The following is a 56,531-nucleotide window of genomic DNA, read 5'->3' on the forward strand; positions in this document are numbered from 1 at the left end:
CGCGTACTTGGCGCGGATCTCGTCCGCCGGTTCGCGGCCGCTCTCCCATCCGCCGACCGTGCTGGGACTCACGCCGAGCGTACGGGCCACCTGGGCCTTGGAGAGCCTGGCCCGCTCCCGCAGCTCCCGGCGGACGTCCGCCGGCGGGAGTACGGCCTGCGGACCGACGGCCGCGAGCAGCGCGTCGATGGCGTCGAAGTCACTCACCGGAGCGCTCCCTTCGCGGTGTCGCCGCGGCCCGTTCCGGGGACACGCGGGGCGGCTGGAGTGTCATGAGGCCCGTCAAATGTAGGTGACGGGGTTACGGGACAGATGCGGGCTCCTGCTGGGGCGGCCGACGCGGGGGTCGTCACGCAGGAGTTCGCCTTCGAGAGCGTAACGGTCACCGTGCTTGGAAATGCCGATGATCCTCGCGACCGCGAGAACCGTGCCTTCGGTGTTGATGATCTGCACCTCGTCCTGCGACAGGGCCCGGTCGGCGTTGAACTTCCAGATGCCGCGGCCTGCTTCCCATGCCTCGTCCTCGCTCATGCCCCGGCGCCACCCGAGGGTGGTCCGCATCAGGCGGTCGCCCGCGTCCGCCGCGCGCTCGGCGCCGATCTGGATCTGCAGCACCCGTCCACCTCCCGGGGAATACTGTCCAACTTGTTGCGAAGTTACCACTCGCATGACTTCACAACAAGTTGGACAGTATCCGGCCCGCCGGCGGAGCCCCGGGGCGACAGCATCGGTGATACCTCGTCAGGGAGCCGCGGGCACGCCGTCGGAGTGGGGCACGGCGGGCGGCGGTGAGCCCTTCGGCGCGTCATGAAGGAGCCGGACCACCACCCGGAGAAACTCTCGCCATGACCGACGCACCGAAAGTAGTACTCGAAGGCGGCCCGGACGATCTCCCCGACCGGATCGTCCCCCTCACCGCACCTGGGCCCGATATCAAGATCTCGTTCCGTGGTGGGTACGAACACTTCAGGGCCACGTCGCGCCACCAGGAAACAGCCGAGGGGACGCTACCCGTCTACGAATGGTGGGAGCGCACGGAAGTCCCCGGGTGAAGACGTTCCCGCCCCAGTTCTTCAGCTCCTCAGTTCTTCGACACGGCCTTCGCCCGGTCCCGCGCTCCGGCCGGCGAGGCACTTGACCCGGGCGAGACCACCCGGCGAGACCGCCCGGCGGCATCGCGGTGGTCGAGTCGGCCGAAGGCCCGCTCGACCACCCGACGCCACCCGACGCCACCCGACACCACCGGTGGCGCCAGAGCTCCCACCCAAATGGCGCCACGATGGCATTCCCATGGCGCCACCCTAAGCCGCGCGCCCCATTCGAGCGGCAGCAAGTCGCATCAGAGATTTAGAGAAGTCCCAGCTCAGAGGCGTATGCGCCACGAAGGAGCCAACATGGCTCGCCATGGCGCCATTCGTGTGCCATGATGGCGTCATGGACCTCACGCCCTACGTCGACAACCTCCGCCAAGAACTCGCCGTCGCGGCGGACGCCGGCGGTGACGAAGCCCGCGCCCTGGCCGAGCGGCTCACCGCCCCCCTGGAGTCCGCCACCCGGCTCACCCTGCTCAACGCGCTGTCCGCAGCCATGGGCGAGGTCACCCGGGAGCTGGCGCCCGGCTCGGTCGACGTGCGGCTGCGCGGGCTCGACCCCGAGTTCGTGGTGACGCCGCCGCCCGCGCCCGAGCCGTTCCAGGAGACGCAGACGACGGCCGCGACCCCCGCCGCCATCGCGCCGCCACCGCCGCCCGCGGACACCGACGACGGCGCGATGGCGCGGATCAACTTCCGCCTCCCCGCCCACCTCAAGAGCCGCGCCGAGAACGCCGCGGCGGCGGAGGGCCTGTCGGTCAACGCCTGGCTGGTGCGAGCCGTGTCCACCGCCCTCGACGGCGGGGAGCGCGCAACCCCGCCGGGCCGCGGCAAGGACTCGGGCGGCCGGGGCTTCACCGGCTGGGTCCGCTAGGGCCTTTCGTTTGGATCAGGGTCGGACAGACCCTGGGGCCCCGGCCCGGCCCACCTCACTTTCACCGGCGGATCGCCGATCCGGCCGACGTAACTCTTCACCCGCCCCACCGGCGGGATCACCCAACAAAGCCACGAGGACGGGACAGCCATGCCTGCTTTCGAGACCCCCGAACCGATCTCCGCCACCTTCGAACTGGAGGTCGGCACCGCCCGCATCACCGCGGGCAAGCGCACCGACACGGTCGTGGAGGTACTGCCGCGCAACGGATCCGACGACAACGACGTACGCGCCGTGCAGCAGACCCAGGTCACCTGCTCGGGCGGCCGCCTCACGGTCAGGACACCCAAGAAGCGGTCCCTGTTCGGCAAGCCGGGCGCCATCGAGGTGAGCGTCGAACTGCCCGCGGGGTCGGATCTCCGGGGCACCACGGCCATGGGCGGCTTCTTCTGCGATGGCCGCTTCGGGGAGGTCACGCTCAAGACCTCGCTCGGCGACCTCCAGGTGGACGAGGTGGCGGGCGCCGACCTCAAGACCGACCACGGCGACATCCGCCTGGCCCGCTCGACCGGGGACGTCGAAGTCATCGGCTCGGGCCGGATCGAGGTCGGCACGGTGGCCGGCGCGGCGACCGTCAAGAACGGCAACGGCGCGACCGAGATCGACGAGGTCACCGGCGGTCTGAAGACCAACGCGGCCAACGGCGACATCTCCGTGGGCATCGCACACGGCAGCGTCGCCGCCAAGTCCGCGAACGGCCGGATCGAGGTCGGCGTCGCCCACGCCGGGGTCGACGCAATGTCCTCCAACGGCCGCATCCGCGTCGGCGACGTGACCCGCGGCCGAATCGATCTGCGCACCTCCGTCGGCGACCTCGAAGTGGGCATCCACGAGGGCACCGCCGCCTGGCTCGACCTGAACGCCAAGTACGGCACCGTACGCAGTTCGCTCGACTCCGCCGCCGGCCCCGAGGGCTCCGACGAGACCGTCGAGGTGCACGCCCGTACCTCGGTCGGCGACATCGTCATCCGCCGTGCCTGACCCCGCTCACCCCCAACTCCCCGCCCTCGAAAGGAAAGCGGTATGACCACCACCCAGACGTCCGCGCCGACCGCCAAGAACGCGACGGCGTCGGCGATCACCGCCACCGGACTGCGCAAGTCCTACGGCGACAAGGTCGTGCTCGACGGCATCGACCTGAGCATCGCCGAGGGCACCGTCTTCGCCCTGCTCGGGCCCAACGGCGCAGGCAAGACCACCACCGTGGAGATCCTCTCCACGCTCATCGACGCCGACGCGGGCGAGGCCCGGGTCGCGGGTCACCATCTGACCGGCGCCGCCGACGCGGTGCGCTCCGTGATCGGCGTCACCGGCCAGTTCTCGGCCGTCGACAATCTGCTGACCGCCGAGGAGAACCTGCTCCTCATGGCGGATCTGCACCACCTCGACCGGCGCGAGGGCAAGCGGCGGGCCAAGGAGTTGCTGCGCCGCTTCGACCTGACCGAGGTGGCGGGCAAGACCGCCGTCACCTTCTCCGGCGGCATGCGGCGCAAGCTGGATCTGTCGATGACCCTGGTCGGCGATCCGCGGGTCATCTTCCTCGACGAGCCCACCACCGGACTCGACCCGCGCAGCCGGCGCACCATGTGGGAGATCATCCGGAGCCTGGTCGCCGACGACGGCGTGACCATCTTCCTGACCACCCAGTACCTCGACGAGGCCGACCAACTCGCCGACCGCATAGCCGTGTTGGACCACGGCAGGCTGATCGCCGAGGGCACCGCCGACGAGCTGAAGCAGCGCATCCCCGGCGGCCACATCCGGCTGCGGTTCGCCGACGCCCACGAGCTGGACACCGCCGCGGACATCTTCGGCATCGCCATGCGCGACGAGGAATCCCTCACCCTGCAGATCCCCAGCGACGGCTCCATCCCCACCCTGCGTGCCGTCCTCGACACCCTGGAGTCCACCGACGTCCGGGCCGAGTCGCTCACCGTGCACACCCCCGACCTCGACGACGTCTTCCTGGCCCTCACCGGTCAGCCCCGCCCCGCCGACACCACCGCATCGCCCGAGGAGAACGTCTGATGGCCACCATGTCCTACGCCGCCCAGGACTCCCGGACGATGCTGCGGCGCAGCCTCAAGAAGGCCCTGCGCTACCCGTCCCTGACGCTCACCGTCGTCATCATGCCCATCATGATGCTGCTGCTGTTCAACTACGTGTTCGGCCGCGCTCTGGGCACCGGCATCAGCGGACTGCCCACCGGCAGCGGCGACTACATCGACTACCTGGCGCCCGGCATCATCCTGATGGCCGCCACCTCCGGCGCCCTGACCATCGCGATCAGCGTATGCGCCGACAAGACCGAGGGCATCGTCAATCGCTTCCGTACGATGCCGATCTCCCCGGCCTCGTTCCTGACCGGCCATGTCGTCGGTGGCGTGATCCAGACGATGACCAGCATCGCGCTCGTCATCGGCGTCGCCCTCCTGATGGGCTTCCGCCCCAGCGCGACACCCGTCGAGTGGGTCGCCGCCATCGGTCTGCTCGCCCTGCTCACACTCGGACTCACCTGGCTGTCCGCGGGCATCGGCCTGATCGCCAAGAACGTGGAGAGCGCCAGCAACATCCCGATGCCGCTGACGTTCCTGCCGTTCCTCGGCAGCGCCATCGTGCCGACGGATTCCATGCCCACCGGCCTGCGCTGGTTCGCCGAGTACCAGCCCTTCACTCCGATCATCGAGACGCTGCGCGGCCTGTGGCTCGGCACCGAGATCGGCTCCAGCGCGGTCATCGGCCTTGCCTGGTGCGTGGGGCTCTCCCTGGTCGGTTACGTGTGGGCGCGCCGCGCCTTCAGGACCATCGGCAAGCGTTGACCTCCGCGCCTTCAGGACCATCGGCAAGCGTTGACCTCCGCGCCTTCAGGACCATCGGCAAGCGTTGACCTCCGCGCCTTCAGGACCATCGGCAAGCGTTGACCTCCGCCCCTTCGAGGTCGACGCCAAGCGGTAACCCCCGCTCCTCTCAGACCACTTCACCGAGCCACCCCAGCCGCACCTCGCCCCACGACCACGGAAGGACCCCATGTCGTACGACCCGACGGCCGCCGGCATCACCACCGACGACATCACCGCCGAAGAACCGCCCACCCTGCCCACCGACCGGCGCACCGGCTGCCCCTTCGACCCGCCCGCCGAACTCACCGCCCTGAGCGACGAGCCGATGCGCCGCATGCGCTACGCCGACGGGCACGTGGGCCGGCTGGTCACCGGCCATGCCGCGGCCCGCGCGATCCTGGCCGACCCGCGCTTCAGCTCACGCTACGAACTCCTGCACCTGCCGATGCCGATAACGGGCGTGTCGGGCGAGCTGCCGCCGGCGCCGGTCGGCGACATCATCGGCCTCGACGCCCCCGAGCACACCCGCTACCGGCGCCTGCTCACCGGCAAGTTCACCGTCCGCAGGATGCGCCGACTCACCGAGCGCGTCGAGCAGTTAACGACCGAGTGCCTGGACGCCATGGAGCAGGCCGGGCCCGCGGTCGACCTGGTGGAGGCGTTCGCGCAGCCCCTGCCCGCGCTCATGATCTGCGAGCTGCTCGGCGTGCCGTACACCGACCGGGAGCGCTTCCAGAGCCATGTGGCGACCCTCTTCGACCAGACGGCGGATGCCGAGTCGAAGGGCGAGGCCTATATGGCGCTGCTCCAGTACCTGGGAGAACTGGTCCTCGCCAAGCGCGCCGAGCCCACCGACGACCTGCTCAGCGATCTCACCACCTCCGACCTCACCGACGAGGAGCTGGCCGGAATCGGCGGGCTGCTCCTCGCCGCCGGGCTCGACACCACCGCGAACATGCTTGCCCTCGGGACCTTCGCCCTGCTCAGCAATCCCGACCAGCTGGACGCGCTGCGAGCCGACCCGGGCCTCGCCGAGCAGACCGTGGAGGAGCTGCTGCGCTACCTCAGCGTGGCCGACCCGCTGCTGCGGTCGGCGCTCGACGACGTCGAGGTGGAGGGCCAACTCATCGGAGCGGGTGAGACGGTGACCGTTTCCGTGCAGGCCGCCAACCGCGACCCGCACAAGTTCCCCGACCCCGACCGGCTCGACATCCACCGCAAGGCCACCGGGCACCTGGCCTTCGGCCACGGCGTCCACCAGTGCCTGGGCCAGCAGCTCGCCCGCGTCGAGATGACCGTCGCGCTCCCGGCACTCTTCGCCCGCTTCCCCACCCTGCGCCTCGCGGTGCCGCCGCAGGAGGTGCCGCTGCGCGACCGCTCCAACATCTATGGCGTGATCAGCCTGCCCGTCACCTGGGACAAGGAGTAGACCCATGAGCGACCCACGAGAGCTGTTGCGTCTCAGCGTCGACCGTGACCGCTGCGCCGGTGCCGGCATGTGCGCCCTGACGGCTCCCGAGGTCTTCGACCAGGACGACGAGGAAGGCCTGGTGGTGCTCCTGCACCCCGCACCGGCCCCCGAGCACCGGGCCGCCGCCCGCATGGCCGTCGGCCTCTGCCCCGCCGGAGCCATCGCCGTCGACGCCCCGGACTCCACGGGCTCGTAGCGACCGTGGCACCGCCCGGACCGAGAACCCCGGCCGAGACCCCGGACCGAGAACCCCGCACCGCGCACCGGTGGGGGGCTCTCGCCTGTGCGGACCCGTCGTTCGGGAGCAGATACCGACGGGCACCTGCGCCGCCGCCGGACGATCAGTCCGGGACACCGGCCCATCCGCGGCCCTGCACTCTCAGGCCGTACGCCAGGCAGCCCAGGGCGGCGGTGCACAGCAGGGTGCGCATGATGTTGGTCGTCTCCCAGACCCCCTTGAACTTGTCGACGACCGACAGGTCGCGGGCCTTCGCCGGGTCACCGATCGCGGCAAGCTCGTTGTTCAGGGGGATGTTGACGGAGAACGTGACCAGCAGCGCCACCACGTAGAGCACGGCGGCGACACCCGCCCACAGGGCGACCGTACGACGTCCCCTGCGGTACTCGATGACGGCAACGGCCACCGTCACGGCGAGCGCGCCGAGGAAGATCAGCACGAACAGGCCGCTGGTGTCTATCACCTGGTTGAAGTTCTGCATGGCCTCCGCGTACAGGCGGTCGTCGGTACGGGCGAGGCCGGGCATGACCGACACGTCGAAGGCGAAGAACAGACCGCCATCAGACCGACGGTGATGACGGACATCACCAGCAGAATGCCCGCGGCTCTGCTCGGCCGGGGCGACGGCGCCTGCGACGCGAGCGGAATGTGCGGGGAATCAGTGGTCATCAGAGCGTCCTCACTGTGGAATTCGGTCGTTCGCGCGAGGCACAAGCATGGGAATGGGGCGCGAGCATGGAAATCACGGGTGGCCGCCCGGACGTCCGGCGAGGCGTGACGCGTGCGGCCCGGACCGTCAGCCGCCCAGCACCACCGTCCGGGACGGTGTCGCCGGGGGCAGGACGATCTGCGAGGCGCCGCTCCTCCGGTACTCCTGCGGACTGACTCCCCGCACCCTCTTGAAGGCCGAACTCAGCGCGAACGCACTGCTGTAGCCGACCTGGTGCGCGACCGCGGCCACCGTGGCGTCCGGTTCGCGCAGCAGGTCGGCGGCCAGGGTGAGACGCCAGGTGGCCAGGTAGGTCATCGGCGGCTCCCCCACCACCTCGGCGAAGCGGCGGGCGAGGCCCGCCCGGGAGACACCGACCTTGCGGGCCAGCGACTCCACCGTCCACGCGTGGGCCGGATGTTCGTGCAGAAGACGCAGTGCGGGCCCCACCCTGGGGTCGGACCGGGCGCGGTACCAGGCCGGCGCGCCGGCGTCCGGCTCGGCGAGCCAGGCGCGCAGCACACTGACGAAGAGCAGGTCGAGAAGGCGGTCGAGGACCAGCTCCTGGCCCGGCTCGTCGCGGCCGATCTCCTCGGCCAGCAGAGGTACGAGCGGGGAGTCGCCGAGGGCGGCGGGCCGCACCAGGAGGGCGGGCAGGGCACCCAGCAGACGGCGGCCGATCTCGCCGGGCCCCTGGTACGTGCCGCTGAGCATGACGGACGAGCCCTGGCCGATCGGGTCCCCCCAGGTGCGCACCCCCAGGGCCATGCTGTCGGTGACGTCCTCGCCGTCGCCGGTGCCGCAGCGCTGATCCGGACCGACGGTGATCTGGACGGGGGTGTCCTGCGCGTCGGCGATCGTGTACGGGTCGGGGCCCCGCAACACGGCGACGTCGCCGGGGCCTATGCGGGCCGGGACTCCGTGGTCGGGCATCACCCAGGCCTCGCCGTGGACCATGGTGGCCAGGGAGATCGGGGCGCGGTCCTCGACACGGAGCGACCAGGGCGGGTTGAAAACGGACTTGAGCAGGAAGGCGCCACGCGCCTTGGGCCCGTCCAGGAGCCCGGTGAGCACGTCCATGTGGTGATCCCCATTCGGCTTGAGGGCGTGGTGCCGGGTCGAATCCGTATCAGAAGTCCCCGGACGTCCCTCGACGTCCTCAGACGCTGTCAGACGTTGCCGGGCGTTGTCAGACGTTCCAGATGCCGGTGGCGGCGGCATCCTTCGCGAAGACGGAGAAGTCACGCGGCTCGCGGCCGAGGACCTCCTCCACACCGTGGACGACGCGGGCGTTGCGCCCGTCGAGGATCGGGCCGAACAGGTCGGCGAACTCGACCGGCAGCCCGTTCTCCCGCAGCCCCGCCCGGTAGTCGTCGAGGGTGACCGGGATGTACGTGATCTCCCGGCCGGTGACCTGCGACAGCTCGGCGGCCACATCGCGGAAGCTGAGCGACCGGGGCCCGGACAGCTCGTAGGTCCTGCCGATGTGCTTGTCGTCGGTGAGGGCCGCAGTGACGACGTCGGCGATGTCGTCGGCGTCCACGAACGGCTCCACGGCGTCGGCGGTCGGCAGCGCGAGCTCACCGGCCAGGACGGGCTCCAGGAAGAAGCTCTCGTCGAAGTTCTGGTTGAACCAGCTGGCCCGTACGACGGTCCAGTCGGCGCCCGACTCCTTGAGCTTGTTCTCGCTGATCACCGCCCCCGGTTCACCGCGTCCGGAGAGCAGTACCAGGCGGCGGGCGCCCTTCTTCACGGCGAGCTCGGAGAAGGCCCCGACGGCCTCGGCGGCCCCCGGGAACCCGAGGTCGGGGTAGTAGGTGACGTAAACGGCTCCGACGCCCTCGATCGCCGCCTCCCAGGTGCTGGGGTCCTCCCACACGAAGGGCGGTTCGCCGCTGCGGGATCCCACACGCACCGGCAGCCCCTGTGCGGTGAGCCGCTCGGCCACACGGCGCCCGGTCTTGCCGGTACCACCGATCACCAAGGTCGTCCTCGTTCCGTTCTGCTGGTTGTTCTGCTGGTCGTTCTGCTGGTCGTTCTGTGTGTTCGTCATGCCGATCAGTCAACTGCCGCCCGGCGAGACGAACCATAGCCGCAACGCTCAACTCCATACGCGTGCGTCTACCGGAGGATCGGGCTGCTGCGCGGATCAGGCGTCTTCCCTGAGCCGGTCGCGCTGGATCCGGTGTGCGAGGGCGCGGCGCACGGAGGCCGATGCGGTGGCGATGGCGGTGGTCTTCGAGGGGACGTCGAGGCCGCGGCTGATCCTGTCGTACGCGTCCTGGTAGCCGACGGGCATCGTCGCCCGGTGCAGCCTCAGGTCCTCCTCGACGAGGCGGCGCAGCTCGTCGACGTTCTCGGGCGTGAAGCGCTTCCTCCCCCGGGCGATGGCATCGACGCAGCGGGTGCAGCGGGCGGTGTCGCGGAGGGTCTCCGAGATCTCCTCGGCAAGGGCCCACAGGCGTCCTTCGAGCCATGGGACGTCCTGCTGGTCCAGGGAGAGCTCCATCGGAGGCGGCGGGTCGTCCATCCGGTACTTCGCCACCTGCTTGGACACGGCGGGCTGACTCAGGGCCGCGAGCCGGGCAATCCTCTCCTGCGTCCAGCCCAAGCCGATGAACAGCTTGATCATTTCGGCGCGCAGCCTCCGCATCTCCTCGCCTGCGCGGATGACTTCGTTCATGCCGGCGAGCATCCGCCCGGCCTGTTCCTCGGTCAGCGCTTCGGTCGGCTCCTCGCCAATCCGGTGCGCGCTCTCTTCGCCTGCCATGAATCGGTTATATACCTCCGGACCCCTGTCAGACATAACCGGGTTGTACAACATGGTTATGACTGACAAGGTGCATGCCATGCCCACCTTCTTCGCACCTGACGGAACCCGGCTCGCCTACCGCGTACACGGCGACGGGGACGGCGACCCGCTCGTCTGCGTCCCCGGAGGCCCCGCGGACTCCCGCTACCTCGGTGACCTCGGCGGCCTGTCGGCGCACCGCCGGCTGATCGTCCTGGACCTTCGCGGCACCGGGCGGTCCGCGATCCCCGAGGACGCCTCCTCCTACCGCTGCGACCGCCTCGTCGAGGACGTCGAGGCCCTGCGCACACACCTCGGACTCCCCCAAATCGACCTGCTCGGCCACTCCGCGGGAGCGAACCTCGCGACGCAGTACGCGGCGCGTGACCCGAAGAATGTCGGCAGGCTCGCCCTGATCGCCCCCGGCACCCGGGCCCTCGGAATCGCGATCACCGGGGAGATGCGACGTGAGCTCGCACAGCTCCGCAGGAACGAGCCGTGGTTCCCGGCGGCGTTCGCCGCCCTGGAGGCGATCACCGAGGGCACCGGCAGCGACTGGGAGGCCATCAGCCCCTTCTTCTGCGGCCGTTGGGACGCCGCGGCGCAGCAGCACCGAGCGGCGAGCCGGCCGGACAACGAGGAGGCTGCCGCGCTCTTCGCGGCCGAAGGGGCCTTCACGCCGGATGCCACGCGTGCGGCGCTCGCCGGCTTCGAGGCCCCCGTCCTGCTGCTCGCCGGTGAGTTTGACGTGAACAGTCCCCCTCGGTCGGTGGCCGAGGCCGCCGAGTTGTTCCCCGATGCCGTACTCACCGTTCAGCCAGGGGCCGGTCACTGCCCCTGGGTCGACGACGCGGACCGGTTCGTGGCAACCGTTGCCGCGTTCCTGGGGTGAAGCCCGTACTGCTGCTTCCCATGGCTTCGCGAGGCTACTGCCGCGCGAAGCGCTCGAACGCCGCGTACAGCGCCGCGCTCATGGCGGCACTGCCCTTGTGTCCCGAGTTCTCGATGACCACGAGTTCCGCGCCGGGCCAGGCGTGGGCGAGTTCCCAGGCCGTGTCGAGCGGTCCGCTGATGTCGAGGCGGCCGTGGATCAGGACGCCGGGGATGCCTGCCAGGCGTCCCGCGTCGCGGATCAGCTGGCCCTCCTCCAGCCAGGCCCCATGGGCGAAGTAGTGCGAGCAGATCCGTACGAACCCCAGCATGGCCCGGGGCGGCCTGTCGCCGTACGGGTTGGGCGAGCCGTACGGCTCCGCGGAGAGGACCGCGTCCTCCCAGGCGCACCAGTCGGTCGCGGCCTTGGCCCGTACGTCCGGGTCGGGGTGCTCCATGAGGCGCGCGTACGCCCCGACGAGGTCGCCGTCCCGGTCCGCCTCGGGGACACCTTCCCGGAATCGCTCCCATGCTTCTTCGACACGCACGGAGGGCTTCACATGATCAACAGGCGTACGTTGTGCATGGCGTCGCGGCGCAGGCGGGAGTTCGACGACAGGGCCCAGGGGGCGGGGGCGGAAGCCTGACCGCGCCCGGTCATGAAACCCGGTGAGCCGCCGGTTCCCCTCCACCGAAGCATGCTGCTGCCGGACGCCTCGAAGATCTCGACGTCATCCCTGCCGCGCCCCCGCCAGCCGCCCCCGTGCGGCGGCCTGGATCCGGGAGGGCCCGAGCCCCCACTGGAGGGTGCGTCCGACGGCCGTCGCCAGGGGCCGGTCCCAGCCGGTGCGGACAGGGGCCGGGCGGTGGATGCCGAGTTCGGTGCGGGCCCAGTCGGGGAGGAGCCCGACCGAGGCGTTCGTGAGCAGGCTTACGACCAGCCGCTCCCGTGGTGTGCGTCCGAAGCGGCGGAGGAACAGTACCGAGTCCAACGCGGCCGGAGTGGCGTGGAGTTGGGGACGGAGGCGAGCCAGGTACCGTTCGGCTTCGAGGGACGTGCGCGGTACGTTCCGTGCGCCCAACGCCTCGGCCACGGGGGCGGCTTGGCGGTAGTAGGCGTCGCACTCGGCGGGGGTCAGTCGGAGCGGCCGGGGTGCGTAGGTCTGGTGGCCGGCGAGGAAGCTGCGTACCTCGGCGGTGTGCACCCAGGTGAGCAGGTCGGGGTCGTCCGCGCGGTACGGCCGGCCGTCGGGGGCGGTGCCGTGCACCCGGGTGTGGATCCGCCGGACGAGGTCGATCACCTCGCGGGCGGCGGCCGAGGAGCCGAAGGTGGTCGTGGTGATGAACCGTACGGTTCCGTTCAGCCGCCCGACCGGATCGGCGCGGAAGTCGGAGTGCTGGTCGACCCCCGCCATGGCCAGCGGATGCAGCGACTGGAGCATGAGCGCGGCGAACCCGCCGGTGAGCATCCCGGTGGCCTGCCCGTGCACCCGCCACACCGGATCCCCCGGCTCGATCCCGAACAGCCCGGGATCACCGGGCGGCCCCGCGTACCGCTCCAGCTTGAGATCCCCGCCGTGCATGGTCGCCGTGAGTTCCGCCGCGATCCGTTCCCGCAGTCCCACCAGCACCTCCAGGATCCGTGTACCTCAGCCGAGGGTACCGACCCGCCCGGCGAGCACGGCCACGAGGATGAGCAGTCCGCACAGAGGATTGGTGCCGAACGCCCGCCCGCAGGCTCCGACATCCGCAGGGTCGGCCCGCCATACCTGCCATCCCAACTGCCCCGCGACCACGCACAGTCCGGGCCAGTACAGCGACCCGAGCCCGGCCACGATCCCGAACCAGGCGAGCAGCACCACACACCCCGCGTACACGCCGCCCACCACCACCCGGCTACGCCGCCCCAGCAGCACGGCGGCCGACCGCACCCCGGCCCGCACATCGGCCTCCCGGTCCTGGCAGGCGTAGATCACGTCCGTCCCCACGGCCCAGCAGATCAGCGCCCCGTACAGCACCCCGCCCCCGAGCCCGAGCCCTCCGGTGAGCAGGCGGTACACCAGCGGCACCGTCCAGTTGATGGTGATCCCCAGCCACACATGCGGCCAGTGGGTGACCCGCTTCATATACGGATACACCGCCGCGAGGGGCGCCCCGGCCGCCGCCCACACCACGGCCTCCACACTCCAGAACCCCATCACCAGCGGAGCGACGGCCCCCACCACGACACACAGCACCAGTGCCCGCCCGGCCGCCAGCCGCCCGGAGGCGACGGGCCGCCCCGCCGTACGCGGCACCTGTGCGTCGAACCGCGCGTCCAGCACATCGTTCAGCCCGCAGGCGGCCCCTCTCGACAGCACCCCGTACACCAGGAGCAGCAGCCCGAGCAGGCCCCCGTCCCGGGGCCCGGCGAGCGCTCCCAGGGCTATCCATCCGGGCACCACCAGCAGCCAGGCCCCCACCGGCCGGTCCAGCCGCAGCAACTCCAGATACGGCCGCACCCCGGCGGGGGTCCGCCCCACCAACCGGGCGGCACGGCCTTGGGCCGGGGCTTGAGTCGGGACTTGGGCCGGGGCTTGTGAGACGACGGTCATACGGATTCACGTCCCTTTCCAGGGGGATTGCATGCCGATCGGTCCAACCTAGCCCCGGCTGGTGCCGCATCAGGCAACGTTCGCCCTGTAGTTCGCGACGAGACGGTCGGGGTCCGGTCCTGGCCGACGCGATCCCGGCGATGAGGAGGGTCGTCCGTTGCGGATGGTTCGGATCCGGCGCCGGCGAAGTGCTGCGACAGTTGGCCCATGGCGATGTTCGAAGGCGCGCGGGTGGAGATCCACGACGAGATCTGGGGCGAGGACTGCGGGCAGCACACAGAGCTCGGCCGCACAGTGTCAGTGTGGGGGCGTACAGCCTCCGGTACCTGGCTGACCCGGGACGACGCGCGATGCTCGTTGGGTGAGGAGGACATCGACGTCCTGGTGGAGAACGACGGTTTCCTGTTCATCACCGCAGAGGGAGTGGAGCAGTTGGTCGAGCGGGTCGCCACCGCTTTTCCCGGGGCGGTTGTCCGCTACCACTCCGAGGATGACGGCGATGTTGAGGGGGAACTCGACGTGGCAGGAGTGGCGCCCGTCTTTGAGATTGAGTACTTGATGGGGCGTGTGAAGCTCAACTAAAGCCGTTTCCAGCAGTGTTCGCCCTGTTCACGACCTCGCGGAGGCGTTCGTCGGCGGCGTGGTTGTTCCGCCAGATGATGTAGCGGCGGACGCCGTGACCGGCATCCGCGACCAGCACCGCGGGCCGCAGCCAGACCGCTGCCAACCCGTCGAGCATGTCCAGCGCGAGCTGCCACTTCGGCCGGTGACGTTCTTCTTCGGGGATCCGACAGTGCGCCCGCCGGCCCGCTGCTTCTGGGCCGTCCCAACTGTGGGGCAGGAACAGCCGCCACGACAGCGGACACGATGCGGTGTCGGAGGCGGCATGGACGCTGACGCCGATCTGGCAGATACCGACCTTGCCCAGGGTGCCGGAGTACTGCCGGGCCACCCCGGGCGAGGACACTCCGTCCTCGGGGAAGCCGGTGTCGTCCACCACCCACACCTGCGGACGCACCACCCCGACCGCACGGCGGGCCAACCCCACGCGGACCGTGCCCACCGGCCAGGTCGAGGACGTCATGAACTGCTGCAACCGCTGATGGTCCACCCCCAGGCGCCCGGCCATCGGCTGCATCGACTTCCGCCGCCCGTCCAGCAACAGACCTCTCAGATACAGCTCGCCCTTCACCCGCTGGTCAGCACGTGCCGGCGGCGCGAACACCTCCCGAACGAACTCCTCCAACCGGCCACGGCACAAAGCGAGTTAATCCGCCCTCATACCAGCGGGAAACCACCACAACCACCGCCTGCCCAGACACGTGACAAAGCCCTACCAGGCCTGCCCGACTCTGACCCGCCGGACAGGCCCTCACAGCCCCCGAGGCCTGTTAGGCTCGCGAGAGCATTGATCACATATCGAGTCGATCATGCATTGAGGAGACCAGACATGGTGGGTGACGACGACATCTCGGGGTGATACCCCGATCTGTCAGGCCACCGGCGGATGCCCAGGAGCATCGCCGTCGTGGCCGTTTCGTCGTCCCTTTCTTCCATGTCCCGGGCACCAGTCTCTGCCTGCCCGTATCTCATTCGAGGTCTCTCCATGTCCGACGCCTCCGTCATCTGCTCCAACCTGTCCTTCACCTGGCCCGACGACACCCCGGTCTTCGAGGACCTGTCCTTCACCCTGGGCAGTGGCCGGACCGGCCTGGTCGCGCCCAACGGCTCCGGCAAGAGCACCCTGCTCAGGCTGATCGCCGGTGAGCTGCGGCCCGGCACCGGGTCCGTGTCCATGGGCGGCACGCTCGGCCATCTCCCGCAGACCCTTCCCCTGACCGGTGATCTCACGGTGGCCGAGGTCCTGGGAGTCGCCGCGGTGATCCGGGCCCTGGACGCCGTGGAGTCCGGGGACGTGAGCGAGGAACACTTCACGGCCATCGGTGACGACTGGGACATCGAGGAACGCACCCGGGCCCAGCTGGACCGGCTCGGCCTCGCCGATCTCACGCTCGACCGGAGCCTGAGCACACTCAGCGGCGGCCAGGTCATCTCGCTCGGTCTGGCGGCCCAGCTGCTGAAGCGGCCCGACGTACTGCTGCTCGACGAGCCGACCAACAACCTCGACCTCGACGCCCGTCACAGGCTCTACGACGTGCTGGAGGACTTCAGCGGCTGCCTCCTGCTGGTCAGCCACGACCGGGCGCTGCTCGACCGCATGGAGCGCATCGCCGAGCTCGAACGCGGCGAACTGCATTTCTACGGCGGCAACTTCACCGAGTACGAAGAGGCCGTGCAGGCCGAGCAGGAGGTCGCCGAGAAGAACATCCGCAACGCCGAACAGGAACTGAAGCGGGAGAAGCGGGAGATGCAGCAGGCCCGCGAACGCGCCGAGCGCCGCGCCAGCAATGCCGCCCGCAACCTCAAGAGTGCGGGCCTGCCGCGCATCTTCGCCGGGAACATGAAGCGAGGCGCCCAGGAGTCCGCGGGCCGGTCGGGGCAGCTGCACGCCTCCCGGGTCAGCGAGGCCAGGGCCCGGCTGGACGAGGCGGGGCGCGCCCTGCGCGACGAGCAGCGCATCACGCTGGATCTGCCGGACACCGATGTGCCCGCCGGACGCACGCTCGTCCTCGGCGAACACATGCAGGTCCGCCACGGCGGACGCGCCGTGTTCGCCGAGCCGGGCGTCGTCCTGACCGTCCGGGGCCCCGAACGCATCGCGCTGACCGGTCCCAACGGCTCCGGCAAGACCACACTGCTGCGGCTGCTCAACGGCGAACTCGGCCTGGACAGCGGGCAGATCAAGCGGGCCGACGGCCGGATCGCCTACCTCTCGCAGCGGCTGGACCTGCTGGACCCGGACCGTACCGTCGCCGAGAACTTCACCGCGTTCGCGCCGCACCGGCCGGAGGCGGAGCGGATGAACCTGCTCGCCCGCTTCCTCTTCCGGGGTCCCCGGGCCCATCTGCCCGTCGGGGTGCTGTCCGGCGGCGAGCGGCTGCGCGCCACCCTGGCCTGTGTCCTGTGCGCCGAACCGGCTCCGCAGCTGCTGCTCCTGGACGAGCCGACGAACAACCTCGACCTGGTCGGCGCGGGCCAGGTGGAGAGCGCGCTGGGCTCGTACCGGGGGGCGTTCGTGGTGGTCAGCCATGACAAGCGTTTTCTGGCCCGGATCGGTGTGGCCCGGTGGCTGCGGCTGGCCGGCGGTGAGCTGACGGAGACGGGGGCGCCCGAGGTGTGAGCCGCTGACGTGCCGACCGGGCCCGCGCCCGAGGTGGGTCACCACCCGGCGGGCCGAACACTGATCACGTCAGGTGGACCACCATGTCTCGACCGGCCCTGCTCGCATCCGACGTCGTCCGCACCCTGGGGACCAAACGGGTCCTCGACGGCGTCTCCCTCACCGCCTCCCCCGGCCACCGCATCGGGCTGATCGGGGAGAACGGCGTCGGCAAGTCGACGCTGCTGCGCCTGCTCGCCGGCGTGGACGAACCCGATGCCGGGACCGTCACGCGCCCGGCCGACCTGGGCTTCCTGCACCAGGAGATGCCGTTCGACGACGCGTCGACGATCGCCGACGTGCTGGACGAAGCCCTGCGCGAGGCCCGCGACGACCTGGCCGAGCTCGAACGTCTCACCGAGCGGCTCGCCCACGTCCCGCAGGACTCCCCCGGCTACGCCGAGCTGCTCGACGCGTACGGCCGGCGGCTCGAACAGGCCCAGGAGCGGGAGGTCTGGGACGCGGACCGGCGTGCCGCGATCGTGCTCGACGGGCTCGGCCTCGGCGCGTTCCGGCACGACCGGACGCTCGGCTCCCTCTCCGGCGGGCAGCGCGGTCGCCTGGCGCTGGCCGCCCTGCTGGTCCGGCGTCCTTCGGCACTGCTGCTGGACGAGCCGACCAACCATCTCGACGACGGCGCCGCCGCGTTCCTGGAGGAGCAGGTGCGCGGCCTGCCCGGGGTCGTCGTGGTGGCCAGCCACGACCGGGCCTTCCTCGACGCCGTGTGCACGGATCTGATCGACCTCGATCCGGCCATGGACGGCCCGGTCCGCTACGGCGGCAACTACAGCGCCTACCTGGCCGAGAAGCGCGCCGAGCGGGAACGCTGGGAACGGCGGTACGCCGAGGAGCAGGAGGAGCTGGCGGCGCTGCGCCACTCGGCCGGGGTGACCGCGCACCGCGTTGCGCCCGACCGGGAGCGGCGCGACAACGAGAAGATGGGATATGGCCACCGGGGCGGCCGGGTGCAGAGCCAGATCTCCCGACGGGTGCGCAATGCCACCCGCAGGCTGGACGGGCTGGAGCGCAGGCGGGTCGGTGAGCCGCCGCAGCCGCTGCGTTTCCACGGCACCGTGCTGGCCGTCACCGCGCTCGACGGGAGGCCGCTCGGCGGGGAGTCGGTGGGCGGGAGGCCGCTCGGCGGGGAGTCGGTGGACGACGCCCTCGTCTCCCTGCGCGATGTGCGGGTGCCGGGCCGGCTGGCCGTCGCGTGCCTGGACGTACCGGCGACCGAGCGCCTCCTCGTCACGGGAGGCAACGGTGCGGGCAAATCGACGCTGCTGTCCGTGCTCGCCGGGCGGCTCGCGGCCGAGGGAGACGTAAGGAGGCGGCAGGGGCTGACGGTGGGTCTGCTGGCCCAGGACACCGTGTTCGGCCGGCCCGACCGGACCGGGCGCGAGACCTACGCGCGCTCGCTCGGCGCCGAGCGGGCGGAGGCGGTCCCACTGGGCTCGCTGGGTCTGCTGCACGAGGCGGATCTGGACAAGCCGGTCGGCCGGCTGTCGGTCGGTCAGCGCCGCCGGCTCGCGCTGGCGCTCCTGGTGGCGCGTCCACCTGAGCTGCTGCTGCTCGACGAGCCCACGAACCACTTGTCCCCGCGACTGTGCGACGAGCTGGAGGCCGCCCTGGGCACCGGGCCCGGCGCGATCGTCCTGGCCAGCCACGACCGCTGGCTGCGCAGACGCTGGCAGGGCCGCGAGATCCGGCTGCGCTCCGACCGGGAGCACACGGACGAGCCTTAATCCCGAGTGCACCCGTATCTACACCGATCGCTCCGGGGCATGCGTCTACACCGATCGCTCCCGGGGCATGCGGCGGCAGTGGTGCGGCATGGAGTCCTGCGGCAACAAGATCAAGGCGGCCGCCTACCGCGCACGCAAGAAGAGCGCTCACGCCGCGGCCACCCCGCAGTAGGGGCGGCCGGAGGAGGGCGGCTGGGGTGAGGCGGTGGTCCTGCCCGCCCTCCGCCCGGTGGTGGCGGGGAGGGCGGTCGGGGCCGACGTCTCAGCGGGCGGTGTAGGTGCGGGTGGGCAGGACGGCGAGTTCTTCCGGTCGCAGCGGCGGCTCGGTCAGCGCCGGGACCTCGAATCCGCGGCGCAGCGCGGCGAGCAGCCATGGGTTCTGAATCTCGGCGACGGTGGTGAAGAGCGTCATCAGCCCGACGGCGGCACGGCTGACCTCGCGACCCACTCCTCGCCAGTCCCGCGCCGACCGTCGCCGAGCCACTGAGGCGCGCATCCTCGACAGCGCCCGGGAGCTGTTCGCCGAGAAGGGGTTCGAGCGCACCACCATTCGCGCCGTGGCGGCCTCGGCGGGCGTTGATCCCGCTTTGGTCATGCAGTACTTCGGCTCGAAGCGCGAGCTGTTCACCCAAGCCGTGCAGGCGTTCCCCGCGCCACTGACGACCACTGATACCGACGCGCTCGTCGATCAGTTGGTGGCTTCGCTCGGCCTTAAGCTCGGTGGTCTTCCCGAGGGCACGCTGGCGATGATGCGGTCCATGCTCACCGACCAGGCAGCAGCCGATCACGTCCGCGTCGCCCTCGGCCGGCAGATCGACAGCGTCGGTGCTGCCCTGCCCGCAGCCGAGGATCCCGAACTGCGCGCCGCACTGGTCGTCACCACGTTGCTGGGCGTCACCATCGGCCACCAGTTCCTCAGCCTGGCCTCGCTTCGTGACGCCTCTGCCGATCGCATCGCCACCTTGCTCCGCCCGGCCATCAAGGCCCTGGCAGGACCGCCGGGGTGAACGACCGACGCCGATGCTCGGCGTGGAGCGCAGCAGACGCTCGGAGAGGTGGCGGGAGAGCCGGACCGGGGTGGCGTGGTCGAACAGCAGGGTCGGCGACAGGGTGACGCCGAGGACCTTCTGGAGGTTGTTGCGCATCCTGAGCGCGGTCAGGGAATCGAAGCCCTGCTCAAGGAAGTTGGTGTCCTTCTCGATGGCCTCGGCGGAGTCGTGGCCCAGGACGGCGGTGGCGTGCTGCGGCACGAGGCCGACGAGCAGCCAGTGCCGCTCGGCGGCCGGTGCGTCCCGCAGTTGCGCGGCGAACTCCCCACTCGACTGGGACATTTCGTCGTCGTCGAGGGTGTCGGCGGGCTCGCCCGAGGGCGCGGGGGCCGAGAAGGAGGTGCCGGGCGCGGGCGGGGCCGGCCAGTAGTGGGTGCGCTGGAAGGCGTAGGTGGGAAGAGCGGTGCGGGTGGCGCCGGTGTTGGCGAAGACGGTTGTCCAGTCGACGGTGGTGCCATGACAGTGGGCCTCGGTGAGGGAGGCCAGGAACTGGTCCTGGCCGCCTTCGTGGCGGCGCAGGGTCCCGGTGCGCAGCTCCCCCGCTTCCCGGGCCTGCCACAACAACTCGCAGACCGCCGCGAGCCAGACGCGGTGCCACGAAAAAGCCCCGGCCCTTCGCAGGACGCGAAGGGCCGGGGCTCCGTCACTCCACGGCTACGGCCGCCGGGTTCCCCCGGCATCGATCACGGTGAGACGCGCCGCCGGCACGAGCGTCGGCAGCAGCAGCCGCCAGAACCGCGCGACCGTCGACGCCGAGAGCCATGTCGAGTCCCGGACCCCGAGCACCTCGAACCCCACGGTCGCGGCCGCCACAGCGGTCACCACGTCCTGGAGCGCCGCCCCGCGGCGCAGTTCGCCTTCGGCCTCGGCCTGTTTCAGCGTCTCCTCGACCCAGTACCGCCAGCGCTGCCGCAGGTCCACCCGGGTCGGGCGGGACGTCTCGCCGCTCAGCGCGAAGCCGACCCGCAGCACTACGTCGCCGCGCAAAGCGTCGGCGAGCGCATGAGTGACGTCGACGAGAAGTTGCACCCGACTCGCCCCGGGCGGCCGCTCGCCGTTCGCGACGGCCAGCAGCCTGGTCAGCGCCTCCTCCTCGACAACGTCGACCAGGACGGCCTTGCTGGCGAAATGAAAGTGCAGTGCTCCGTTGCTCACGCCCGCCTGCGAGCTGATCGCGGTGAGCGACGCCATCGAAAAACCGTCCCGGTCGAAGACCTCGGCCGCGGACCGGATCAGGGTTTCACGCGTACGCGCCGCGCGTTCCTGTTTGACCATCAACTGCTCCGTCACTGCCGGGGGTTGCCGTGCTTGCCGAGGGGCAGACGACGACCATAACAAACCGCACGTGCGGTTTCTGAAAGTTTCCCTGCTCATCCGTCGAACATCGGGACCATGACCGGGACCGGACCGCCGGCCCACCCACCAGAACGCTGCGGGCGCACCTTGAGTCACCCCACTAGAGGACGACTTGTGTCACGCTCGGACCATGTGGCCCGGAAGCAGACGCCAACTCGACACCGAAACACGCCGATCTGGCTCCCATCTCCAAGAACAGGCAAATCGGAATGAACGCCTCCGCCGTTATTGAGCGGCAAGGAGTCAGAGACACTAGAAATTAAACCGGTTGGTATGTATTTTCAGGCCAGGAACAGCCCTGAACACACCTCTCGCACCCAGGGGGAGCAATGTCTGCGAGCACGTTTCAGGTCGAACGAACAGCGTTCGACAGAGAAATGACGAGAGACGCCAAGGCTTCCACAATCAAGCCCGGCGGGTTCTACCCCACCACTCTGACCACCACCGTTCCCAAGGAACTCGTACATCGGTCCGCTGTCGCGGAGGTCATGCTCACCGACTGGGAGCGGGTGGACGACACCCACTTCGTCATGTCCGCCCAATGGCCACGCGGCCACAGCTTCTTCACCCCGGTCGCGGACGGCTACCACGATCCGCTCATAGGCTGCGAAACGCTCCGCCAGATCGGGATCCTCCTGGGACATGCGGAGTTCGGTGTGCCCTTCGGCCACCAGTTCCTCGTCTGGGACCTCGACATCGCCGTGCGTCCGGAGCATCTGCGGATGGGGTACGAGCCCGCGGCCCTCAGCATCGACGTCGACTGCACGGAGATCAACCGACGGGGCAGGAACCTGTCGGGGCTGCGCTTCGAGGCGGTCTTCCACCGCGACGGGAACGTCGTCGCGACCGGGGGCGGTTCCTTCTCCTGCATGGCGCCCGCGGTCTACCGACGGGTGCGCGGCGAGCACATGCCCGGCGGCAACTGGTACCAGCTGCCGCTGATCAGCCCGGCGGCCCCGCAGAGCGTCGGGCGCATGTCGCCCAAGGACGTGGTGCTCTCCCCCACGAATGAACAGAACCGCTGGCAGCTGCGGGTGGACACACGGCACCCGGTGCTCTTCGAGCACGCGGTCGACCATGTGCCGGGCATCGTGCTGATCGAAGCCGCCCGCCAGGCCACGGCATCGGCCCTCGGCCGCTCCTCCTACCTCCCGCTCGGTATCGCCAATGAGTTCAAGCGGTACGTCGAACTGGACACCCCGTGCGTGATCGAGGCGTCCCTGCTGTCCGACACCCCCGGGGACGAACAGAGCGTCCTGGTGACCGCCCATCAGGACGGTGCACTCGTCTTCACCTCCACAGTGACCGCGGGGTCGCACGGCAACCAGCCTCTGCCGAACGGCCTCTGACCCGTGCCGAACGGCGTCTTGGCCAGAACGGACGGCGTCCTACCCACGACGGACGGCGGCTGTCCCCACCAGGCAGCCGCCATGTCCGCATGCCCTCACCTGTGTCCGAAGGCACTCAGGTGATCGCTCGCCCATCCGCGGAAGGTTCCGGCCGGCCGGCCGAGCAGACCGACGACCGTGCCGTCCACCTCCGCCTTCGAGCCCTCACGGCCGCGCTCCGCGCTTTCCAGCAGCGCCTCGACGATGTCTGCCGGATAGCGTGCGCCCAGTGCGGTACGGGCCTGCTCCGGGCCCAGTTCCTCGAACCGGAGCGGACGGCACAGCAGTTCGGCGAGCTGGGCCGTCTGCTCGACCGCGGTGATCGCCTCCGGACCGGTCAGCGTGTGGACCCTGCCCGCATGGCCGTCCTCGGTGAGGGCACGCACCGCCACCTCCGCCACATCACGCGGATCGACGCAGGCGTTGGCCGACGACCCGTACAGCGCCCGCACCACGTCGTCCGAGCGGATGGACCCCGCCCAGGAAAGCACGTTGGACATGAACGCGCGCGGACGCAGCAGAGTCCACTCCATACCGGATCCCCGCAGCAGTTCTTCGTTGCGGCGCTGCCACCGGGTGATCAGGTCCTCGGCCCGGCCGTCCGCGACCGCGGCCGCGGAGAGTTTCACCACGTGCCGCACGCCCGCCGACCGGGCGGTCCGGAGGAAGCCCCCGTCGTCGTCCCGGCCGGGATTGGTCACCAGGAAAACGGTACGAACCCCACACAAAACACCCACCAGCGAAGGCGGATCCAAAAAATCCCCGGGAACGATCTCGGCCGACGCACTCGCACCCGTGACTCGCCCCGGATCCCTCGCCATGATGCGAACTGCCAGGTCAGCCGGGATCCTTCGGACCACTTCGCGCCCGATGGTCCCCGTGGCACCAGTGACAAGAATCATGGACTTCCCTCTCTTGTCTGACATTTCCCCGGCCGGTACAGGCAAGGAAGCGGCCTGTAAGATACGAACTGGACGGTTTCTTTACCGGCCTCCCGACGTTCGACCACCCTGAGGAGGGAGGAGGCAAAGTGGCTGAGCAGCTACGAGCCATCCGTACCCGTCAGACAATTCTTTCGGCGGCGGCCAAGATCTTCGAGGAACATGGGTACCAAGCGGCCACGATCTCCCAGATCCTCACCGAGGCGGGAGTGACGAAGGGCGCCCTGTACTTCCACTTCCATTCGAAGGAAGACCTGGCTCAGGGCGTCCTCGCGGAGCAGGACCAGCGGATCATCGTTCCGCACCGCGCCTCCAAGGTGCAGGAGATCGTGGACGTCGTGATGCTGCAGGCCCACCGGCTGCAGACCGATCCCATGGTGCGCGCCGGCGTGCGGCTGACGATGGACCAGCTGGCGCAGAGCCTCGACCGGAGCGGCCCGTTCCTGCGCTGGGGCGAGGTCGGCCTCGACCTGCTCCAGCGGGCCCAGGCCCAGGGCGAGTTGCTGCCCCACATCTCGCCGTCCGAGACGGCCGACGTCATCGTGGGCTCCTTCGCCGGCATCCAGTCCATGTCGCAGGCCGTCTGCGAGTACCGCGACCTTGTGGGGCGGGTCTCCGCCCTGATGCGTCACGTGCTGCCCAGTGCGGTGGTGCCGTCCGTCCTCGCCTCGCTCGACCTCTCCGCGAGCCGTGGCGCCACGGTCTACGCCGAGGCCGTGAAGGCAGCCGAGATGCGGGACCTCGTCGAAGCGACCGGCTGAGCACCGGATGTTCCTGTGGGGCACCGTCAAGGGTGCCCCACAGGAGCGACGTCCTCGGCGACAACGCCCTTGTGGTCGACGCTCCTGCTGTCGACGCTCTTGAGGAAGTACTCCGACAGCACCTCCGTCAGGTCACGGCCGCCCGGCGCCCAGGCGATGTAGCCGTCGGGCCGCACCAGCAGCGCATCGTGCGGCGCCTCGGGAGTGGGCCGGGCACGGACCACACGCAGGACCCCCGCCCATTCCCCTGCCGCCTCGCGGTGGCCGCTGTCTTCCTCGCCGAGGAGCAGCAACAGCGGCCGACCGTCGCGCAGCAGCCCGATCACATCGGTCTCGCCGGTTGCCGTGCTGAGCACCGCATTACGGAGAAACGTTCCCGTTGCCCGGCAGGCTCCTCCGGCGGGGTCCGATCCCCCGGTGTGGTCCGGAAGCACCGTGTCCTGCGCGCTGATCATGCCGCCGAGGTGCCCGTGCTCACGGTCCGCCGACAGAACTCCGGTGAATACCCTTCGTAGGGCGTCGAGTTCGGGTCCGGGCCGCATCAGGGCGAGCTGGGCCTGCGTCTGGTCGATGACCCGCCGGGCGACGGGACGACGCTCCAGGTCGTAGGTGTCGAGCAGACCCGCGTCCGCCGATCCGTGCACCGCCAGCGCCAGCTTCCAGCCCAGGTTCAGGGCGTCGAGCACCCCGGTGCTGAGGCCCTGCCCACCGATCGGGAAGTGCACATGCGCCGCGTCGCCCACCAGGAAGACCCGCCCCGTACGGAAGGTCCGGGCCAGCCGCGCGAAGTCGCTGAACCTGCTGAGCCAGCGCGGTTCGTCCATCGCGATGTCCCGGCCGGCAATCCAGGACACCTCCCGGTGCAACTCCTCCAACGTGGGGGGCAGTTGCCGGTCCGGATGGGCGCCGTCGCAGTTCAGCGTGCGGATGTGTGTCCTGCCCTCCGCGTCGAGCTTGGCCACGATCCAGCCGCGCTCGGTGCGGTGCCAGCCCTTGGGAAGCTCGTCCGGCTGCGCGAGCGTGACGGCACCCATGAGCGCGGACACCGTCGCCGGGTGGGTCTCGGAGGCGATGCCAGCCTGGTCGCGGACCGTGCTGCGGGCGCCGTCCGCCCCCACCACGTACTCGGCGAAGCAGACCGCGGTCCCCTGCGGCCCCTCGGCCGTGACCCGTACCCCACCGCCCTCCTGGACGACCTCAAGCACCTGGTGCTCGCGCAGGATCCGTGCCCCGGCGGCCCGCGCCCGCGCTTCGAAGTGCCGCTCCAGCTCCACCTGGGGGCACTTGAGGATCGGCTCGGGTTCGCGTGCGGGAACCGTGATGGTCAGTCCGGGCAGGCCCGCGAAGTGGAACGGGCTCTCCGCCGCGCCGTCGGTGTACGGGTACCCCTCCCCCGGCAGGTGACCGCGACGAGCCAGGGTCTGCACCGCTCGGGCGTGCAGCGTGGTCGCCTTGGGCTGCTCGGACACCTCGGCCCGGGATTCCAGGAGCACGGTGTCGACTCCGTACCCGGCCAGTTCGGCGGCGACGAGCATGCCCACCGGTCCCCCACCGACCACCACGACCTGTGCCCGTACCGGACGTTCCCCCTGCACAGCGATGCCTCCCCCTGGCTGCGGTCCATCCGCTGAAAGAAATATACCGGACGGACTGTTTCCAGGGGAACCGGGATGGCGACCGGGCCGGAGTGCGTGTGCCCGGCACTGACGCGGGAACCACCGCCTTGGCTCAAGCTGAGGCTAAGGCTGAAGCTCCCGCGTCGCGGACGACATCGGTCCGCCCTCCGAGCGCTCGGTCTTGTGCCCCTTGCTGCCCGGCGCCAGGGTCCGCACATCCACGGCCTCCGCCGGCGCCCCCCTCGCGTACAGCCCGTCGGGCTCGGTGTCCCGGTCGTGCGGCAGCAGCCAGAACACCCGTCGTCTGAACGTGCCGGAGGAGCGGGACGGCTTGGCCCTCGGCCCCAGCAGGGCGTACCCGACCATCCGGCCGTCACGGTGATACGCGGGTCTGCCGCGCCGGGTCGGCAACCGGTCCAGGCTCTGGCGGACATAGTCGAGCCGACTGATGTCCTCCAGCCAGACCAGGTCCATTTCGTCGACGATCTCGTCCTCTGCGATGAGGGCACTCATACTGTCTCCTCGTCCGCGAGCAGGCCGATGCCCGGGTAGTACTTGCGCTGGTTGGAAAGGATCATTGCCTTAGGTGACGTCAGTCCCACCACCTCGCGGACACGTGCCGCGAAAGCCCGGGACGATATCGCCGGTGCGCCTTCATTCTGGCACCAGCTCCTGTAGGCCGCGTATAGCTGCGCCTGCTCGGCGCGCAGATCGGCCTCAAGTCGGCAGGTCTCGTGCACGAAGCGCCCGGTGTGGTCCTCGGTCTCGGCGTACGCCGTGGTCGCGATGCGGACCCGCTCGGGACCCGAGAGGTCCTTGTCGCCCCCGAGGTAGCGACGGGCGCCTTCGATGAGCCAGTTGAGGATGCCCGGACCTTCCTGGGTGACGAGGATGTCCGCCAGGTTGTCGATCTTGCGATCGTCGGAGACGACCCGCTCGAACGGGATCAGCCGCATGCGCCGCCAGAACGCGAAGCCACCCGTGCCCACCTCGGGCCGGTGGTTGCCGAGCAGCCACATCTTGTGCGTCGGCTCGAAGCTGAAGAAGTCCTGCCGCATCCGGCGCGCCTTGATCCGGTCGCCACCGGTGAGCAGCTTGACCCGGGCCTCGTCGAAACGGTCCCCCGGCTTGACCTCGCTGCACACGATCACGCGGCGGCCGTGCAGTTCGGCCAGATCGGTGGGATGGCCCTCGTACGGACGCGACATCAGAAACCCCGAGGGCGCCGCGTCCGCGTAGTCCCCGAGCAGCTTCATCAGGACGTCCAGCAGTACGGACTTGCCGTTCTTCCCGGAGCCGAACAGGAACGGCATGACCTGGGCACCGACGTCCCCGGTGACGGAGTAGCCGAGCAGCAGCTGGAGAAAGCCGATCATCTCCGCACCGTCCGGCCCCTCGCCGAAGGTGCCGGTCAGGAATCGGTTCCAGCGCGGCGTGGGCATCGGCTGTGGCGCGGCCGAGGTGGAACGGGAGTGGAAGTCCTTTGTCGGATCGGCGGCACGGATGTGTCCGGTGCGCAGGTCGACGACGCCCGCGGGCGTGCACAGCGCGTACGGATCCGCGTCCAGCCGCGCCGCGTTGAGCACCATTCCCGGGGCGGACTTCGCCTGCGTCGGCATCGCGTTCATCCCACTGGTGCTCAGCGTGCGACGGCGGTGCTGCTGCAACGCGGCCGGAGTGCAGACGCCTCCCGGATCGGTGGTGGCGATGGACTCCGCCAGGTCGCCCGCCGACCACATCACGGTGTCGTCCTCGTCGATCTGCCAGCGGGTACCGTCCCATCGGTACCAGCCGATCCCGGGAACGTGCCGGTAGTCATTGCGATAGAGCTTGACGAACAATTTGGCGTTGCCGCGGCCGGTGAGCGTGCCGGGCAGCAGCCCGTCCGCCGTCGCCTCGCCGTCCCCCTCCGGTGCGGCCGCGACCGTGTACCGCGCGGACTCGTCGCTCTGCCGGGGCGCCGGGACGGGGTGCGCAAGGATCTGCGCGGCCACGGCCTGGACGTCGAAGGCGGACAGTGCTCTCTCCTCGTCCACACTCACGCACGCCCCCCGAGGGACAGCGGGCCTGCCAGACCCGCGCTCAGCCCGCCCCGGATGATGGCCAGGCACCGCCGTTGCTGCCCCGGGCGGGTCTGCTCGGCCGCATCCCGCAGCACTCGGGTGGCCTCGGCCACGGTGAGGTGCCCCGCTGCGACCAGACCGCCGGCGGTATACGCGGCCCGGTTCAACTTCTCGGAGAACGCGGCACCTTCGGGTACGGCCGCGCATGCGGCGACCTCGGCGAGAACTCCGGTCAGTACCCGGTCCCCCGCCCCGCGTCCGCCCCCCGCCGCGAGAACCGCCTGCCGAACGCGGGGCGGCACAGGCCGGGACCCCGGCATGGGGGCAGACGGCAGATGTCCGGTGCGCTCCAGCTCCCTGGCGAGCCAGGCGGGCAGCGGAGCAGGCACCCGCACGGTTCACACCGGCCGATAGATCCCCGCGGGGGTCACGGTCCCGGGCGCCACGATGTACCCGCCGTGCGCCCGGACGTCGACCTGCCAGGCGAGGGCCCGGCCGCCGCCCGACCCGGAGGAGCACTGCCAGTGGTGCCCGCCGTCATTGCGGTACCACACGTGCAGGCCCCCGGACGGGGTGCGGACCCGCAGCGTCGACTCGTCGTCCGCCGGGCTGGCGGCGCCGCGCAGGACAGCCAGCACTCCCAGGGTGTGGAAGCCATTGGCCGGCCCGGTCAGGTCGACCCCGGCGCAGATCCCGACACCGGGCAGCAGCCGGTCCCGGTCGGGGAGTTCGCACGCATGTGCGTCGACATCGATGACGACGAGACCGGCCGGACCAGTGGCAACACCCACCCCGAGATCGGGGCGGGAACCCCACCACTGCCGGATCCGGTCGAGATCGAGCGTGGCTGCATGAAACCCATGACACCAGCGGCCCGCACGGATACAGTCGCACCCCCCTCGGGCATGACCCTGGACGCGGCACACCTCGCAGTTGCCCACAGGCGTTTTACGGCCCGGAGCAAGAGGATGAACCGGCCACCCCTGGCGCGCACACCACGAGGCAGTTGTCAGAGGCTGCGAAGCGACCGATGCAGATCTCACGAACTGCCGTGGGTCGCTGCGCGAAACCTGCAGCTCAGCTGCCATTCATTTCCCCCAGCAGCGACTGAAGCGACTCAAGCTCGCCATATATGACGCACACACGCGCTCACACGCACACGCACGAATGTCTCCATATACCTGAACCTTGAGTCGCTTCAATCGCTGCTTTCTCTCGACTGGCGCCCTGACCTGCAGTTTTAACTCCATGACCGAAGCGACGCAGCACTCATTCAGTCGCTGGCGTTCAGTCGCTGAACCCGCTCCCCACCGCCCGAACCGTTCAAGCCCGTCTGGATCCGGACTCAAGCGGCCTCCCCATCACGACCGCCCCCACTGGCGCACACCAGCCAATCGCACCCGCCGAAGGACACCGACATGCGGGCCTACAGCAACGGGAGTTCCGCCGCACAGGCAGCCAACGCACCTGCTGCAGCGGGCAGTTCCATGCTCGCTGCCACCACCACCACGGCGGCCGGGCCGGGCCGGGAACCTATGCCAGTTCCCCGGCCCGCCCTCACCGGGCCGTTCACCGAGCCGAGTTGGTGCCCTCGTCGAGGATCCTGTCGACAAGGATCTTCCGCTGCGCCTCATCCATCTTTCTCAGTACGAGGTCGGCAACCTGATGACCGTCGTGCCAGGGCATCTTCGTGACCTTGCCAAGGGCGACGATGCCTGACTCCCCCGGGGCCAGCTGTGTCGGCGCCACCTGTCGTCCGGCCTGCTCCGATCGCTGGCTGGGCACTTCATCCTGCGTCGGCAATCCCGATTCCCGCGGCCCGGGACTATCACGGCGTGATAGCTCGCCCTGCCGATCCTCCGGACTATCACGCCGTGATAGTCCGGCTTGCTGCTCCCCCGGGCTATCACGGCGTGATAGCCCTACAGGCTGCTCCTCCGGATTATCACGGCGTGATAGCCCCGTCCCCTGCTCCTCCGGACTATCACGGCGTGATAGCCCCGTCCGCTGCTCCTCCGGGCTGTCCGGGGTATCCGGGCCGTCGGAAGTGCTGACCCCGACCCCGGTCCCTTCCACTCCTCCGCTCTCTTCCACTCCCCCGTTCTCCGGATTATCACGGCGTGATACTTCACGCCCTGCCGAACGCCTCTGGCCACCTGCGGCAGCCCGTGCGTCCGCCTGCTGACGCTGCTCATCGGGCGGGAGCTTGGAGAGATTCCGTACGTGCTCGATCTTGCGGCGCCCCTCCAGCAGGTCCTCTTGGAGTTGTGGATCGAGGTCCAGCACGGAGAGCTTCGACGAGATGGTCGACTGGGCGATGCCGAGTCTCTTGGCTGCCTTGGTCTGGGAGCCGTAGAAGTCGACGAGCGTGCGCAGGGCCTGCGCCTGCTCCAGGGGGTTCATGTCGTCACGGTGGACGTTGGCGACGAAGGCCGCTTCGAGAAGCGACTCGTCGGTGGAGACAAGGGCGTTGTCGACGCTGACGCGAATCGTCGCAGCTCCGGCGAGACGTGCTGCGGCAAGTCGGCGGTGGCCGTCGACGACGATGTACCGGGCGCCCTCGTCGAGGTCGGCCGCTCGGTCCGGCCGCTCCGCCAGGTAGGCCTCGACGGAGGCCACCGTGACGGCGTTGACGAGACCGATCTCCGCGATGCTCTCCGCCAGCCCCTGGAGATCGCGGAGCTCCTCGCGGGGGTTGTCGGGGTTCTGGCTGATGAGGCTCAGAGAGAGCTCGGTCGGTTCGGGAACGCCGGCCGTCGGCACGCCCGTAGCAGCACCAATCGCAGCCCGACGGGCGCTGATGGGGCGGGCCTGGGCGAAGGAGGCCCCCGCTCCGAGGTTCTTGGCCTTACTCACTTGCTGATCTCCCGGGCGAGGGCGCGGAGGGCGACGGACTGTTCGCAGCGGGGTGCGTAGGCAAGGAGCGGCCGCTTGGCGCGGACGGCTTCCTTCTGTTCCTTGAGGTCTCCGATGACGCCTACGACACGTGGATCCTTTATGGCCATCCAGGACTGGAGCGAGGAGGTGGCGATGTAGCCGCGGCGGGCGTCGTAGTGGTTGACGACAAGGCCGAGGTAGTCGACGTCGAGCGCAAGGTCGTTGCGCATGTCCTCGATCTGGGACGTGAGCAGTTCGTAGGCGTCGGCACTGCTGTCCTCGGCCTGGACCACGATGAGAACACCGGAGTTGCCGGGTACTTCCTGCGGGCGGCGGCGCCCGTAGTAGGTGGCGGCGTCCATGCTCAGTCCGAGGCTGGGCGGGCAGTCGATCAGGATGACGTCGTAGTCGGGCTCGACCGCGGAGAGGGCTCGTTCGAGGGCGGCTTCGCGTGCGCGGACGGATGCGAGACGTACATCGAGGAGAAAGGCATCGGTGCAGGCGGGCAGAAGATTCAGACGCCCACCGAACCGGTCTTCCTCGATCGTCACGATGAGGTCGCTCAGTGGACCCTTGCCATCACCGGCCATGTGATTGGTGAGAGAGTCCCCGTCCATGGCGAGGGGAGCGTGGCCGAGCTGCTTGGTGAGGTGCCCCTGAGGGTCGAAGTCGACGAGCAGGACCCGCTGCCCGAGTCCGGGCAGATCCTCAAGAGCGAGCGGATCATTGGCGGCTTCCTCGTCCTCTTCGAGGAGTGCGGCAAAGTGCTTGGACACACGAACCGGCACCAGGGTGGTGGAGTCTTCCGCGAGAGCCTCGCCGGTTCCGGCCGTGACGGCGGTCTTCCCGACGCCGCCCTTCTGGTTGCAGATGACGACGCGTCGGACGATGTCGGGACGCTTCACCGCGGGAGCGGGATGGCTGTCCAGCCACACGCGTACGGACTGGGCCAGACCCTGGATCAGGGATACCCCCCGGCGCTTGCAGTCCGAGCGGAATCCGGTCCACAGCTGGGCGGGCAGGAATGTCGCGAAGGACTCCGCCCTAGAAGTATCGATGGGGGAGAGGTTGGATCCGAGACCGCGCCATGCCGTAATGCCGGCTTCGACAGCGTCCTGCATGTCGATGCCGTGTTGAACGGCGCGGACCTTGAGTTCCTGGCGGAGCCAAGAAGGCAGCTTCGAGACGACCTTCTCGCGGTCGCCTCTAGTGTCGGGTGTCGTCATAGTTCGTCACTCTACTAACGCCATAGATCAATTGAGCGCATGAAACGTTAGCTGTGTCGCCTCTTTCAGGTGGGGGGCTATCACGGCGTGATAGCCCCCCACACCTGCCGCCGGAGCCCCTCAGCTATCACGCCGTGATAATCCCAGGGCCTGGGGGAGTGGCCCATGAGGAGCTGTCACTGCTCAGCGTGGTGGACCCACTGCCACTGCGAGCCGAACACGGTAATCACCAGCGGCAATACCATATACATCCACACCCTCTTCAGATATAATGCGCTCCTTTTGCAACTGACACCCTTCGCCGCTCCCCAACCCACACAGAGCGGCAACTGGATTCTCTACAGGACATCTTGTCCATCGCGGCTGCCGAGCTGACCGGCGCTCAGCTGATGAACCGTCGCGGACAGCCGGGCGCGGGGGACTGCAGGTCGGAGAAGACGGTGCAGTGGCTGATCACAGTGGGGGCTCGGGTAGGCACTCCCGCCGCAGGATCCATGGCCCTTTCGTCGGGGCTGGCTTTCGTCGGCCGAGGTTCAGTAGGGCGAGTAGATGGCTCAGCCGGTGACGTCCGCTCAGGAACACCAACTGACGCCCGAGATGGCGTGTGCGCCCGGCACGGACGCACACGCCGGCCCTGAGGGCGGCGCCGAACGTCGGGTACGGGTCTTCTTTTATAAGAGGCGCCGGGCCTCGAAACAGCGCTGACCTGCGCATATGCGAAGTTGATCATGCTCTGGCCGACACATTTGGTAGGTCGAAATGTTAACCTGGCCAGCACATTTGGCCCGAAAAGTAAGGCTCAGCCTAACTTTTCAAACTGGCTGAGTACGCCGGAGAAACCGCAGGTCAGAGGCGTGCCGATGTCGGGCGAACACACCGACACATGGCATCGATCCGAATCGATCCGAACAAAATGTGCTGCAATATTGACACCGGAAGTTAGGCTCAGCCTAACTTCCGGCACTTTCACGCACTAAAACTTCGGCTCAGTCGAACTTTTGAAGTGGGCGTGTTGACCCCTGTGACTCGGAGCGTGTCGAGCCGTCAAAAGTAAGGCTCAGCCGAACTTTTGGGATAGCCTCGGACCGCCTGAGCAACAAGGAGGGTCCAGTGACATCTGAAACGCCGTCGCGCCAGCCGCGTCGGCCACGAGCAGTTCCCTCTCCCGCGTCCTCGCCGGAGAGCAACACTGTGTACGACGACATCCTGAACCTGCTGGGGGAGCAACTCGGCGCGACCGCCCAGGAGTCAACACCGTCGAGGACAGGGAAGCCCAAGCTCAAGGGCGTCACCTTCGAATACGAGAACGACCCTCGATCCGTTCACAGCTTTGCCGGAGGCGCCGGCTACAGCCTCGCCAGCAACTGGTTCACCCAGCTGCTGCCCCAGCTCTTCATCGCCAACGGCATCACGAAGAGCCAGCTGTGCGTGTTCCTGTACGTAGCGGGCGGACAGAGGCCCGGCACCGGGATCGCGGAGTACACCCAGCAGGAGATCACCGACGGCCTGAACGGGCTCGCGGTCAAGAAGCCCGGCGCCAAGATGATCACGAGGCCCACCGTCAACCGCGCCGTCCGAACCCTCTGCGAATACAAGTGGCTCGAATCGGCAGGGAACGGGCGCATCCGCCTCAACGTGACGCTCTGGTTCCAGGGCAACAGCGCTGCCCAGCACGATGTGCTCGCGCAGATCGCCGCGGACCACGACGACGACCCCACCGCGTTCCCGCACAGCATTGGTCCCGAGATGGTCCACCACCAGGAAGCGCTGGACCTTAACCTGGAAGGCGTAGTGCCCGAGCCTGTCAGAAGGAAGCGCACAGGGTGATGCCCGCTACTACGACAAGCCGATTCGATACGGAGGAAGGCACCGATGGCCGTTGCAGTCATGTCGCCCCTCGTTGCTGAGCGCATCTGGGCCTTGCCCATCGGAGCCGCCCCGGTGAAGTTCCTTCAGTACCTGGTCTTCCGGAGCGAGAACGGTGGCGCACTGCCGAGCCAGCGCGAGATGGCGGTGGAGTACAAGGTGAAGCCGCCCACCGTCAGCGCGCTGATGGAGCCGCTGTTCGAGCTGAACCTCGTGCTGCGCTCCCGCGCCGAAGGTCGGGGGGGCAACCGCTACCGACTCCACCCACTCGCCGCCAAGTACGAGAGCGTGACGGACATGGAAGCCGCCTTCGCGTACGCCCTCGAAGAGATGAAGAGCGGCAAACTGCCGACCATCCACCTACCGGAATACCGAGCGGCACCGCCGACCGAGGGCCGCCCCGACCTCCGTATCGCCTGACCCGGAAAAATCAGAGGCCCCGTCATCTGCGATGACGGGGCCTCTGTGCCTGAACAACAAGTTGTGCGCCCCACTATACCGGTACGCGCGACGGCGGGCGAGGCAGCCGCAGTCGACAGCTGAGCCGTGACACCTCAGCCGGAGCTCCTTGTTACGTTCTCACCATGTGCCCATGGAGGCGCCGTCATACAGGGCCGAAACAGTGACGCGCATGAACACGAGCATGCGTGTGAACCCGAACCCGAACGCAAGACGGCGGGTTGTCTCCGTACTCCTGGCCCTGTCCGCCTCCGCAGCGGCCCTGGGCGCCCCCGGTGCGGCAGCCGCCCAGGAGCCGCCCCATGCCAACGCCGCTGTCCCCCCGATCCGTTGGGGCACCTGCCCCAAGGCCGAGCCGCCCTACCCCGACCCCAGCCCGAAGGCGCAGTGCGCGACGGTCAAGGTACCGCTGGACTGGGCGAAGCCGAAGGGCCCGAAGATCGGCATCTTCGTCGCCCGCTACCGGGCCACCGACCCCGCACGGCGGATCGGCGTCCTGATGTCCAACCCGGGCGGCCAAGGGGCTTCCGGTGCCGATGACGCGCTGTACGCGGACGACCCCATCGGGGGTTACTCCCCGGCCATGCTTCGGCGCTTCGACATGATCGGCTTCGACCCTCGCGGCATCGGCCGCAGCCAGAACGCCGAGTGCGACGAGACCATCACCGGCTCGATCCCGGCCCGCCCCCGTAATGCGGCCGAGTTCGAGCGGATGCGCACCCTGAACGGCCGGCTGGCGGACAGCTGCCTGAAGAAGACGGGGCCTCTCGCCGCTCATATGGACGGCGAGACTGTGGCCCGCGACATGGACACGATCCGTGCCGCCCTCGGCGAACGCAAGATCAGCTTCATCGGCCATTCCTACGGCACGTTCCTCGGCGAACGTTACGCACGCCTGTTCCCGAGCAGGCTCCGCGCGCTGGCCCTCGACAGCGCGATGGACCCGGACCGGCCGAACGCCGAGCGCTACCTCACCGACGGCAGCGTCACCATCGACAACACCCTGAAACGGCTCGCGGCCTGGTGCAAGACGGACACGGCCTGCGCGCTCAAGGGCAAGGACCTGATGGCTGTCACCGACAAGCTGTTCGCCCGCGCCGACGCGGGCACACTCCGCGATCCGGGCCCGAACGGACCGACGCCGACCAAGGTCGATGCCGATCAGCTGTCCAATTTCCTCACCTTCGCACTCGGCAAGGGGAGCCCGGAGGCCACCGCACGGCAGCTGGCCGCCCTGAACACGGGAAAGGGCGAGGTCAACTGGCTCCCCGTCGGCATCGATTCCGACTCGCAACTCGTGCTGTGCCGGGACTACGACTTCCGGATCCGCGACTACGCGCCCAGTACCTCGCCATCCGCAAGAGGGTCGCGAAGGCCGCCCCGCACGTCCGCTACAACGCCCAGGCCCTGGACAGCGTCCTCGGCTGCCAGGGCTGGACCATGCCGCCCAAGTCCCGGCCCGCTCAAGCCAAGGGCGACCTCCCGCCCGTCCTCGTGGCCAACGCCACCCATGACCTGGCGACTCCACTGCCGGGCGCGCAGCGCATGGCGCGCTCCTTCCCGAAGGCATCTCTGTTCACGATGGACGTCGTGGGCCACTGGCTCTACCGCAGAGGCGGGACGGAGAAGGCAATGCGAGTGATCGACACCTACCTCACCAACCCGAAGGGCTGACCCGAAAGTCCCGGAGGCGAGCCGACCGCGCCGCCCGCCTCCGCACCGATCGTTCTGTCCGGGCTCCGTCATCCTCGAAGACGCGCGTCAGATCGGACAGGCGCTGAGCGCTTCGGTGGCGAGGTTCTGGATGAGGGGCCTGAGCTTAGGATCGCTCCTGACGAACTTCCGGAGGCATCCTCCGTTTTGGTCTGTCAGGGACACCGCATGCGAGCTTCCGGCGTTGCGGTAGAGATCCTGTGAGGACGCCGAGGCCAGTTCCGGTGGGCTCACCGCCTCGGCTGAGAATCGCGCCCAAGGATTCCGATCAGCTCCATGCGCGTGCGCCCTGCGGTTGGTGCCGGAGTACGGGCGGGACCGAACTCATCCGGTCCCGCCCATCTGTGATGCAGACGCTTCCGCTACGCCCCGGACGCCGTGCGTGCCTTGATCAGTCTCTGCAGGAGGACCTCCCGCTGCTTTTCCCCCATCTTTTCGATCACGATGTCGGCCACCTTTTCCCCGTCCAGCCACGGCATCTTCACTACGGCCTTGCGGGGCGCGGGGAGCTCGGCGTCGGTGCTCGTCGCCCCTGCCTCGTTGGACTGCTCAGTCCCGTCCGTGGTCGGGGGAGTACGAGTAACCGGCTCCGTGGCCGGGGGAGTACCGGTAGCCAGCTCCGCGGCCGGCGGAGTACCGGTAGCCGGCTCCGCGGCCGGGGGAGTACCAGTATCAGGCTCCGTGGTCGGGGTGCTAACGGCGTTAGCACCCCGACCACGCCGTCGCTGCTGACGTTCGGCACGAACCGTCAGGGCTTCGTCGGCTGCACGCTGTTGCTGCTGTGGCGGCAGCCGTCCGACGTTGCGGGCGACCTCGACCGGCAGGCTCTTGTCTTCCACGGCCTGCTGAAGATCGGGGGTGAGCTTCAGAAGTGCGAGTCTCTGGGTCACCCAGGGGCTGGACTTTCCAAGGGCACGGGCGACCGCACGCTGCGAGCCGTGAACTTCCACTAGGCGTTCCAGCGCTTTGGCCTCGTCCAGCGGATCGAGGCTCTCGTGCTGGATGGCCGCGGTGAGGGCCGTCTCCAGGAGAGTGTCGGCGCTTTCCACGAGGGAGTTGTCGATATGAACGGGCACGTCGTCGAGGCCGGCCAGCTTGGCGCCGGCCAGGCGGCGGTTTCCGTCGACGACGACGTGCGTAGCGGAACCGAGTTCGGTGTCGTGTCCGGGGTGTGCGCTGAGGAAGGCGGCACGGGTCACGACGGTGAGGGGCTGGATGACGCCTCGCGCGGTGAGGCTGTCCGCCATGTCCTCCACGGCTCTGAGTTCTTCCCGGGGGTTGAACGGGTTGTGGGACAGCTGTGTGACGGCCAGCCGCGGTGAGGTGGTCTGGGCTTCGGCGCCAATGGTCGGGGCGGGGTCATCGCCCTGTCCGGCGTATCGGGCGAAGGACGCGGCGCGGCTGCTGATGGGTTGGCTGACGGCATCGAAGGTGGCGGATGCTCCGAGAGCGTCTGACTTCTTCATGCGAGCCCCCGGACAATCTGCCGCATGCTGTGGGCCTGGTCGGATTCGGGGGCGTAGTCGAGGAGCGGGCGTTGCATGCGAACGGCTTCGCGCTGTTCCTTGACGTCCGGGATGACCGACAGCACAGGCGGGCTGCCGAGCGCCTTCCACTTGTCGAGTGAGGACGTGGCGATGAAACCGCGTCGGGAGTCGTACTTGTTCACGACGAGTCCGAGTTGGTCCACGGTGATGTCGTAGTCCCGTGTCAGCGATCCAACCTGGTTGATGAGCATGCCGTAGGCCTGGGCGGAAGTGTCTTCGGCTTCGACGGGGATGATGAGTCCAGAGGCACCGGGCTTCTCGCCGTCACGCTGCCGACCGTAGACGAGGCCTGCGTCCATGGCCAGGCCGAGGCTGGGCGGAGAGTCGACGACGATGACGTCGAAGTGTTCCTCGATGGAAGAAAGGGCACGCTCCAAAGCTGCGTGGCGGGGGCCACGGAAGACGGTGAGTCCGGAGTCGAGGAGGAAGGCGTCGAAGGCTGCCGGCAGAACACGGAGCCGGTCACCGAACTTGGCGCCCTGTATGACGACGGTGAGGTCGATCAGGGACTGCCGGGTGTCGTCACGGTTGAGCATGTGGGTGACGAGGCTTTCCTGACCGGCAGGGATGGCCTTGAGGCCGAGCTGGTGCGAGAGGTGGCCTTGCGGGTCATAGTCCACGAGGAGGACGCGGCTGCCGCGTTCGGCGAATGCCTGGGCGACACCGGCGGACACCGCGGTCTTACCGACACCCCCCTTCTGGTTGCACACCACGATCCGGCGTACGGAAGCGATGTCTTCGCCGGCGGGGTTCCGCTCCAACCACAGAGCCACAACCTGGGCAAGACCTTGGATGTAGGAGACACCTCGCTGGCGGCAGTCGCCCTTGAAGGAGTCGTAGAGCCCTTCGGGAAGCCAGGTACCGAAGGATTCCGCACCCGCTGTCTCAATGTGGGGGAGTGGAGAACTCTGAGACTGCCAGAGCTGCACACCGGCGGTGACGGCATCCTGGACATCGATGGAGAGCTGGGCCGCACGGACCTTGAGGGCCTGTCGGAGGGATGCGGGCAGCTTGGAGACCAGCTTCTCCCGCTCACCTCCTGTGTTGAGAGATGACATGGCGGCAGCTTACTGCCGCGAAGTCCACTCAAGCGACAACGAATCGCACGGTTTCAGCTGATCTCGCGTTAGCTGTTGGAGGTGCTAACGGCGTTAGCACCTCCGCGGGACATCATCGGCGCCCATGGCGTAGCCGGAATCACTGCGGTCGCGGCCGGTCATCAGGTCAGCTCACGGTGACGCGCAGAACGCACGGACGGCTGGTGCTGATGGCCTTGGCCTGGTCGGCGGGATCCGCGCCCGTGAAGAGGTCGCCGACCTGCTGTCCCCGCCCCTGGTGGCGGACGCTGAGTCAGCGTGCGTCTGGACGGTTCGGGAGGTTCGAGGTGGCGTGCGGAGGCCTGGCCGGTCGCTCCCAGAGCCCGGCCAGGTGTGCGTGGAGGACGCTGTGTGCCTCTTGCGGGGTGAGGTGGCCGATGAGGACGTGCGTGGTGAGGCCGTCCGCGAGGGCGAGGAGGGTGCGGGCCTCGAGTTGTGGATCGAGGGGCACAGCGCAGTCGGTGTCCTCGCCGGCTGTCGAGATGAGGTGGGTGAACGCCTCTTGCAGGTTTGCGTAGTTCGCCTTGAGTGTCTTTGCGAGCGCCTGGCTGACAGCTGCCTGCGCGACGAAGGCGAGCCAGACCCTGGCCTCGGCTCGGTGCTCTTCCCTGAGCAGTGAGATTTCAGCGGCCGCGTGGCCCAGGGCGGTGCCCGCCGACTGGGCCGGGCTCCTGACGAGGCGGGCCCGTACGCGCTCGTTGACCCGCTCGCTGATGTGCCCGAGAGCGAACACGAGCATCTCTTCCTTGGTACGGAAGCACCGCTGAACCGCACCCATCGACACCTGCGCGCGGGCGGCGACGTCCCGAAGGGTCACGCCCTCCAGTCCGCGTTCGTCAGCGAGGTCGCACACGGCCTCGGCGATGAGGCGGCGTCGACTCACGTGATCCACCTGCCTGGGCATGCCCGGTCGCCTCCTTGTTTTCACAGCGCTCTGCTTCGCAGTGCACTTTATTCGATGCGCTCGCATCGGTTCCAGGAGTACGGTTCCGATGCAAGTGCATTGGTACGTGGACGAGGAAGGAAGAGCCATGCAGGACGCTCTGTGGAAACTGTCGGCCGCCGCGCAGGCGGAGGCCGTGCGCAGCGCAGAAGTCTCGGCTGCCGAACTGGTCGACAGTCACCTGGACCGCATTGCCGAGGTCAATCCGCAGGTGAACGCGGTCACGCAGCTCCTGGCTGAGCGCACGCGCGAGGCTGCGGCGGAGACGGACCGTCGACGGGCCGCCGGTGAAACGCTGGGACCGCTCGCGGGCGTGCCCTTCACGGTGAAGGAGAGCACCGCCATCGAAGGCGTGCCGACCACATTCGGCACGGAGCGCTTCCGCGATCTGGTGGCATCGGCCGACGCACCCCCGGTGGCCCGGCTGCGCGCAGCCGGGGCCATCCCCATCGGACACAGCAACATCCCCACCCTGATCCTGGCGGGGATGCACACGCGCAGCGAGCTGTTCGGCGACACGGTCAACCCGTGGGACAGCACCCGGACCCCGGGCGGCACCAGCGGGGGCGACGCCGTGGCCGTCGCCACGGGTATGGCGGCACTCGGCCTCGGCAACGACTCTGGAGGGTCGGTGCGCGTCCCGGCCCAGTTCTGCGGCGTGGCCGGGCTGAAGCCGTCCACAGGCCGGTTCCCCGCCGACCACCGTATTCTCGGCCCGGACGACCCCGGCCCGGCATCCCAGATCCTGGTCACCGACGGCCCGATGGCCCGGAGTGTGGGCGATCTTCGGCTTGCTTACGAGGTGCTGGTCGGAACCGATCCGCGAGATCCACGGGCCATGCCGGTGCCCGCCTACGGCGAAACGCTCACCGGGCCGGTGAAGGTCGCGGTCGTGGTGGACCCCGGCGGGCACGGCGTCCACCCCACGATCCACGGAGCCGTCGAGACCGCGGCCGACGCGCTCCGCGACGCCGGATACGACGTGCGCGAAGTAGCAGACGTACCGCGGATGGACGAGGCCCTTGAGGCGTACGGCCGGATCACCGTGACCGAGTTCGCCCCGAACTGGCCGATGGTGCGCAAGCTGCTCGGCAAAGGCGGCGACCGCTATATCGAGATGGCGATGGAGCAGACCCCGCCCGCAAGCGCGGCCGAGTTCATGAAGCTGATGGGTACCTGGATGAGCATCCGCCGCTCATGGGCCGAATTCCTCGACGAATATCCGCTGTTGCTCGGCCCGGTCTTCACCGAGCCACCGGTCGAGCCGAGGCTGGAATCGCGTGACAGGGCGGGCAGGGAACGTGTCGGGTCGGGAATGCGCCTGTGCACCGTCACCAGCTTCGTGGGCGTACCCGGTGTGGCCATACCCACCGGGATGGCCGATGGGCTCCCCTCCGGAGTGCAGGTCGTCGGGCGCGCGTTCCGGGAGGACCTGTGCCTGGACGCGGCCCAGGCGATCGAGGACCGACTCGGAGTGCTCACACCGATCGACCCACGGGTGTGAAGCCGGGCCCATTGAGTCCTTGAGCCATAAAAGGCTCAGACTCTCGCCCTCGCTGCGCACAAACCCAGCGCGAGGGCGAGACACCGGGCACACCGAGCCCTCGCGGGCCCGACGGCCCGTCCGAGGGCGGCCAACCGTCCAGCGAACTCAAGACGCCCCGGAGGGACAACCACAGGTGCCGCTGGGCGTTGTCGGGTGTCCTCCGGCCGTACCAGCGGTCAGCTCCTGTTCGCCGGGGAACGGCCTGGGCCGGCCTGTTGCGAAGTGGATCGGAGGTGAGGGTGATGGCCGTCCACGGTACGACGGCTTGGCGGAACCTGTGCCCGCCAGGCTCCAGACCCTGTAGGTGGGGCCATGTTCACCCCGAGCGGTAAACGGCCTCGGGCGTGGCCTCGGCTGCTGGGCCGGTTCCGGACAACGACAAGGTCGGTCATCCGGCAGACACTCCCGACCAACAATCCTGCGCCGGCTGGTGGCAGCGGCGGAGAATTCTTTCCGTCGGCCACAATCCGATCCTTTGACGCGGGATCGGGCCTGTACGGATATCGGTCTCGCTGAGTCCCTCTGTTCAGCCTCTCTGTTCAGTCCCTCGTTCAGTCCCTCGATAAAAGCGCAGGTCAGAGACATCTGCGCGGCTTGGACAGGGGACTGAAGGGACTGAAGGGACTGAAAATCCCTGTTCCAGTCATTACGCGTGTGCGTGCATGCGTACGCGTAAGAGAAGGCTCTTCTATCGTGAGCTGTTCATAACTGAGACTTTCAGTCCCTTCAGTCCCTCGGTCGAGCCTCAAAAGCCTTGTGACCTGCGCTTTTCCCTGAGGGACTGAACAGGGACCCAAAGCCGCCCAGGCCCTCGGTCCCTGTTCAGTCCCTCTCGCCCCACCCAGGACCGACACGCCCGGCTGGCCAACCTGATCAGCTGCTTGTCCAAGGAGCAGGCGCCCCAACTCCCCAGGTGGCGAAGGGACTGAAGGGACCCAAGTCGGGGAACGGCTACGCCCGCGCCCAGACCGCTGATGTAGGCTCTGACCTCATTGGAAACTCAGTCCCTTCGGTCCCTTGCCTGACGGTAGCAGCGCTGTGACCTGGTCTTTTGCCGAAGGGACTGAACAGGCTATGAGCCCCTCGGCAAGGACGATCAGCGTGCCGCGTCAAAGTGAGACCAGCGTTCCCCGCTCCACGGGAACCGCCAGTCCCTACGACGTTGCCCGCTGGTGCGCCGGAAACGGCTGGCCAGTGCACCCGCTGGCCCCAGGCCGTAAGACCCCGGCCGCCAACTGCCCGACGTGCCGTAACGAGCCCCACAGGCCTCAGGACTGTCCCTGCCATCCCGCAGGCCGGTGGTGCCACGGCTTTCACGCTGCGACCACGAACCTTGCTCTCCTGGACGCCTGGTGGGGGAGAAACCCCACGCTCGGAGTCGGAGTCTCCTGCGGACCGGCAGGCCTTGTCGTCCTCGATATCGATGCCCATAGCGCCGAAGTTCCCGACCGGAACCGGCTCCTGCCCGGCATCCCGATCCACGAGAGCGTCAACCTGGCAGGCCTTGCCTCCGGGTTCGACACCCTTGCCCTGCTGGCCGCCCTCCGCAGTCGGCAGAGCCCAGCAGACGACGACTCCACCCTGCGTGTGCGAACTCCGTCGGGCGGATTGCACGTCTGGTACCGGACACCCCCTGAAGGCCCCCGCTACCGCTCCTCCGTGGGCTCCAGCCCGAAGGCCGCCCTCGCCTGGCAGGTCGATGTCCGGTCCACCGGCGGCTACATCGTGACCCCCGCCACCCGCACCTCCGCCGGCACATACAGCCCGGTCGGCGCAGCCCGGGTCCCCGCCCTCCTGCCCGACTGGCTCGCCGGCGAACTCCAGCGCACAGGCCACCTGGTCGACCACCGGCTCGCCCAGCTTCCGCCACCACGCCTCAGCTCCCTGCGCCCAGCCCGTCAGCGCGCCTACCAGCTCCTGGAACCGCTGCTCGGCCAGGTGCTGGACTGCGCGGCCGCCACTGAGGGCACCGCCTTCACCGAGAAACTCAACCGAGCCGCCTACACCGCCGGTGGCCTGATCGCCTCCGGCCATCTCACCGACAGCCAGGCACGCGAACTGCTGACCGCGGCCGCCGACGCTGCTCGGCCGCATCGCAGCCGCCACAGCCTTTCCGTCATCACTTCTGCCCTGTCCGCCGGCGCAAGCCGGCCGCTCCATCTCAAAGGACGCCCATGAGCAGCGCCGACAGCCCGCGCTTCGACGCCACTGCCGCAGCGCAGCAGATGCTCGATCTCGAAGGCCAGACGGAACACCCCAGCCTGCCGGCCCAGCAGAGGGCCGCCACCACGGCCGTCCACGAGCCATCGGCGCAGTCGGGCCGGCTTCCCGGGCTGCTCACCGACCGGGGCAACGCCAAGCTGTTCGCGGTGATGTTCGGCGACCAGTTCCGCCACGTGGAAGGCCTTGGCTGGTACCACTGGGACCAGTACCGCTGGAAGCGCACCGGAGGCGAGAAGGCCGCCGTATGGGCGGCGGGTGATCTGGCCGAGCAGATGCCCGCCACCGACCCGACCGGCCAGTTCACCAACCGCGAGCTCGCTTCCCACCGCCGACGCTCCATGTCGACCCCGGGTATCAAGGCCATGCTCACCCAGGCCAAAGCCTCCCCGGCACTCGCTCTGGACCCCGACGTCCTGGACGGCGACCCCTACGCCCTGTGCACCCCGGCCGGCGTCGTCGACCTCCATACCGGCCACCTCCACAAGCCCGACCCCGAAGCCGACATGCACTCCCGGGCCACCAGCGTCGCCCCCGAGACGATGCCCACCCCTCGCTGGCACCGCTTTCTCCACGACACCTTCGGCCACGACGCCAAGGGCGAGGAGACCATTCACTTCCTCCACCTGCTCCTCGGTTACTCCGTCACCGGCGACGTCGGAGCCCAGGTCCTGCCCTTCCTCTACGGCACCGGCGCCAACGGCAAGTCCGTGCTGCTCGACGTCATGACCCAGATCCTCGGCGACTACGCCCAGGCCGCCCCGCCCGGCTTCCTCATGGAGAAGGGCAAGTTCTCCGAGCACTCCACGGAACTCACCGAACTCCATGGCCGGCGCATCGTCGTGTGCTCCGAACTGAAACCCAACGACAAGTTCGACGAATCCCGGGTCAAGCTCCTGACCGGCGGCGACCGCATCATGGCCCGCCGCATGCGCCAGGACTTCTTCAGCTTCAACCCCACCCACAAACTCTGGCTGCTCGGCAACCACCGCCCTGAAGTCGGCACCGGCGGCCACGCCTTCTGGCGCCGGATCCGCCTGATCCCTTTCGAACGCGTCGTACCCGCTGCTCGCAAGATCGACAACCTGGCCAAGGAACTCGTCCAGAGCGAGGGCCCCGGCATTCTGCAGTGGCTCATCGAAGGTGCCCAGCTCTACCTCGACACCCGCGACCCTCTCGCCGGGCCCGCGACCGTCCGCATCGCCACCGAGGCCTACGCCACCACCGAAGATCACATCGGCCGCTTCCTCACCGAGTGCTGCACCACCGACAACGGCGACCGCGCCGCCGAACGGGGCCCGGCCGACCTCCGCGTCGAACAAGGCCTGCTGTACGCCACGTACAGCAGCTGGTGCAGCGCCGGTGAGGGCATCCGCCCTGCCACCGCCCGCGCCTTCGCCACTCGCGTGCGTCAGGAACTCTCCCTCGCCTCACCCGCCGACATGATGAAGTCCAGCGGCAAGAAGTACTACCCCGGCCTCGGACTTCTCACCGACGACGAACCGCAGGCCGGCCGTGCCTGACCGGAGAGCCCGACACGCACCCGCCAACCCGGCCTACCATGAGTACGGTGCCCCCGCCAGGGATCGTGCTCACCACATCCACCCAGGCCTGCAACTGGCCATCGACAACGAAAAGGGGCTGCAGCCATGAGCTCGCTGCTGAACGAGAGCGACCTCCGCCACGAGAGCGCCGTGGTGTGGCTGGAGAACCCCGACGATCTCGACTACGTACGCCAGGCGCTCGACAAGACCGCCCGCCGCCGCGGCAAGCCCCGCTACGAACGCGACGGACGCATGGTCGGCTACACCGAACTCGACGCCCAAGCCGAAGCCGACCCCGACAGCGGCCTCCAGCTCCGCCGCGTCTTCTTCCTCCTCCCGCACGACCGCGACGCCAACCCCGACGGGCCGTACCACGAAGGTGCCCCGGGCGAAGCCGTCGATCCCCGCACCATCGCCCCCAAGCGCGTGGGCGACAAAACCCCCCGCTCTCAACGCGGCCCCGCCGCAGCGATAGCAGCCCCCGGTACCTGAACCTTGGTGAGACCGGGCGCGGTACCGCGCGGACTCCCAGCACAGGGCGTTGCGGACGGCTCCAGGGCATCGCCGGGCACAGGAGTATCCAGTCGGCGCGCACGGTGTCGGCAGATCGCCTGACCTGCGCGGACCGGATGGGGCGAGAGACGTGGAATTGGGTCATCGAGCCAGACCACAGATCTCAGTACGACCGCAGATCTCAGTACGGACCACAGATCTCAGTTGATCCGGTCAGGTCCGGGGCGGCGTAGATAGAATGTCGCCATGCCGTATCCGCCGATGCCGCCCCAACTCGAAACCGCCCGGCTGATGTTGCGTCCGTGGACCGAGTCCGATGTCGACGCCCACCGCGAGCTCGTCGCCGAACGGGGCAACGGCATGCCGTCGATCGAGCACAACCGGCAGATGATCGAGGATGAGCGCGCTGCGTCGGCACTGACAGGCATTGCTCTGCTGGCCGTCATCCGCCGCGATGTGGGCGACTTCATCGGGTATTGCGGGCTCACTGTCGGTCGGGCTTCCGTCGATGAGCCCGAGATCGCGTACGAGTTGTTCCGGCAGGTCCATGGACAGGGCTTCGCGACCGAGGCGGCCTCCGCGGTGCTCGACGCCGCGATCGTGACCGGACGGAAGCGGCTCTGGTCGACGGTGCGTCCCTGGAACGCGCCGTCATTCCGCGTCCTGGACAAGCTCGGGTTCACGCGCGACCACGTATCGACGGATGACCGTGGCGAACTGGTATGGCTCACCCGCTCCCTGGCATGAGAAGCGCGTTGCGATGGGCCCGGTTGGCGCTGAAGGATTTGCAGACTCCAGGTGTCCACCTCGGGACTGCGCCGGTAGAAGACGTCCGGCTGAACCGGGTCGCAGGTCACCAGCAGAATGTCTCCCCGGCCGAGCACAACCTGCCGCTCGACGCGGGTGGAACGCCGCCTGCGGGTCCGGAGGACCTCAAGCCGCAGTGAGTGCGTGCCTGGGGCAAGAGGGACGAAACGAACCGTTCTGAGGCTGCTCCGACTCACACCGCGGAACTGGCGCCCACCCTCCGCAACAGACACCAGGCACCACTTGGGTGACATGCTGCTGGGAGGGTCGCGCAGGTCCACCTGGATCAGCAGGCCGGTCCGGCCTCGACGGCGGGCCTTGAGGACGAGATGACCGCTCGGGCCGCACCGCCGACTGGCGCATCTCCGCTGTCTGACCCCACCGCAGTCGGCCCTCGAACCACCACGGTTCGAGGGCCGACTGACACCGCCACCCCTATCGCTGAACGCAATCCATGACCACTCGGACCCAGGCCCACCCACAACCCGTATCTGCCCACCAACCAGGAATGTCTCGCCTACGGGGCTCAGGTCACCGGCATCGACGGCGCGACGCCGGGCCGCTACACCGACGGGGCACGCGGGTCGGAGGCCCGCTCGTGCACGGGCTGGTTACAGGCCGAGGGCCTGGGCAGCGAGTTCGGTGCCCTGTACGCGGGCTCCGATCTTGGCGAAGGCCGTCTCCCGCGAGGTCGAGGCGTCGTCGGCCCAGGGGGCGAAGCCGGCGTCGTCGCAGGTGCCGAGTTGGTCGGCGGGGATGTGACGGGCGGCCTGCAGGACGCGATCACGTACCTCGTCGGGGGTTTCGATCCTCGGGTCGATCGGGTCGATGACGCCGACGAACACACGAGTCCCGGGCCGGAGCTGGTCAGCGGCGTTTCCCAGAACACGTTCGGGGTCGGGTTCGCCGGCGAGCTGGAGGTAGAAGTTGCCGACCTTGAGCTGGAACAGCCTGGGCAGCAGCTGGGCGCAGTCGACGTCGAGGCTGTGGGTGGAGTCCTGGTCCGCGCCGGGGTCGGTGTGGACACCGAGGCGGGCCTGCTCGTCCTCGGTGAACCGCTCCAGGACCCGGTTGTTGAGACCGATGAACTGCTCGAGCAGACCCCCGGAGGGGTCGAGCTTCAACGCCAGTCGGCCTTCGGTGAAGTCCAGCTGCACGCTGTGCGCGCCCGCGTCCAGACAGGCGCGGATCTCGGTTTCGGCCTCGTTGGCGAGGTCGTCCAGGAATGCCTCGCGGGGGTACCCGCCGATCGAGTCGGCCGGGTAGATCAGGCTCAGGGCCGAGGGTGCGACGACGGACTGCTTCACCGGCGTGCCGGCGTGCTTGAGGGCGGTGCGGAGGTAGGTGTCGGCGCGGACCCCGTAGCGGAACGGTCCACTGGTCAGGCGGGGAAGCTGCCGGGTGTGGCCGTCGGCGAAGGGGATGACCGCGCCGTCGGGGGCGAGGCACCCGACTCCGGCGAGGGGATACGTGATCGTGCTGGGCTTGGCCTGGTCTCCGTCGACCACGACCGGGCTGCCCAGCTTCTCCAGCTGGGCCACGGTGTCGGCGACGGCCTCGCCCTGAAGGCGTGCCAGCTCCACGTCGTCCAGCCGCCCTTGGGTGTGCTCGACGAGCGCGTTCAACAGTGCGCGCGGACGGGGAAGGCTGCCGATCGGTTCGGTGGGAATGGTCATGATCCGCACCCTAGAAGCCGCCGACGGCGTCCCCGGCCAGGCGGAGAACCCGCTCGACGACGTCACTGCCCCGGCACCCAGGCCGCTCGACGGAGTCGAGCACCACAGGCCTGCGCCATACATTCACCCGATTGAGCGTCCCAGGAAGCCGCAGGCCGAATCCCGCCATCTTCAGCGACGGCAAGCACACGACAGGCCAGCTGGCCAGCCACCCCTGTCTGACGAACACCGCACCCACGAGCCGCCGTTCTGGCCGCCCGACGGTGAAGCCCACATCTGGCACGTCTCACTCATCCCGGACGTTGTCGAGAACCATGCCGAACTGGGCCGCCAGGGACCCTTCAGCGCCGTTCTGTCGGTCTTCAGAGAGGTCTCTCAGCAGGTGCCCTTGGCGGGGACCGCAGCCAGTTCTCCCAGTTGGCCTTGGCGCGTCTCGTACGTTGTGATCGCGCTGTTGGCTTGGCCGAGGCAGCCGGGAACCTGACGGTTGCTCGCTACGACGCGTACGCCGCCTCCGGGGGCGTGTCAGCGAGGCCGTGTCCTTGGCTCAGCTTGCGGGTCGGCTTCTGGTTGGCGCTGTGGTCTATGAGCGTGAGCGGGGGAGTTCCTGGGAGGACATGGCCCAGTACCTGGACATGGATGCCCCCGCGGTAGAGGAGCGATTCGCTCCCGAGCTCGGCCGATGGAACGCGGCGTTCGTTGTGCCCTATTGCTTGGACGAGACCGGCCGTAGGCGCATTCCCCAACTGCCAACGGCGGCATACGACCCCGAGAGCGCGTGCAGGCGGCTCGATCTCTGGGCACATTTGCGCCTTACCGTCGAAGACAAGCACGCCGTGAGCGCCGGCCTCCGTGCGGACATCCCGACGGACGACGCAGCTGACCCGACACTGCATGACATCGGCGGATGGATATGGCAGCGGAACCTGGCCGCGTTCCTGGAGTTGCTGTCCCAATATGTCGGCTGTGACTTCGACGAGACCGACTGGGACGCGGTGGCACTCGGCCTTGAAGCAACCGATGACGAGGACCCGGACGACTGGTATGCAGCCGGTAGGTCATACGCTGCTCGACTTCGCATACGCACGAAGCTCTGTCGGAGCGAACGGTCGGTGGAGATCGGCCCGTCGGCGGCGCCCTGCTGTGGCCGCGTGGCACGGACCGAGCTGGTCAGCGGCACCGTGATCCTGTCTCCACTTCACACCATGCCCAGTTGGCGAGGCCATAGGGTGCGCTGATGGAAACGGAGCAATGTCGTACCAGCCGAGTGACGCGATCAGCCCTGTACCCGGTCATCGCCACGGGATGCCTGCTCCTCGCCGTCGCTGCGGGCTGGAGCAGCATGTTGCTCGTCGTCCTTGGACATGTGATTTCCAGTTGGGCAGTGAGCGCAACCCTGCTCCTCGTGTCGCTGGTCCTTATGCGAGTCGCTGCCGCGCGGCACCGGTCGGAGGCTGACCGGACGACATCGCGTCGTGTGACTCCGCCACGATTCATACGTGGCCTGCTGGTGGCCGTGGCCGGACTGGGCAGTGTGTTCGGTGTGAGGAGTGGGCCTGCGCGGCCCTGACTGCCCACCTCTGCACTGACCACGAGTAGGCCACCGAGGGCCGGCGCTGGGGCGCCCTCCGGCGGCACGTGACTGCCAACGGGCTGGATGTCTGTTGCCATGCCGTCGGCTTCGAGGCCGGTAGGCCCGGGTTTGGGGAGGCAAGCGTTCGCCGAACGGTCACGGTGACCGTTCGGCGAACGGAGCTGCTACAGGCTCTCAGGCAGTGGGCAGGTGATCCGGGAAGGGGACCGCGTATCGCGGGTCGCGGTTCGCGGTGATGCGGGCGTGGCGCAGGAGCTCACGGATGATGCCCGCGTTGCCCATGGCCCAGCCGGTGGCGGGGAGGAGGTCGCTGGGCGTTTCACGGTGTTCAACGTTGGACCAGTGGATGCCGTTGGCGTCGGTCGTCGCGCGGGCCGCGAGGTCGGCGACGAGGACGTCGGCGAAGTCGTGGCCGTCGCCGCGTTCGACCTGGCGGTCGCATGCGAGTGCGAGGACGCCGGCGGTGCCGCAGCAGCGGCCGTTGTTGTCCCAGAAGCCGGGGCGGATCCGTCGTGGGATGCCGGAGTTGACGAGTGTGTGCCAGCAGCGGTCGGAGAGGGCGGGCCAGGCGGGATCGTCGGGCAGGATGTGGCTCAGGAGGCGGAACGCCTGGGCGTCGCCGGCCGTGCCGTGGCACCAGCCGTAGCTATGGCGTTCGATCTTCTCGTGTTGCTGTTGCGGGTCGGAGTGCGCGACGAGGAAGCCGTCCGGGCCGGCTTCGTTGCGGGAGACGACGTCGGCGGCGCCGGCCAGTGCGAGGTCGACGAGGTCGGGGCGGTCGGCGGCCCGGCCGACGGCGGCGAGCGCGTAGACGATGCCGAGGGTGCCGTGCGACATGTGGTGCATGCGGGGGACCGCGCCGGTCCGGATCTCCCACTGGACGCCGGCGGTGGTGGGTTCGGCAGTGTGCAGGTAGCGGTTGACGGCCAGTTGGGCGAGGTCGAGGTCGCCGCACTCCAGTGCGGCGAGCGCTATGCCGGCGTTGCCGACAATCAGCTCGAAGCAGTCGTTCCACCCTGCGCCGTCGTAACGGGACCGCAGGATGTCCAGAGCACGGTCGGCGGACGCCCCCGCCACGGTGTCGCCGAGCACGCGGTGCACACCCCGCAGGGCGACGGCCATTCCGGCCAGCCCCGTGTAGAGGCCGCTGTCCTCCCAGTCCTCGACCGCGTCAGCGACGCTGCGGGCACCGCGCAGGGCCGCGTCCGCGTATTGATGGTCGGCGAAGTACCGCCATGCGTCGAGGAGGGTTGGTAACACCCCCGAAGTCCCGCTGTACAGAATCGGCGTGACCTGGTCGTCGGCGAGGGTGTCCGGCCAGGCCGAGCCGTCGGCGACGTCCCGGGCAGCCTTCAGCAGCCACTCCAGGGCTCCGACGGCAAGTGACTCCGCGTCGTTCGGTGCATTAGGGATCATCGTCCCAGCGTTCCACAGAGGTTGGGGTGTGGGAGTTGGTCCCCTTGAGTTCTGTCAGCTCAGGGCTTCGGAGTCCGGCCCGGCTCGGTCGGGAGCGCACGGTGCGCCCGGAGTGCCCGGAGTGCCCGGTGCATGACGTGCAATCCCACGTATCCGTGCACCGGGTGGCGGAAGCCTTCCGCCACCGCTGCCCACGGCGACGAACGTGCGTCCGGGCGGCTGTGGAAACCGCATCACCCGCGCCTGCTCCTCGGTGGTCTCGCGATCCCAGGAAAAGGTCTCCCCGGCCCGCACGGTGCCCTCCATGAACGCCTACATCGCGGGCCAGTCCTCCGTGGTCGCCTCACGCAGAAGCGTGCCCGCCGGTGCTACTCGCGTCAGCGCGCCGGAGGGCCACCGTTCTGGCCGGAGCCCGTCAGGACGTACAGCGGGGTCATCACTTCGGCGGTGACGAGCAGGGCGACGCCGACGTCCGGGTTCGCCGATCCGCACCCGTCCGCCGGCGCGCTGAATCCCGGATATCCGCCGGATGCCAGCCCGCCGATCTTGAGGGTTACACCACAGGGAGCCGTCGCTGCCCCTCCGGAGTGAAGGTGAAGGTCTGGCGGAAGGGTCCCGTTCCGAAGCGCACGGCAAGCAGCAGGGGCTGATTGTGCTCAGGCGGCCATGATTGCCCGGTTCCCGGAGCACTGCCGTTCCCGAGATGGAAGGACACCATCGGTTCCTCCGGGTCCTCAGTCAGGTAGCCGAGGGTCTTGCCATACAAGGGGTTGGTCCCCCCGAACAGCATGGACGGGGAACCGAACTCGTCGACGACGTCCGCCCACACGCGGTCCTCGCCCGCCCATTCGCGGACCGAACCCTGCAAGGCTGCGTATTCGTCGGAGCCCAGCACGCGGTCGGGCTTGAGCCAGCCTCGGCGGTGTGCGAACTCGGCGTACACCGAGGCCATGCCGTACTCGTAGTAGCTGTCCGGGATCAGATCGCGGAACGCGCCCGCGACGCCGATGTCGGACCAGGCGCCGCGCTCTTCCCGGACGCGCTGCTGCTCGGCCAAGGCCTCGGGCCGACACTCCACGAACAGCAGATGATCCACCAGGATGCGCAAGCCCAGTTCGTTCCCGAACATTCCGGGACGACGCAGGGCGAGATTCAACTGACCGACGAGATACACACGTATCTCGTCGGAGGTTGCAAGCGATCGGGAAGTGGGCACCCGACAGTCTCCCGCAAATGCCACCGGATCGCGGTCATGGGCTGCTGCCCGGACATTCTCCATCCGCCCCGATCCAGGTCCGTCGCCCACTCCCGGTTCTCCACCGTTCTCCCTCTGTTCTCCACTGCGTCAGCCAGACCCTTTCGCGCAGCAAAGTCCCCTTCGAGCCCCTGAGTTCGCGCTACGGAGCCACGTGAGCTGCGCGTGCGCCTGGACCGGTCGGCGAGAGTTCGGCGTCACCGCCCCACTGTCCACCGCCATCTCAGCAAAGTCCCCAGGGTGGCGTGACATTAGTGTGTGACGCACAGTATCGTGTCGTGTGTGGGCACCGATGAACTGATTCTCAGCCAGGCCCAGGAGCTACGCCGCGGCACGGTCGTCCTGGCCTGCCTGGCGCTCCTGGAGGAGCCGCAGTACGGCTACGCGCTCCTGGAAACGCTCGGCGATGCCGGGCTCGCCGTCGACGGCAACACCCTCTATCCGCTGCTGCGCCGCCTGGAGAAGCAGGGGTTGCTCATCAGCGAGTGGAACACCGACGAGTCCCGACCGCGCAAGTTCTACCGGGTCAGCCCCGAGGGCGCCCGGGTCCGGACCGGACTGCTGCGCGAGTGGCAGGACCTCGGCGCCTCAATATCACGACTGACCAAGGGGGACCGTTGAGTAGTTTGCATGCGTCCGGCACCGGCACGCTGACCGACCGTTACGTGGTGGAGGTCGTCCGGCGCATCCCGACCGACCAGCGCGGCGACGTGGCCGACGAGCTGCGCGCCACCATCGCCGACACCGTCGAGGCCCGCGGCCCGGCCGACCCGGAGACCGTGGAGCGGGAGGTGCTCACCGAGATGGGCGACCCGATCCGGCTCGCCGCCCGGTACGCGGACCGGCCGCTCGCACTGATCGGCCCCGGGCTCTCCCCGACGTACGTACGGCTCCTCACGGTCCTGCTGTCCACCGTGCTGCCAGTGGTCACCGCCCTGAGCGCGGCGCTCGACATCCTGGACGGCCAGGGAGTCGGCGAAGTGATCGGCGGGGCCGTCGGGGCGGTGCTCACCGTCGGCGCCCAGATGATTGCCTGGCTCACCGTGGTGTTCGCCCTGATCGAGCGGTCCGGCAAGCGGCCCGGCGCGGTCGGCGGAGCCTGGACGCCCGACGACCTGCCCGACCGCGGCGTACCGAAGGAGCGCGGCGCGGCGGTCTACGTCCGGGTGGCGTGGCACGCGCTGCTGATCGCCCTGATCGTCTGGCAGCACACCGCGCAGCCGTACCGGACCGACGGTGGCACACGCCTCGACGTGCTCGACCCGGGCCTGTGGTCGGGGTGGATCTGGCCGATCCTGGCCGGGCTCGTCGGCCTCGTGATACTCGACGCGATCCGGGCGGTGCGGGTGTGGACGCTTTCGCTGGCGGGCTGGAGCGTCGCTGCCGAGGCGGCCTTCGCGCTGCCGCTGGTCTGGGTCCTGCATCGGCAGGAGCTGTTCAACCCGGCCTTCCTGTCCGACGCCAACGGAGGCTGGCAGGCCCCGCAGTCCCTCTACACCGTGGCGGCGCTGGGGGTCCTGGCGGTGAGCGCGGGCGAGGTGGTGAAGCGGTTCCGCGAGGCCCGGGGCTGAGTCCGCGGCGGCTGCTGGAGTTCTGCACGCAGGACGTTGATGTCAGGGGGTGGACTTGTGGGTTCGCGGGTTCTTCGGGGACCCGCGAACCCGCGGGCTCGATCCGCTGTGGGATGCCTGCCGGTGAGTTCCCTCGATCCGAAACCAGCCGAACCTCACTGCACGCGAGGACTTCCGGCATGACTGTGACATCGAGCAGGCCCAGCGGGTAGGCAAGCGCCTCCCGGAGCGGTGGACTTGCCCCGCATCAGTGTGCGTCCACTGACGCCACCACGGATGGTGCCGGCCGCCGCGCGTACGCCGGGTTCGGCGAGCGGCACGGAGGACGGACCAGTGGCAACACCGGCAGCACGCTCCGTGCCGACTCGACAGGCGACGCAGGCCCTCCAGCCCCGGACCGGAGCGATGTGCTCAGCCGGTCTTGGTGGCGAAGGGGCCGCCGTCACCGAACGCGAGCCGCCCGAAGTTCTCGCCGATACGGTGGTGAGCCGCGGGATCGGGGTGGATCTCGTCGGGCAGCGGGAATTCGGCGTAGTCCTTCTTCCCGTACAGGTCACGGCCGTCGAGGTAGTGCAGCTTCGGGTCGTCGGCCGCCCGCTGTTCGACGATCCGGGCGAGTTCGTCACGGATGATGTTGAGCGTCAGGCGCCCGGCGGCGCGTTCAGCCGGATCGCCCATGGCCTTGAACCGCAAGGTCCCGCCGTCGAAGTCGGGCATGAGGGGGCCGGGGGTGTCCTCCTGGACCGGGCACAGGATGGGCGACACGACCAGCAGTGGTGCGGTCGGGTGCCCCTCGCGGATGGTGTCGAGGAATCCGTGCACCGCAGGGCTGAAGGCACGCAGGCGCATCACATCGCTGTTGACGACATTGATGCCGATCTTCAGACTGATCAGGTCCGCGGGGGTGTCCCGCATCGCACGGGCGGTGAACGGGTCGAGCAGCGCGCTGCCGCCGAACCCCATGTTGACCAGCTCCACTTCGCCCCGGGCGGCTGCCAGGGCGGGCCAGATGGCAGTCGGGTGGGTGGCGTTCGAGCCGTGGCTGATGGAGCTGCCGTGGTGCAGCCACACCTTGCGCCCGCGGTCCCGCGCCGGCTCGATGGGGGCATCGGTGCGCAGGGCGATCAGCTCGGTGATCTCTGTATGCGGAAGCCAGATCTCGATGTCCTTGTCATGCGCGGGTAGACCGGTGAACCGGGCGGTGCCGACAGGCCCTTCGGACAGCTCGGAGGACTGGGTGACCATGTCGGTGATCGTGCGCACGTTTCCGCCGGCCACGGTGGCCTGGGCAGCGAGCCGGCCATCGACCAGCAGGTCGTACAGGCCGTCGGGCGGGGCCGGAAAACCTCGGTAGACCCGCTTGGTGGGCAGCGTGTCCAGATCGATGTTCGTGGCCCGGGTGCGGAAAGCCAACCGCACGCCGGAGGGCTGGGCCTCGGCCGTGGCCAGTTGGTTGTCGGGGATCTGCCGCCGAGACCGAGCGGGCAGTCGATGCGGCAGCAGACCGTGTGCGGTCGTTTCCACGTCGAGGTGTCCGCGCAAGATGTCCGCGGTGACGGGTGTGGTGATCCAGTCGTGCTCAGTGTGCATTGCCTCAGCCTTGCTCAAGGTTTTCAGTGTCAGATGATTTGGTGCCCGACATCAGATGGGGTACGGCCGAGATACGGGTCAAAGGGGCAATGAGTCGATCTTGAAGCCGTGACGGGCTGCCGGTTCAGGCCGGACCGTCGGCCGGGTCGTCCTCGGCGAGGATGCGGCAGCAGTGGCGACCGAGGGGCGCTGGCCCTTGTTCTTGCCCGAGGTGATGACCAGCTTCTGGGCGATCTAGGGTACAGGCACACCGTTGGCCCGCAGGTTGCGGGTGTAGTCGGCCATGTCGTCGTCGACGACTTTGGGCGGCCCGCCGTGGCGGCCGCGTTCGCGGGCGGATGCCTGGCCTTCCAGGGACTTCTCGCGGATGTACTCGCGCTCGGACTCCGCCATTATCTTGAGCCGCCCGGAGGGCGTCCTCGATGTTCAGCAAGTGGGCCGGAAGCCCTGTGATCTGCTGCTGTGACGTGGTTATCTCCCGCTCCATCCATGACGTTGATGAAGGGGAGGTGCCATGCTCGTACAGCGTGTCGCGTTGCCGGCGGTCCGGGTGGACTCGTGGACGGTGCTGGGGGACGACGACGTCCCGGTGGAGCCGATCGAGCGCTACCTGGCCTATCTGACGGACGTCGACAGATCGCCGAACACCGTCAGGGCGTACGCCTACGATCTCAAGGACTACTGGACGTTCCTGGCCCGCCGGGGGCTGGACTGGCGTGAGGTCCGCCTGGAGGACCTGGGCGAGTATGTCGTCTGGCTGCAGTTGCCGCCGTCGGGCCGCAAGGGGCATATCGCGGTGCTTCCGTCGGTCGAGCCGCACGTCAGCGCGTCCACCGTCAACCGCAAGTTGTCGGCGCTGTCCGCGTTCTACGCCCACCAGTTGCGCCACGGTGTCGATGTCGGTGATCTGCTGACGACCCTGCAGCCACCCGGTCGCCGGGGCGGCTGGAAGCCGTTCCTGCACCACATCAGCCCCGGTCGGCCCCAGCATCGGCGGACGATCTCGCTGAAGGTCCCGAAGAAGCTGCCGCGTGTGCTTACGGCGGCGGAGATGCAGGCCATCCTGGACGCCTGCGATCACCTGCGTGACCGCTTCCTGTTCGCTCTGCTCCATGAGACCGGGATGCGGATCGGCGAGGCGCTCGGCCTGCGTCATGCCGACGTCGCCGCGGCCGCGCGGGAAGTCGCGGTCGTTCCCCGGAACAACGCCAACCGTGCCAGGTCGAAGTCGCGCGAGCAGAGATCCATCCCGGTCAGCGCCGAACTGCTGCGGCTGTGGAGCGACTACCTGCACGTCGAGTACGGCGATCTCGACAGCGACTACGTGTTCGTGAACC

At 68.9% G+C, this 56,531-nt stretch carries 50 protein-coding genes and 6 pseudogenes (2 of these 56 running past the window's edge); 28 read left to right on the top strand and 28 right to left on the bottom strand.

Annotation, left to right across the window (positions count from 1 at the left end):
- Together OG520_RS41990 and OG520_RS41995 are read right to left on the bottom strand one after the other, a co-directional pair.
- A protein-coding gene (locus OG520_RS41990) for a helix-turn-helix transcriptional regulator (protein ID WP_331748580.1) crosses the window boundary here: on the bottom strand, positions 1-207 show its 5' portion. Its footprint begins 1,410 nt before the window's first position; 207 of the gene's 1,617 nt are visible here — the first part of the coding sequence; it begins with the start codon at positions 205-207; its stop codon lies off the left edge, out of view.
- A gap of 75 nt (positions 208-282) precedes the next feature.
- Positions 283-615, bottom strand: a complete 333-nt coding sequence (locus tag OG520_RS41995; RefSeq protein ID WP_331748583.1) for a hypothetical protein — start codon at positions 613-615, stop codon at positions 283-285.
- Positions 616-845: 230 nt separating this feature from the next.
- On the opposite strand from OG520_RS41995, the gene OG520_RS42000 reads away from it, so the two are divergent.
- The 7 genes from OG520_RS42000 to OG520_RS42030 all read left to right on the top strand — a co-directional run bounded on the left by OG520_RS42000 (position 846) and on the right by OG520_RS42030 (position 6,532).
- The gene (locus tag OG520_RS42000; protein ID WP_331748586.1) at positions 846-1,052 is read left to right on the top strand and encodes a DUF5988 family protein; all 207 of its coding nucleotides are present in this window, start codon (positions 846-848) and stop codon (positions 1,050-1,052) included.
- A gap of 382 nt (positions 1,053-1,434) precedes the next feature.
- Positions 1,435-1,965: a hypothetical protein gene (locus OG520_RS42005; RefSeq protein WP_331748589.1), complete on the top strand. Its 531-nt coding sequence runs from the start codon at positions 1,435-1,437 to the stop codon at positions 1,963-1,965.
- 150 nt (positions 1,966-2,115) lie between these two features.
- On the top strand, positions 2,116-3,006 hold the full coding sequence (locus OG520_RS42010; RefSeq protein ID WP_331748592.1) for a DUF4097 family beta strand repeat-containing protein: 891 nt from the start codon (positions 2,116-2,118) through the stop codon (positions 3,004-3,006).
- Positions 3,007-3,048: 42 nt separating this feature from the next.
- Positions 3,049-4,053, top strand: a complete 1,005-nt coding sequence (locus OG520_RS42015) for an ATP-binding cassette domain-containing protein (RefSeq protein WP_331748595.1) — start codon at positions 3,049-3,051, stop codon at positions 4,051-4,053.
- Positions 4,053-4,844: an ABC transporter permease gene (locus tag OG520_RS42020; protein ID WP_331748598.1), complete on the top strand. Its 792-nt coding sequence runs from the start codon at positions 4,053-4,055 to the stop codon at positions 4,842-4,844. Before OG520_RS42015 ends, OG520_RS42020 begins: the two co-directional genes overlap by 1 nt.
- Before the next feature lie 208 nt (positions 4,845-5,052).
- A complete protein-coding gene (locus OG520_RS42025; RefSeq protein WP_331748601.1) occupies positions 5,053-6,294 on the top strand; it encodes a cytochrome P450 in 1,242 nt (413 codons plus the stop codon).
- Positions 6,295-6,298: 4 nt separating this feature from the next.
- Positions 6,299-6,532 (top strand): ferredoxin, encoded by a 234-nt coding sequence (locus tag OG520_RS42030; protein WP_331748604.1) that lies wholly within the window; start codon positions 6,299-6,301, stop codon positions 6,530-6,532.
- Between the two features lie 145 nt (positions 6,533-6,677).
- Here OG520_RS42030 and OG520_RS42035 read toward each other — a convergent pair whose 3' ends face one another.
- From OG520_RS42035 to OG520_RS42050, 4 genes are all read right to left on the bottom strand, one after another.
- Positions 6,678-7,100: a DUF1772 domain-containing protein gene (locus OG520_RS42035; RefSeq protein WP_331748607.1), complete on the bottom strand. Its 423-nt coding sequence runs from the start codon at positions 7,098-7,100 to the stop codon at positions 6,678-6,680.
- A gap of 270 nt (positions 7,101-7,370) precedes the next feature.
- On the bottom strand, positions 7,371-8,363 hold the full coding sequence (locus OG520_RS42040) for an AraC family transcriptional regulator (protein WP_331748610.1): 993 nt from the start codon (positions 8,361-8,363) through the stop codon (positions 7,371-7,373).
- Positions 8,364-8,472: 109 nt separating this feature from the next.
- Positions 8,473-9,336 (bottom strand): NmrA family NAD(P)-binding protein, encoded by an 864-nt coding sequence (locus tag OG520_RS42045; RefSeq protein WP_331748613.1) that lies wholly within the window; start codon positions 9,334-9,336, stop codon positions 8,473-8,475.
- Positions 9,337-9,432: 96 nt separating this feature from the next.
- Positions 9,433-10,053: a sigma-70 family RNA polymerase sigma factor gene (locus tag OG520_RS42050; RefSeq protein ID WP_331748616.1), complete on the bottom strand. Its 621-nt coding sequence runs from the start codon at positions 10,051-10,053 to the stop codon at positions 9,433-9,435.
- A gap of 79 nt (positions 10,054-10,132) precedes the next feature.
- Here OG520_RS42050 and OG520_RS42055 point away from each other — a divergent pair, with 79 nt between their 5' ends.
- A complete protein-coding gene (locus OG520_RS42055; RefSeq protein WP_331748619.1) occupies positions 10,133-10,966 on the top strand; it encodes an alpha/beta hydrolase in 834 nt (277 codons plus the stop codon).
- Between the two features lie 34 nt (positions 10,967-11,000).
- Here OG520_RS42055 and OG520_RS42060 read toward each other — a convergent pair.
- The 3 genes and pseudogenes from OG520_RS42060 to OG520_RS42070 form a co-directional block, all read right to left on the bottom strand.
- Positions 11,001-11,480 (bottom strand): annotated as a pseudogene (locus tag OG520_RS42060) (prolyl aminopeptidase); the annotation flags it as partial.
- A 195-nt stretch (positions 11,481-11,675) separates the two neighbouring features.
- Positions 11,676-12,569: an oxygenase MpaB family protein gene (locus OG520_RS42065; RefSeq protein WP_331748622.1), complete on the bottom strand. Its 894-nt coding sequence runs from the start codon at positions 12,567-12,569 to the stop codon at positions 11,676-11,678.
- Between the two features lie 24 nt (positions 12,570-12,593).
- Positions 12,594-13,466, bottom strand: coding sequence for a 4-hydroxybenzoate octaprenyltransferase (locus tag OG520_RS42070; protein WP_406016744.1), 873 nt, complete (start codon positions 13,464-13,466; stop codon positions 12,594-12,596).
- A 279-nt stretch (positions 13,467-13,745) separates the two neighbouring features.
- On the opposite strand from OG520_RS42070, the gene OG520_RS42075 reads away from it, so the two are divergent.
- A complete protein-coding gene (locus OG520_RS42075; RefSeq protein ID WP_331748628.1) occupies positions 13,746-14,120 on the top strand; it encodes a hypothetical protein in 375 nt (124 codons plus the stop codon).
- A 91-nt stretch (positions 14,121-14,211) separates the two neighbouring features.
- On the opposite strand, the pseudogene OG520_RS42080 reads toward OG520_RS42075, so the two are convergent.
- A pseudogene (locus OG520_RS42080) lies at positions 14,212-14,784 on the bottom strand (IS701 family transposase); the annotation flags it as partial.
- A gap of 360 nt (positions 14,785-15,144) precedes the next feature.
- Here OG520_RS42080 and OG520_RS42085 point away from each other — a divergent pair.
- The 3 genes and pseudogenes from OG520_RS42085 to OG520_RS42095 form a co-directional block, all read left to right on the top strand.
- Positions 15,145-16,779 carry an ABC-F family ATP-binding cassette domain-containing protein gene (locus OG520_RS42085; RefSeq protein WP_331748630.1) on the top strand — a complete coding sequence of 545 codons (1,635 nt, stop codon included), beginning with the start codon at positions 15,145-15,147 and terminating at the stop codon, positions 16,777-16,779.
- An 83-nt stretch (positions 16,780-16,862) separates the two neighbouring features.
- Positions 16,863-18,560: an ABC-F family ATP-binding cassette domain-containing protein gene (locus OG520_RS42090; protein ID WP_331748633.1), complete on the top strand. Its 1,698-nt coding sequence runs from the start codon at positions 16,863-16,865 to the stop codon at positions 18,558-18,560.
- Positions 18,559-18,732, top strand: a pseudogene (locus OG520_RS42095) (CGNR zinc finger domain-containing protein); the annotation flags it as partial. The gene OG520_RS42090 and the pseudogene OG520_RS42095, both read left to right, overlap by 2 nt.
- Before the next feature lie 90 nt (positions 18,733-18,822).
- Here OG520_RS42095 and OG520_RS42100 read toward each other — a convergent pair.
- Positions 18,823-18,972 carry a hypothetical protein gene (locus OG520_RS42100; RefSeq protein WP_331748636.1) on the bottom strand — a complete coding sequence of 50 codons (150 nt, stop codon included), beginning with the start codon at positions 18,970-18,972 and terminating at the stop codon, positions 18,823-18,825.
- On the opposite strand from OG520_RS42100, the gene OG520_RS42105 reads away from it, so the two are divergent.
- Positions 18,956-19,567: a TetR/AcrR family transcriptional regulator gene (locus tag OG520_RS42105; RefSeq protein ID WP_406016745.1), complete on the top strand. Its 612-nt coding sequence runs from the start codon at positions 18,956-18,958 to the stop codon at positions 19,565-19,567. The two genes, OG520_RS42100 and OG520_RS42105, sit on opposite strands and share 17 nt — an antisense overlap.
- A 57-nt stretch (positions 19,568-19,624) precedes the next feature.
- Here OG520_RS42105 and OG520_RS42110 read toward each other — a convergent pair.
- A pseudogene (locus tag OG520_RS42110) lies at positions 19,625-19,891 on the bottom strand (acyl carrier protein); the annotation flags it as partial.
- A 372-nt stretch (positions 19,892-20,263) separates the two neighbouring features.
- Positions 20,264-20,884, bottom strand: coding sequence for a ScbR family autoregulator-binding transcription factor (locus tag OG520_RS42115; protein ID WP_331748640.1), 621 nt, complete (start codon positions 20,882-20,884; stop codon positions 20,264-20,266).
- A gap of 458 nt (positions 20,885-21,342) precedes the next feature.
- Here OG520_RS42115 and OG520_RS42120 point away from each other — a divergent pair, with 458 nt between their 5' ends.
- Positions 21,343-22,314, top strand: a complete 972-nt coding sequence (locus OG520_RS42120; protein WP_406016746.1) for a ScbA/BarX family gamma-butyrolactone biosynthesis protein — start codon at positions 21,343-21,345, stop codon at positions 22,312-22,314.
- Positions 22,315-22,409: 95 nt separating this feature from the next.
- On the opposite strand, the gene OG520_RS42125 is transcribed toward OG520_RS42120, so the two are convergent.
- Positions 22,410-23,255 (bottom strand): NAD(P)H-binding protein, encoded by an 846-nt coding sequence (locus tag OG520_RS42125; RefSeq protein ID WP_331749553.1) that lies wholly within the window; start codon positions 23,253-23,255, stop codon positions 22,410-22,412.
- Between the two features lie 128 nt (positions 23,256-23,383).
- Between OG520_RS42125 and OG520_RS42130 the strand changes: the two genes are divergently transcribed.
- Positions 23,384-24,055 carry a ScbR family autoregulator-binding transcription factor gene (locus OG520_RS42130; protein WP_331748644.1) on the top strand — a complete coding sequence of 224 codons (672 nt, stop codon included), beginning with the start codon at positions 23,384-23,386 and terminating at the stop codon, positions 24,053-24,055.
- A 26-nt stretch (positions 24,056-24,081) separates the two neighbouring features.
- Here OG520_RS42130 and OG520_RS42135 read toward each other — a convergent pair whose 3' ends face one another.
- From OG520_RS42135 to OG520_RS42160, 6 genes and pseudogenes are all read right to left on the bottom strand, one after another.
- Positions 24,082-25,650 carry an FAD-dependent monooxygenase gene (locus OG520_RS42135; RefSeq protein ID WP_331748646.1) on the bottom strand — a complete coding sequence of 523 codons (1,569 nt, stop codon included), beginning with the start codon at positions 25,648-25,650 and terminating at the stop codon, positions 24,082-24,084.
- A 144-nt stretch (positions 25,651-25,794) separates the two neighbouring features.
- A complete protein-coding gene (locus tag OG520_RS42140; RefSeq protein ID WP_331748648.1) occupies positions 25,795-26,184 on the bottom strand; it encodes a DUF6009 family protein in 390 nt (129 codons plus the stop codon).
- Positions 26,181-27,713, bottom strand: a complete 1,533-nt coding sequence (locus OG520_RS42145; RefSeq protein WP_406016747.1) for a phage/plasmid primase, P4 family — start codon at positions 27,711-27,713, stop codon at positions 26,181-26,183. The genes OG520_RS42140 and OG520_RS42145 overlap by 4 nt, the downstream gene beginning before the upstream one ends.
- Positions 27,710-28,822 (bottom strand): annotated as a pseudogene (locus tag OG520_RS42150) (bifunctional DNA primase/polymerase). Before OG520_RS42150 ends, OG520_RS42145 begins: the two are co-directional and overlap by 4 nt.
- Positions 28,823-29,303: 481 nt before the next feature.
- Positions 29,304-30,590 carry a ParB/RepB/Spo0J family partition protein gene (locus OG520_RS42155; protein WP_331748652.1) on the bottom strand — a complete coding sequence of 429 codons (1,287 nt, stop codon included), beginning with the start codon at positions 30,588-30,590 and terminating at the stop codon, positions 29,304-29,306.
- The gene (locus OG520_RS42160; protein ID WP_331748654.1) at positions 30,587-31,837 is read right to left on the bottom strand and encodes a ParA family protein; all 1,251 of its coding nucleotides are present in this window, start codon (positions 31,835-31,837) and stop codon (positions 30,587-30,589) included. Before OG520_RS42160 ends, OG520_RS42155 begins: the two co-directional genes overlap by 4 nt.
- Before the next feature lie 1,191 nt (positions 31,838-33,028).
- On the opposite strand from OG520_RS42160, the gene OG520_RS42165 reads away from it, so the two are divergent.
- The 4 genes and pseudogenes from OG520_RS42165 to OG520_RS42180 all read left to right on the top strand — a co-directional run bounded on the left by OG520_RS42165 (position 33,029) and on the right by OG520_RS42180 (position 35,836).
- Positions 33,029-33,664: a hypothetical protein gene (locus OG520_RS42165; RefSeq protein ID WP_406016748.1), complete on the top strand. Its 636-nt coding sequence runs from the start codon at positions 33,029-33,031 to the stop codon at positions 33,662-33,664.
- Positions 33,665-33,709: 45 nt separating this feature from the next.
- Positions 33,710-34,123, top strand: coding sequence for a hypothetical protein (locus OG520_RS42170; RefSeq protein WP_331748658.1), 414 nt, complete (start codon positions 33,710-33,712; stop codon positions 34,121-34,123).
- Positions 34,124-34,763: 640 nt separating this feature from the next.
- Positions 34,764-35,057 (top strand): annotated as a pseudogene (locus tag OG520_RS42175) (alpha/beta fold hydrolase); the annotation flags it as partial.
- A 545-nt stretch (positions 35,058-35,602) separates the two neighbouring features.
- Positions 35,603-35,836, top strand: coding sequence for an alpha/beta hydrolase (locus tag OG520_RS42180; protein WP_331748660.1), 234 nt, complete (start codon positions 35,603-35,605; stop codon positions 35,834-35,836).
- A 401-nt stretch (positions 35,837-36,237) separates the two neighbouring features.
- Here the strand turns inward: OG520_RS42180 and OG520_RS42185 are convergent, their stop codons facing one another.
- The 3 genes from OG520_RS42185 to OG520_RS42195 all read right to left on the bottom strand — a co-directional run bounded on the left by OG520_RS42185 (position 36,238) and on the right by OG520_RS42195 (position 39,423).
- Complete coding sequence (locus tag OG520_RS42185; RefSeq protein ID WP_331748662.1) at positions 36,238-37,341, bottom strand: ParB/RepB/Spo0J family partition protein; 1,104 nt, start codon at positions 37,339-37,341, stop codon at positions 36,238-36,240.
- Positions 37,338-38,480, bottom strand: coding sequence for a ParA family protein (locus OG520_RS42190; protein WP_331748665.1), 1,143 nt, complete (start codon positions 38,478-38,480; stop codon positions 37,338-37,340). The genes OG520_RS42185 and OG520_RS42190 overlap by 4 nt, the downstream gene beginning before the upstream one ends.
- 292 nt (positions 38,481-38,772) lie before the next feature.
- Complete coding sequence (locus OG520_RS42195; RefSeq protein ID WP_331748667.1) at positions 38,773-39,423, bottom strand: TetR/AcrR family transcriptional regulator; 651 nt, start codon at positions 39,421-39,423, stop codon at positions 38,773-38,775.
- Positions 39,424-39,550: 127 nt separating this feature from the next.
- Here OG520_RS42195 and OG520_RS42200 point away from each other — a divergent pair, with 127 nt between their 5' ends.
- The 5 genes from OG520_RS42200 (at position 39,551) to OG520_RS42220 (ending at position 46,032) form a co-directional block, all read left to right on the top strand.
- Positions 39,551-40,966, top strand: coding sequence for an amidase (locus tag OG520_RS42200; protein WP_331749556.1), 1,416 nt, complete (start codon positions 39,551-39,553; stop codon positions 40,964-40,966).
- Positions 40,967-42,082: 1,116 nt separating this feature from the next.
- Positions 42,083-43,186 (top strand): bifunctional DNA primase/polymerase, encoded by a 1,104-nt coding sequence (locus OG520_RS42205; protein WP_406016749.1) that lies wholly within the window; start codon positions 42,083-42,085, stop codon positions 43,184-43,186.
- Positions 43,183-44,751, top strand: coding sequence for a phage/plasmid primase, P4 family (locus OG520_RS42210; RefSeq protein WP_331748671.1), 1,569 nt, complete (start codon positions 43,183-43,185; stop codon positions 44,749-44,751). The genes OG520_RS42205 and OG520_RS42210 overlap by 4 nt, the downstream gene beginning before the upstream one ends.
- 126 nt (positions 44,752-44,877) lie before the next feature.
- Positions 44,878-45,264: a DUF6009 family protein gene (locus OG520_RS42215; protein ID WP_331748673.1), complete on the top strand. Its 387-nt coding sequence runs from the start codon at positions 44,878-44,880 to the stop codon at positions 45,262-45,264.
- Positions 45,265-45,531: 267 nt separating this feature from the next.
- Positions 45,532-46,032: a GNAT family N-acetyltransferase gene (locus tag OG520_RS42220; RefSeq protein ID WP_331748675.1), complete on the top strand. Its 501-nt coding sequence runs from the start codon at positions 45,532-45,534 to the stop codon at positions 46,030-46,032.
- Between the two features lie 671 nt (positions 46,033-46,703).
- Here OG520_RS42220 and OG520_RS42225 read toward each other — a convergent pair.
- On the bottom strand, positions 46,704-47,768 hold the full coding sequence (locus OG520_RS42225) for a 5-methyltetrahydropteroyltriglutamate--homocysteine methyltransferase (protein WP_331748679.1): 1,065 nt from the start codon (positions 47,766-47,768) through the stop codon (positions 46,704-46,706).
- Positions 47,769-48,385: 617 nt separating this feature from the next.
- On the opposite strand from OG520_RS42225, the gene OG520_RS42230 reads away from it, so the two are divergent.
- Positions 48,386-49,006, top strand: coding sequence for a hypothetical protein (locus OG520_RS42230; protein WP_406016750.1), 621 nt, complete (start codon positions 48,386-48,388; stop codon positions 49,004-49,006).
- A gap of 530 nt (positions 49,007-49,536) precedes the next feature.
- Here the strand turns inward: OG520_RS42230 and OG520_RS42235 are convergent.
- Entirely contained in the window at positions 49,537-50,778 is a 1,242-nt protein-coding gene (locus OG520_RS42235) for a lanthionine synthetase LanC family protein (protein ID WP_331748684.1), read from the bottom strand.
- A gap of 553 nt (positions 50,779-51,331) precedes the next feature.
- The gene (locus OG520_RS42240) at positions 51,332-52,057 is read right to left on the bottom strand and encodes a hypothetical protein (RefSeq protein WP_406016751.1); all 726 of its coding nucleotides are present in this window, start codon (positions 52,055-52,057) and stop codon (positions 51,332-51,334) included.
- A 258-nt stretch (positions 52,058-52,315) separates the two neighbouring features.
- On the opposite strand from OG520_RS42240, the gene OG520_RS42245 reads away from it, so the two are divergent.
- Positions 52,316-52,654 (top strand): PadR family transcriptional regulator, encoded by a 339-nt coding sequence (locus OG520_RS42245; RefSeq protein ID WP_351267891.1) that lies wholly within the window; start codon positions 52,316-52,318, stop codon positions 52,652-52,654.
- Positions 52,651-53,604 (top strand): HAAS signaling domain-containing protein, encoded by a 954-nt coding sequence (locus OG520_RS42250; RefSeq protein WP_331748690.1) that lies wholly within the window; start codon positions 52,651-52,653, stop codon positions 53,602-53,604. Before OG520_RS42245 ends, OG520_RS42250 begins: the two co-directional genes overlap by 4 nt.
- 411 nt (positions 53,605-54,015) lie before the next feature.
- Here OG520_RS42250 and OG520_RS42255 read toward each other — a convergent pair whose 3' ends face one another.
- Entirely contained in the window at positions 54,016-55,194 is a 1,179-nt protein-coding gene (locus tag OG520_RS42255) for a GDSL-type esterase/lipase family protein (RefSeq protein WP_331748692.1), read from the bottom strand.
- 234 nt (positions 55,195-55,428) lie between these two features.
- Positions 55,429-55,587 carry a hypothetical protein gene (locus OG520_RS42260; protein WP_331748694.1) on the bottom strand — a complete coding sequence of 53 codons (159 nt, stop codon included), beginning with the start codon at positions 55,585-55,587 and terminating at the stop codon, positions 55,429-55,431.
- A gap of 121 nt (positions 55,588-55,708) precedes the next feature.
- Between OG520_RS42260 and OG520_RS42265 the strand changes: the two genes are divergently transcribed.
- Positions 55,709-56,531: the 5' portion of a tyrosine-type recombinase/integrase gene (locus OG520_RS42265; RefSeq protein WP_331748696.1), read on the top strand. The gene runs 284 nt beyond the window's last position; 823 of the gene's 1,107 nt are visible here — the first part of the coding sequence; the start codon lies at positions 55,709-55,711; its stop codon lies beyond the right edge, outside the window.

Origin of the sequence: Streptomyces sp. NBC_00984 (genome assembly GCF_045162475.1) — a bacterium.
Classification (GTDB): Bacteria; Actinomycetota; Actinomycetes; order Streptomycetales; family Streptomycetaceae; genus Streptomyces.

Coding starts and splice junctions, on each gene's coding strand:
- OG520_RS42000 (WP_331748586.1), top strand. CDS start 846: ATGACCGACGCACCGAAAGTAGTACTCGAAGGCGGCCCGGACGATCTC.
- OG520_RS42005 (WP_331748589.1), top strand. CDS start 1,435: ATGGACCTCACGCCCTACGTCGACAACCTCCGCCAAGAACTCGCCGTC.
- OG520_RS42010 (WP_331748592.1), top strand. CDS start 2,116: ATGCCTGCTTTCGAGACCCCCGAACCGATCTCCGCCACCTTCGAACTG.
- OG520_RS42015 (WP_331748595.1), top strand. CDS start 3,049: ATGACCACCACCCAGACGTCCGCGCCGACCGCCAAGAACGCGACGGCG.
- OG520_RS42020 (WP_331748598.1), top strand. CDS start 4,053: ATGGCCACCATGTCCTACGCCGCCCAGGACTCCCGGACGATGCTGCGG.
- OG520_RS42025 (WP_331748601.1), top strand. CDS start 5,053: ATGTCGTACGACCCGACGGCCGCCGGCATCACCACCGACGACATCACC.
- OG520_RS42030 (WP_331748604.1), top strand. CDS start 6,299: ATGAGCGACCCACGAGAGCTGTTGCGTCTCAGCGTCGACCGTGACCGC.
- OG520_RS42035 (WP_331748607.1), bottom strand. CDS start 7,100: ATGCCCGGCCTCGCCCGTACCGACGACCGCCTGTACGCGGAGGCCATG.
- OG520_RS42040 (WP_331748610.1), bottom strand. CDS start 8,363: ATGGACGTGCTCACCGGGCTCCTGGACGGGCCCAAGGCGCGTGGCGCC.
- OG520_RS42045 (WP_331748613.1), bottom strand. CDS start 9,336: ATGACGAACACACAGAACGACCAGCAGAACGACCAGCAGAACAACCAG.
- OG520_RS42050 (WP_331748616.1), bottom strand. CDS start 10,053: ATGGCAGGCGAAGAGAGCGCGCACCGGATTGGCGAGGAGCCGACCGAA.
- OG520_RS42055 (WP_331748619.1), top strand. CDS start 10,133: ATGCCCACCTTCTTCGCACCTGACGGAACCCGGCTCGCCTACCGCGTA.
- OG520_RS42075 (WP_331748628.1), top strand. CDS start 13,746: ATGGCGATGTTCGAAGGCGCGCGGGTGGAGATCCACGACGAGATCTGG.
- OG520_RS42085 (WP_331748630.1), top strand. CDS start 15,145: ATGTCCGACGCCTCCGTCATCTGCTCCAACCTGTCCTTCACCTGGCCC.
- OG520_RS42090 (WP_331748633.1), top strand. CDS start 16,863: ATGTCTCGACCGGCCCTGCTCGCATCCGACGTCGTCCGCACCCTGGGG.
- OG520_RS42100 (WP_331748636.1), bottom strand. CDS start 18,972: ATGACGCTCTTCACCACCGTCGCCGAGATTCAGAACCCATGGCTGCTC.
- OG520_RS42115 (WP_331748640.1), bottom strand. CDS start 20,884: ATGGTCAAACAGGAACGCGCGGCGCGTACGCGTGAAACCCTGATCCGG.
- OG520_RS42120 (WP_406016746.1), top strand. CDS start 21,343: ATGACGAGAGACGCCAAGGCTTCCACAATCAAGCCCGGCGGGTTCTAC.
- OG520_RS42125 (WP_331749553.1), bottom strand. CDS start 23,255: ATGATTCTTGTCACTGGTGCCACGGGGACCATCGGGCGCGAAGTGGTC.
- OG520_RS42140 (WP_331748648.1), bottom strand. CDS start 26,184: ATGAGTGCCCTCATCGCAGAGGACGAGATCGTCGACGAAATGGACCTG.
- OG520_RS42160 (WP_331748654.1), bottom strand. CDS start 31,837: ATGACGACACCCGACACTAGAGGCGACCGCGAGAAGGTCGTCTCGAAG.
- OG520_RS42170 (WP_331748658.1), top strand. CDS start 33,710: ATGGCCGTTGCAGTCATGTCGCCCCTCGTTGCTGAGCGCATCTGGGCC.
- OG520_RS42180 (WP_331748660.1), top strand. CDS start 35,603: ATGCCGCCCAAGTCCCGGCCCGCTCAAGCCAAGGGCGACCTCCCGCCC.
- OG520_RS42185 (WP_331748662.1), bottom strand. CDS start 37,341: ATGAAGAAGTCAGACGCTCTCGGAGCATCCGCCACCTTCGATGCCGTC.
- OG520_RS42190 (WP_331748665.1), bottom strand. CDS start 38,480: ATGTCATCTCTCAACACAGGAGGTGAGCGGGAGAAGCTGGTCTCCAAG.
- OG520_RS42195 (WP_331748667.1), bottom strand. CDS start 39,423: ATGCCCAGGCAGGTGGATCACGTGAGTCGACGCCGCCTCATCGCCGAG.
- OG520_RS42200 (WP_331749556.1), top strand. CDS start 39,551: ATGCAGGACGCTCTGTGGAAACTGTCGGCCGCCGCGCAGGCGGAGGCC.
- OG520_RS42205 (WP_406016749.1), top strand. CDS start 42,083: ATGAGCCCCTCGGCAAGGACGATCAGCGTGCCGCGTCAAAGTGAGACC.
- OG520_RS42210 (WP_331748671.1), top strand. CDS start 43,183: ATGAGCAGCGCCGACAGCCCGCGCTTCGACGCCACTGCCGCAGCGCAG.
- OG520_RS42215 (WP_331748673.1), top strand. CDS start 44,878: ATGAGCTCGCTGCTGAACGAGAGCGACCTCCGCCACGAGAGCGCCGTG.
- OG520_RS42220 (WP_331748675.1), top strand. CDS start 45,532: ATGCCGTATCCGCCGATGCCGCCCCAACTCGAAACCGCCCGGCTGATG.
- OG520_RS42225 (WP_331748679.1), bottom strand. CDS start 47,768: ATGACCATTCCCACCGAACCGATCGGCAGCCTTCCCCGTCCGCGCGCA.
- OG520_RS42230 (WP_406016750.1), top strand. CDS start 48,386: ATGGCCCAGTACCTGGACATGGATGCCCCCGCGGTAGAGGAGCGATTC.
- OG520_RS42235 (WP_331748684.1), bottom strand. CDS start 50,778: ATGATCCCTAATGCACCGAACGACGCGGAGTCACTTGCCGTCGGAGCC.
- OG520_RS42240 (WP_406016751.1), bottom strand. CDS start 52,057: ATGGAGAATGTCCGGGCAGCAGCCCATGACCGCGATCCGGTGGCATTT.
- OG520_RS42255 (WP_331748692.1), bottom strand. CDS start 55,194: ATGCACACTGAGCACGACTGGATCACCACACCCGTCACCGCGGACATC.
- OG520_RS42260 (WP_331748694.1), bottom strand. CDS start 55,587: ATGGCGGAGTCCGAGCGCGAGTACATCCGCGAGAAGTCCCTGGAAGGC.